Source organism: Acidovorax sp. M14 (assembly GCF_049331375.1).
GTDB lineage: Bacteria > Pseudomonadota > Gammaproteobacteria > Burkholderiales > Burkholderiaceae_C > Acidovorax.
This window is the reverse complement of sequence record NZ_CP186263.1, coordinates 1,746,505-1,795,000: the sequence shown is the minus strand read 5'-3', so window position 1 is coordinate 1,795,000 and position 48,496 is coordinate 1,746,505. Positions and strand designations below refer to the sequence as shown.

Sequence of the window (48,496 nt, the reverse complement as noted above, 5' to 3'; positions counted from 1 at the left end):
GGTCGTCCTCTCAGACCAGCTACAGATCGTCGGCTTGGTAAGCTTTTATCCCACCAACTACCTAATCTGCCATCGGCCGCTCCGTGAGCGCAAGGCCTTGCGGTCCCCTGCTTTCATCCTGAGATCGTATGCGGTATTAGCAAAGCTTTCGCTTCGTTATCCCCCACTCTCGGGCACGTTCCGATGTATTACTCACCCGTTCGCCACTCGTCAGCATCCGAAGACCTGTTACCGTTCGACTTGCATGTGTAAGGCATGCCGCCAGCGTTCAATCTGAGCCAGGATCAAACTCTACAGTTCGATCTTGATTTTTTCGCTCTTTCGAGCAACTCATAATTAAGAATTGAAGTGAACTTCACTTCTCTCTCATGAGCGTTTGTAGTGCTAAGCACTAGTTCCAAAGAACTTGGCACTCGCCATCAAACGCCCACGCTTATCGGCTGTATATTTTTAAAGACCTCGCAAAACAAATCAGACCAAAATCTTCTTCATTTTGCAAACCCCGCTGCGATCAGCGAAGCCTTGAATTCTAGCACAGTTTTTTAAGAACTGTCAAAACTTTCGTTTTTTCTTCACCCCGTTTTGGCAACTCCTGCAACTTGCAGCAACCACCTCCACCGAGCGAAGCCTTGTATTCTATACCGGTTTTTAACCCACTCAGAACACAAAACCAAACTTTCTTCACCAACCTCCCGAGCCATCTGCAGCAGCACCGAAGCGCCATCACAAACCACCCCAAGAACCTGAACACTTTTGCACTCAGGTCTCAGTAGCGAAGCCCTCGACTATAGCACGGTTCGGCTAGTTTGCAAGAAAAATCAAACACGCCACTTTTCCAGGAGCTTCTCAGGACTCAGGCTGTCGTAACCTTCGAAGGGCTGGTGGATCCAGGGATTGCTCGGAAGGAACTCGACGGAGTAGTCTGGCGAAAACGTCGACAGCCCCTTGGTCCAGATCACCGCGCTGCGGAGCTCAGTAATGGGCGCGTAGTTGGTTTTAAGCATGTTGATCACAGCGTGCAGGGTGTGCCCAGAGTCAGCCAAGTCATCCACCAACAGCACACGTCCTGCAATTTCACCCTTGGGCGTTGTGATGAAACGTGCAATATCCAGATGCCCCTGCACCGTGCCGGCCTCTGCGCGATAGGAACTCGTTGACATGATGGCCAGTGGCTTGTCAAAGATCCGGCTCAGAATGTCACCTGGTCGCAGCCCACCACGAGCAAGACACAGAATCGTGTCGAATTCCCAACCCGACTGATGCACCTTCAGCGCCAGTTTTTCGATGAGGCTGTGGTACTCGTCATAGCTGACATAGAGATGTTTTCCGTCTTCGGTCAACATAGATGACTCCTGGATAGTGGGCGTTTAGTTGATATCAGCAAGACAAGTTTGTCGATCAGACGGCGACATAAGGGTGACGCATCATGATCGTATGGTCGCGATCAGGACTGGTTGAGATCATGTCGATCGGAACGCCTGTCACTTCTTCGATACGCTCGAGGTAGCGGCGCGCGCTTGCGGGCAACTTGTCGTAGTCGGTCACTCCAACCGTGGAATCACTCCAGCCCGGCAACGTTTCATAGATGGGTGTGCATCGGGCGATGTCTTCAGCGCCCATGGGAAGCAGATCAATGCGCTCTCCATCGAGTTCGTAACCAGTGCATAGCAACAGCTCGGTCAGCCCGTCCAGTACATCCAGCTTGGTGATACACAGACCTGTGAGGCCATTCACCTGGGCGCTACGCTTCAGCAACGCGGCATCAAACCAGCCGCAGCGGCGACTGCGTCCTGTTGTCACTCCCTTCTCGGCACCGACCGTGCTCATGTGATAGCCAGGAGTACCAGGAACTTCCCAATCCAACTCGGTAGGGAAAGGACCGCCGCCCACACGCGTGCAATACGCCTTGGTGATGCCAAGGATGTAATGCAGCATGCCAGGCCCCACACCAGAACCCGCAGCTGCATTGCCAGCCACGCAGTTGCTGGAGGTGACGTAAGGGTATGTGCCATGGTCCACATCCAGCAGCGTGCCTTGGGCACCCTCGAATAGCAGATTGGCGCCTGCCCGGTTGGCCTCGTTCAATTCGCGCGACACATCAGCCATCATGGGCTTGAGCAGTTCCGCATGGCGCATAGCCTCGGCATAAACCACATCAAACTGCACCTTGCCATCCTGGATGTAAGGCTTGAGCGCATCGCCAAACACGAACTTTGCGGACCCCAGGTACGTGGTCAGCACGTGGTTGTGCAGGTCCAGCAATTCACGCAACTTGGCTGCAAAACGCTCTGGGTACTTCAAGTCCTGTACGCGCAGCGCACGACGCGCGATCTTGTCTTCATATGCCGGACCGATGCCACGACCGGTGGTCCCGATCTTCTCTGTTCCGCCCTGCTCCCTGGCCGCCTCGCGCGCCACATCGATGGCAGCGTGGAAGGGCAGGATCAGCGGGCACGCCTCACTGATCCGCAAGCGCGAACGCACCTCGACGCCGGCTTTCTCCAGGCCTTCAATTTCTTCGAACAGCTTTGCTGCGGACAGAACCACGCCGTTGCCGATGTAGCACTTGACCCCTGGGCGCATGATGCCACTGGGAATCAAATGCAGAGCTGTCTTGACGCCATTGATCACCAATGTGTGGCCAGCGTTGTGCCCCCCCTGGAAGCGCACTACGCCTTGAGCGCTTTCCGTCAGCCAATCGACCAACTTGCCTTTGCCTTCGTCGCCCCACTGGGTACCGACCACCACTACGTTGCGACCTTTGGTTGCTTTCATCTCAAACCCAATTCAAATGACAATTGCTCAAACAGCCTGCACGACCCAACGGCCAGCAACCTGAACCAGTTCACGATCACAGTGGAACTCATCCACCTCACTCTCATGCCCAGGCAAAACACACACGACCGTTTCCCCGGCTGACCGAAGCTCTGCGATAGCAGCACTCACATCCGCAGCCTCACCCCAAGGGGCACGAATTGCAGCCTTCAAAGCACGGGGCGGCACCACACCAACCACCTGCTTGATATCCAGACTGAATCCGGCCGCAGGGCGATTCCGGCCAAAGACTGCACCGACCTCGTCGTATCGACCACCGCGCACCAAGGCATCACTGGCACCCGGGGCATAGATAGCAAAGCGCGCACCGCTGTAATAGGCATACCCACGCAAATCAGCCAAGTCAAAGGTAACGGTCGCTCCTTCAAGGCGGGAGGCCAGCCACTTCAAATTTGATAGCACCTCAGGCACACCATTAATACGCTTGAGTGCTTTTTCTGCCTCAATTAAGACAGCAGAATCACCGTACAAACGAACCAGGGCGAGAAAGCCCTGTCGAGATTCGTCCGGAAAGCCACGCGTCAGAACCGACAACTCACCCGCATCTTTGGCAGCCAAGGCAGCGTGAATTCCGCTGAGCAATTGCGGGCTGACGCTCACTCCAGCCAACAGGTTGCGGACGATACGCACATCCGCAAGGTCTACCGTGGTGTTGCGTACATTGGCAACTCGCAGACACTCCCTGGCCAACTGAAGCGCTTCGAGGTCCGCCTCTACCCCTGCATGCCCATAGATCTCAGCACCAAACTGAAGAGGCTCCCGGGTGGCATGGGGGCGGTCGGGACGCGTATGCAACACGGGACCGCAATAGCAGAGACGCGTCACTCCTTTGCGATTGAGCAAATGTGCGTCGATACGAGCCACCTGGGGTGTCGTATCGGCCCGTAAGCCCATGGAGCGACCAGACAGCTGGTCGACCAGCTTGAAGGTCTGCAAATCCAGCGCTTCCCCAGTACCGGTGAGGAGAGACTCCAGATGCTCCAACAGCGGGGGCATGACCAGCTCGTAACCATAACAACGGGCTGTATCGAGCAGCCCGCGACGCAATTCTTCGATGTGCCGAGCTTCAGACGGCAAGACATCGGCAATGTGATCCGGAAGGACCCAAGCAGACATGGAGAAAAGGGGAGGCTGTTAAAACCGCGATTCTACCGGGACGCGACGAGACTCCCCAAAGAATCTCCCGCCCACACAGTGGGACAGCCGTTAGAAACAAAGCATCAGAACGCCCGCGCCCAAGGCCAACAACGCAAAAAAACGTATCTGACCATCTTGCAATTGCGCGATCTGGGCCACCGTGCGTTTCCAGACCTGGGGGGACAGAAAAGGCAGAAAGCCCTCAATCACCAGCACCAAGGCAAAGGCCGTCCAAAGACTGTCCCACATCATTCGCCTTTCACGGCCATTGCGCTTTTTTACTTGCGAGGCGCCGCAGGCGCCGATGCAGGGACCGATCCACGAAAGACTTTGAAGAAATCTGAAGACGACGGGTCCAGCAGCATCACGTCACTTTTCTTGTTGAAGCTGCCTTTGTAGGCTTCCAGGCTGCGATAGAACTGAGCGAATTGGGGATCCTTCCCAAAGGCTTCTGCATAGATGCGAGCAGCTTCGGCATCGCCCTCACCCTTCAGTTTCTGAGCATCCCGATACGCGTTGGCAATCGTGATCTCTCGCTGGCGATCCGCGTCGGCCCGTATCTTTTCGCCCTCGGCCGCCCCTGTGGAACGCAGCTCATTGGCAACACGCTTACGTTCTGCCTCCATCCGCCGGTATACCGACTCGGTGATAGCTTCCACATAGTCCACACGGGTGATGCGAACGTCCACCACATCCACCCCCCAGGGTTTAGAGCCACGAACAGTCTCCAGAACCTCGCGCTTGACATCGGCCATCAAAGCTTCGCGCTTGAGTGAGAGCAATTCCTTCACGGTACGCTTGTTGATTTCTTCCTGAAAAGCATTGCGCACGACACGATTCAGTTGCATGGCACCTGCCGTCTCATCCAGTCCCACGTTGCGGATGTACTCGGTGGGCTCGGAAATACGCCAACGCACATACCAGTCGATCACCACGCGCTGCTTTTCGGCCGTCAGCATGGGCTCCGTGTCCGTACTGTCCAAGGTCAAAAGACGCTTGTCGATGTAGGTGACGTTTTGGAACGGTGGAGGCAGCTTGAAGTTGAGGCCTGGCTCCGTGATCACTTCCTTGATCTGGCCCAGCGCATACAACACGCCAAACTGACGCTGATCCACCACAAAAAGCATGGAGCTCATGAGAGCAAGCACCACCAGAAGAGTAGATGCAATAAAACCGACTCTGTTCACGAACTGCTCCTAGCGGGATTCACGTTCCCGGGTACGGCTGGTATCGCGCGCCCGAGAATCATTCGAAAAGGTGGGGGCGGGTGTCGCCGGGGACGACACCGCCGGAGACGGACTGGTCGCGGCAGGCGCATCCAGCGCCCCCGAGCCGCTCGCAACCCCTTGCATGATCTTGTCCAGGGGCAAGTACAGCAAATTGGAACCTTGACGCGACTCGACCAGCACCTTGGTCACGTTGCCATAAATCTGCTGCATCGTTTCCAGATACATGCGATCCCGGGTTACCTGAGGCGCCTTCTGGTACTCCGCCAGAATCGACGCGAACCGCTGTACGTCGCCCTGCGCCTGCGCAACAATCCTTGCCTTGTAAGCCGCCGCCTCTTCATTCAGACGTGACGCAGAGCCCACAGCACGCGGGATCACGTCGTTCGCATAAGCCTGGGCTTCGTTCTTGGCGCGCTCGCGCTCCTGCCCTGCTTTGAGTACATCATCAAATGATGACTGGACCTGCTCAGGCGGCCGCACCCCGCCCTGCTGCAAATTGATGCCGACCACCTCGACACCGACCTTGTACCGGTCCAGGATCGTCTGCATGAGGGTGCGAACGCGCGGCGCTATCTGGTCACGCTCCTCCGCCAGCGCCGTGTCCATGCGCATCTTGCCCACCACCTCACGAACAGCCGTTTCAGCGGCCTGGACCACGGCGTCCGAAGGGTTCTTGCTTTCAAACAACCAAGCCCGGGCATCGCTCAAACGATACTGAACGGCAAACTTGATCTCGACGATGTTCTCGTCTTCAGTCAGCATCGCGGACTCTCTCAAGCCGGTGCTTTTGATGACCGTGTCACGCCCCACATCGGCAGAGCGGATCTGCGTCACAAAAACAAGTTCATGGCGCTCAATCGGATAAGGCAGGCGCCAATTGAAACCCGCGCCCACGGTGCTCTTGTACTTTCCGAACTGGGTAATTACGGCCTGCTGACCTTCCTGCACAATAAAGAAGCCGGTGCCCATCCAGATCACAAACGCGATACCGGCAATCAGACCGACACCGACACCTGCGCTTTTCATATCTGGCTGAAAGCCGCCACCAGCCCCTCCACCGGGACCGCGACCCGAGCCGTTTTTCCCGCCAAACAGGCTACCAAGCTTGCGATTGAGATCACGCCAGAGCTCATCAAGATCCGGTGGCTGCTGGCCGTTGCCCGGCCGTTGCTCGCCGCCCCTTGGGCCGCCAGGTGGCGCTGCAGGCCGATCCTCAGGACGCACACCGCCGTCTTCGGACTTGTCATCACCGCGACCCCAACGTGGATCGTTCAGATTGAACATGCCCCGAATACGGCCTGGCAATGAAGCCCAACGTAGGGTGCGATTATGAAAATTCATGCGCAAAATCTCTGGTTCTCTGATGGCATCATCCGATGGTGCATTGTGCCCAATCAGGACAAAGCATCCGGTAATTCAAGGGTGTCTGCTGGGGTCATATCCAGAACCTCCTGCGCAGCCATCAACCTGGCCGCCAAGGCACGGCGCAGCTCATCCAGCCCCTCGCCAGATCGAGCACTGACAAACAGTCGGGGCAACAACTGCCCTCCCACTTCGTATTGGTCCACCAACACAGGCGGACGTCGTTCTTCAGGCAAAGCATCAAGCTTGTTGAAGACCAGTATCTGAGGGATGTCCGAGGCACCAATTTCCTGCAACACCCGCTCCACCTGCGCCATCTGCTCCGGAAAATCCGGGTTGGAAGCGTCCACCACATGAAGCAGCAAATCTGCGTCGACCGCCTCCTGCAGCGTGGCCTGGAACGCATCGACCAGCCCGTGGGGAAGATCCCGAATAAAGCCCACCGTGTCGGACAACGAAACAGATCGTGCCGCATCTGCGAGGTACAACTGCCGCGTCGTGGTGTCCAGCGTGGCGAAAAGTTGATCCGCTGCGTACGCCCTGGCCTTCACCAAAGCATTGAAAAGGGTTGATTTGCCCGCGTTGGTATATCCAACGAGTGAAATATTGAAGGTGTCGCGTCTTTCACGTTGGCGCCGCTGTGTAGACCGCTGGCGTTTGACCTTGACCAAGCGCTCCCTGGTGCGCTTGATCGCATCGCCAATCATGCGCCGATCCAGTTCGATCTGCTTTTCACCAGGGCCGCCACGGGCACCGATACCGCCGGTTTGACGCTCCAGGTGAGACCAGCGGCGCACCAGGCGCGTACTCACATACTGCAGTTTGGCAAGCTCAACCTGAAGCTTGCCCTCATGGCTGCGCGCCCGCTGTGCAAAGATTTCCAGAATGAGCAACGTGCGGTCATTCACTGGCAGCTCAATATGGCGCTCCAGGTTCCGCTGCTGCGCCGGGCTGAGAGACTGGTCAAACAGCACCTCCACCGCTCCATGCATGTGTGCCAAAGTGCGAATTTCATCCGCTTTGCCACTGCCAATGAACAGCGCGGCATCTGGTGCTTTGCGCTTGCACGTAATGCGCGCAACAGGCTGCATACCAGCGGTTTGGGCGAGCAGCCCCAGCTCTTCCAACTCAGCATCGAAATGGGGAAGACCGAAGTCCACCCCCACCAGCAACACCGGAGTCATGGTGGGCGAGGATGCGGAAGCCGAACTCAAAGCCAACCACCCTCTTTTCGCTTTGCCTCGCTCAACAAGCGAGTTCCGCCACTTGGCAACAACTCAAGAGTTGCTGCTGTCGGCATCAGGAGTTTCTGAAGTAGAAAAATTGACGGCTCGACCTGGGACGATCGTAGAAATCGCGTGCTTGTAGACCATCTGTGTCACTGTATTGCGCAGCAACACCACGTACTGATCGAAAGACTCGATTTGCCCCTGCAGCTTGATCCCGTTAACCAAATAAATGGACACTGGAACATGCTCCCGACGCAATGCGTTGAGGAAGGGGTCTTGCAAAAGCTGGCCTTTATTGCTCACGATATTCTCCGTGTTCAAGTGTTGTTGTAAACCTTCACCTTACCACAGCCAGACGCATACCCCAGCTTCAGCATGCATGGCCCCTCGACCAAGGAGCCTTTGCAATCAGGCCTCGTCTTTGTCCACAAACGGGTTGTGGGAGGTTTTCATCTCAATGCGCAGAGGAGTCCCCACAAGATCGAACTCCTTGCGGAAGCGCCCTTCCAGGAATCGCTTGTAGGCATCCGTCACATGCTCCAAGGAGTTGCCGTGGATCACGATCACAGGCGGGTTCATGCCCCCCTGGTGCGCATATCGCATTTTGGGCCGGAACATCCCAGCCCGCTTGGGGCTCTGGAACTGAACGGCCTCCAGCAGCAGGCGGGTGAGCACCGGCGTGGACATTTTGCAGGTGGCAGCCCGGTGGGCCTGGGCAATCGACGTCCAAAGAGGGCCCAGCCCCTGACGCTTCTTCGCCGAAATGAAGTGCAGCGAAGCAAACTTCAGAAATGCGAGTCGCGTCTCAATGGAGCGTTCTAGGAGTTGCCGCTGGTAGTCATCCACGGCATCCCATTTATTCACCGCGAGAACCACGGCACGACCGCTCTCCAAGATGTAACCCGCGATATGGGCATCCTGGTCTGTCACGCCCTGGGTTGCATCGAGCAGCAGCAGTACCACGTGCGCAGACTCGATGGCCTGGAGCGTTTTCACCACCGAGAATTTCTCGATGGCCTCGAACACCTTACCCTTGCGGCGCAATCCTGCGGTATCCACCAATTCAAACCGCTGACCGTTGCGCTCGAAAGGTACAGTGATGGCATCGCGGGTCGTACCCGGCATGTCAAATGCCACCAGTCGCTCTTCACCAAGCCATGTATTGATGAGGGTGGACTTGCCCACATTAGGACGTCCCGCCACGGCGAGCTTGATCACGCCCTTGTCCAGCGTCGCATCCGAATCGTCTGGCTCGGGCAAATTGAGCGGCTCCAGTGCAATGTCCACCAAACTGCGTATGCCTTGCCCGTGGGCCGCGGACACGGGATAAACCTCGCCCAGCCCCAGCTCGTAAAACTCCGCCAGTTGGACGCCCTGGAGCATGCCCTCTGCTTTGTTCGCGACAAGCACGCAGGGCTTGCCCAAGCGACGCAAGTAGTTGGCAATGTCGTGGTCTTGCGCCGAGACACCCGCACGGGCATCCACCACAAAAATCACCACGTCCGCCTCGGCGACCGCCTGCTGGGTTTGCTTGGCCATCTCGCGGTAGATGCCGCTGGAGGCGTCGGGCTCAAAGCCCCCCGTATCGATGACGATGTACTCGTGTTTTCCTTGCTTGCCGTTCCCGTAGTGTCGGTCACGCGTAAGTCCCGCAAAGTCGGCGACGATGGCGTCTCGCGACTTGGTCAGGCGATTGAAAAGCGTGGACTTACCGACATTCGGACGCCCCACGAGGGCGATTACTGGCTTCATTGAATAAGACCGATCAATCTGGACGGAATCCGTATATACCGCCGTTGCGGGTAACCACCACCAGCGTATCTGCCGCCACCACCGGGGCAGCCGCGATGGCTGAACCATCTGTTGCCAGTCGGTTCAGGGGGGAGCCATCGGTGCGAGACAGCAGATGCACCAAACCAGCATCGTCACCGACGACAACCGAGCGCCCCAAAAGCAGCGGTGCCGTGAGTTTGCGGTACTTGAGTCGGTCGATACTCCACAGGCGCGAGCCATCCGCACGGCCCCAAGCGACAAGCGTCCCATTGCTTTCCGAACCAAAAATGGTGTCCGCATCGCCATGAATGCCTTCGGACCCGCTGGCGGGCTGCGTCCAGAGCGTCGTGCCCCGGGCCGTGTCCACACAGCCGACAGCGGCCTGGAAAGACCGAGCGCACACGGTTTCACCCACACGGCTGGTGCGCCCCACCAATTCCACCAAGCGCTCCACATCGTTCGTGCCACGCGGGCTGGCGATGGGCGCTTCCCACCTCACACTGCCGTTGTCAGGATTCAATCCGACCAAGCGACCCGACAAGCCCACCACCAGGGTGTCGCCTACCGCAAGCAATACGCCAGCTTGACGCAGTATCAACGGTTCTCCTGGGCGCTGCTGCGCCCACAGACGACGGCCCGTGGCAAGATCGAAGGCAGACACTGATCGATCTGCAGACAGCACAAACACACGACCGCCTGCGACCAAGGGGGGAGTGAAGACCTGTGCGGCAAGCGTCTCACGCCAACGCTCACGGCCACCATCCATCACGATGAGTGCGTTGTTGCGCGATACCACCGCCGCAAATTTGCCGTCACTGCCCACAGCTGCCGATAAGGGCTCGGCCAGCGCCACACGCCAGATGTCTCCCCCCGTGCGCGCATCCAAGGCTGCCACAGCACCATCCGCGGACGCCACCGTCACGACATTTCCAGCAACATGGGGCTCAAGAGGCAAGCCCGCCACGCTACCGACGCGCGCCGTCCACGCCTGCCTCACCCCCAGGACAGCCACATTGGCGCCAAGGTCCGCAGGCACCGGTTTTGCCTTGTCGGCACTCCACAAAGAGCAACCAGCCAACGTGGTGGCCACCAATGCCGCCAACAGCCCCCGAACGAAAAACAGGTGCCCAGACCTTGTGTTGATAGGCGATGTCATGGTTATTTGGACTCTGCAGGGGTTGCGGTTGCCGCAGTGGCCACAGTCACACCTTGCAGCGTGACCCCCAACGCGTTGAGCTTGATTTCCACGAGGCGGCGGTATTCCACACTGTCTTCGAACCCCTTATATGCCTTGGTGTATTCGGCAATCGCTTCAGGGCGCTTTTCCTGGAGTGCCAGCACATCACCTTTGCGATCTGCCACAACGGATGAGAACTCGGGCGGAAAACTGCCAGACAGTTGCTTAAGAGCTTCGTCGTAATTCTTCTGATCCATCAGCACACCTGCCAGCCGCAGTTTGGCCAAAGCCTTGAGGCCTTCGTCAGAAGATTGCTCTGCGACCCAAGCGAGCGCTTCTTTGGCACCATCGGCGTTACCAGCCCCTTGCATGGCCTTGGCAAGCGTCAGACCCGCTTGTCCAGCCTGCACGGTCCCTGCATATTTGGCCTTCAAATCCGCAAAAGCCTGCTCCATGCGGGCATTGTCTGCAGACCGTGCTGCCACATCCACAGCATCGAACAAAGCAGCAGCCTGCGTGGCCTGACGGGTTTGCCAGTACTGGTAACCGTTCCATGCTGCCGCTCCGCCCGCAACGACGATGACCACAGAGCTGATCAAAGTGCCCCAGGTATTCCAAAAATGTTTGAGCTGGTCTAACTGCTCTTGTTCTTCAAGGTCGAGATGATTTGCCATGGAATGTGATTGGTTTAGCGGGTGGATTGTAGGGTGGCCGCCCATTGGGCAACCGATTCCAGCGAGCGCTCTATCTGCTCGCCTGCGCCATCTCGCAAGGCTTTGACGGTCACCATGCCACGAGACAGCTCATCATCACCAAACACCAGGGCGTACGCGGCGCCACTGGCATCAGCCTTCTTGAACTGCGACTTCATACTGCCCATGCCATCCAATGAAGGTGCCGCATGCATTTGGACGCGAATACCGTGTCGACGCAATTGCTCGGCGGTGGTCATCGCCCGGGGCAACACGGCCGTCGAGGGAACAATGGCATAAACATCAGGAGCCAAAGAGGGGGGTGCACTTTGCTGCTCCTTGAGCAACTCCAGAACGCGCTCCACCCCCAGCGCCCAACCCACTGCGGGCGCTGCCTTGCCGCCGATCTGTTCGATCAAATAGTCGTAGCGACCTCCACCGCAGATCGTGCCCTGCGAGCCCAACTGATCAGTCACAAACTCAAACACGGTGAGGTTGTAATAGTCCATGCCGCGCACCAGACGGGGGTTCACCTTCCAGGCCACGCCATTGGCGTCGAGAATGGCCTTGACCGCATTGAAGTGGGCCAAAGACTCTTCGCCCAGGAAGTCAATCAACCGGGGGGCGGCCTCCACCACTGACTGCATTGCTGGATTCTTGGTATCGAGGATGCGCAGCGGATTGCTGTTCAGCCGTCGGCGTGCTTCTTCGTCCAGAAGATCGATGTGCTTTTCCAGATACGCAATCAACGCTGCCCGGTGAGCCTTGCGCTCGTCCGGCTGCCCCAAGCTGTTGAGCTCGAGGCGCACATTCTGCAGGCCCAGATCGCGCCACAGTGCACTGGCCAGCAGAATCAGCTCTGCGTCAACCTCGGCGCCGGGAAAACCCAGTGCCTCGGCGCCGATCTGGTGAAACTGGCGGTAGCGTCCACGCTGGGGGCGCTCATGACGAAACATGGGCCCCATGTAGTACAGCCGCTTGCCACCGTCGTACAACATGGAGTGCTCCGCCACGGCGCGCACCACACCGGCCGTCGCTTCGGGGCGAAGGGTGAGTTGCTCTCCATTGAGGCGGTCCTCAAACGAGTACATCTCCTTCTCCACAATATCGGTGACCTCGCCCAGTCCACGCACAAACAGGGGCGTGGGCTCGACAATCGGAGTGCGGATATTGCGGTAGGCATAGCGCGCCATCAGGTCGCGCACCTTGGCCTCCAACCATTCCCAGCGGGCGGATTCTGGCGGCAGGATGTCGTTCATGCCCTTCACCGCCACCAGCTTCTCCGGCTTGGGCGAGGGGGTGCTTTTTTCGTTACTCACAGCGCTTCTTTTCTATGTCTTGCAGAAACTGACCAAAACTGCTCTGGCCCTGTCCCTGAATACATTCCAGGACAGGCCATGGCAGCGCCATCGTTCAAGCAGCAGCGACTCCAGCGCCAAAGCGCTTTTCGATGTACTGCTCCACGATGCGATGAAATTCATTGGCAATGTCGTCGCCACGCAGGGTCATTGCCTTTTCCCCGTCGATAAAGACCGGTGCGGCTGGCGCCTCTCCCGTGCCTGGAAGGCTGATACCGATGTCCGCGTGCTTGCTTTCACCCGGGCCGTTGACGATGCAACCCATGACCGCCACCCGCAACGTCTCCACGCCCGGATATCGCACACGCCACACAGGCATTTGCGCCCGCAGGAAATCGTCAATCTGCTTGGCAAGATCCTGAAAAGTGGTGCTGGTGGTACGGCCACATCCAGGACAAGCGGTAACGCTGGGCACAAAAACCCGCATACCCAAGGCCTGCAAAATTTCAGATGCCACGACCACTTCCTGGGTACGCGCCTCACCGGGCTGGGGTGTCAACGACACACGAATCGTGTCGCCAATGCCCTCTTGCAGCAGCACGGACAAAGCGGCCGCCGAAGCGACCGTTCCCTTGGTACCCATACCCGCTTCGGTCAGGCCCAGATGCAAAGCGTAGTCGCAACGGCGCGCCAACTCGCGGTACACCGAAATCAGATCCTGCACTCCGCTGACCTTGCACGACAAGATAATCTGGTTGCCGTCCATCCCCATGGCCTCCGCACGACGCGCAGATTCAATGGCCGATGTGATGAGGGCCTCGTACATGACCTGACGAGCCTCCCAGGGGGTACTGCGACGGCTGTTCGTATCCATCAGCTCGGCCAACAGTTCCTGGTCGAGACTGCCCCAGTTGACACCAATGCGCACCGCCTTGTTCCATCGCATGGCTGCTTCGATCATCTGGCCAAACTGCTTGTCGCGCTTGTCACCCTTACCCACATTGCCAGGGTTGATCCGATACTTGGACAAGGCCTGGGCACAGTCGGGAAACTCGGTGAGCAGGCGGTGGCCGTTGTAGTGGAAATCACCAACCAACGGAACACTTTCACCCATGCGGTCCAGCTGTTCGCGGATGTAGGGCACCGCCGCGGCCGCCTCAGGGGTATTGACCGTGATGCGGACAAACTCCGAACCCGCCTGGGCGAGTTCTTTGACCTGAATCGCCGTTCCGATGGCATCGACGGTATCGGTGTTGGTCATGGACTGCACGCGCACGGGGGCATCCCCGCCCACCGTCACCACACGTGAACCCCAGACAACCTTAGCCTGACGCGAGCGCCGTGGCAAGGGCGAGGCAATCGCTATCGGCCCAAAATCATGCGGGGAGTTTTGCACTACTTCACCTCAAAACGCGCTACGTTTTCACGGGCAACAGCCGTCAAATCAAACGGCTTTCCACGCACAGTCACTTCGGTGGCGTCCGCGCGTCCCACAATCACCGCCAAAGGTGTGGGCGCTGACACCGACACCGTCTCTCCGGCCGCCAGGTTGCGTTGCAGCGCCAGGGCTCCATTGGCATCGCGGACCTGCACCCACGACGCACTGCGCGCACGCAATACCAGCGGGCCGGCGGCGGCATCTGCCGCGCCATCAGCAGCAGATACGTTACTCGTCGTCGCGCCACTGGCCGCTGCAGCAGGCGCAGAAGATACTGCAACGGAAGGGGTAGCGGGCACGGGCGATGAAGCTGCCACCGCAGCGGCGGGCGCCGCGGAAGCAGATGAATCAGCGGGGCGCTCTGTCGCCGATGGCGCTGCCAATACAGGAGGCGCAGGCTCGGAAGTGTTTGCGGGCAAAGCATCCGGCACCGCGACCGGCGCAGGATCGGCCGTATCACTAGGGGCGGAATGCCGCGGGACATAAAACAGGACGACCGCCCCCACCAGAAGTGCGAGGACCACCAAGACCATGGAGCGCGAGCCAGAACCCGAGCCCGCAAACGATGCGGAAGAAGATACGGACGACTTGCCAGCACTTCCCTTCACCGGCGCATTGATACCGGCGCTGTCCACAGACAACCGGGGGCTCTGACTCTGGGGCAACAACGACAGAATCGGCGCCGCGTCGATCTTGAGGGTGCGACACACACTCGACGCCAGGGCACGCACAAAGACGGTATCAGGCAACACCGCGTAGTTGTCTGCCTCCAGCGCCTCCAATTTGCTCACGGGCACCTTCAGCGCCACAGCCAAGGCCGCGATGTGCATGCCAGCCGCCTGCCGGGCTTCCTTGAGCAAACCGCCCGCCGTCATTCCACTCTCCACCACCTCACTCATTGAAAGCCCCGCGTTCGTATGCACTCAACTCCCGGGAATCCGGGAAACGCTTGCGCAACTGAGCCGCCAGTTGCCTCATTGCCACGACGTCGCCCAAAGCCCGCTCCACCTTGATGCCCAACCACAAGGATTCGGAGTTTGCAAAATCACTGTTGTTGAGCCGTCGGATGTAAAACTGCGCGCGCGAAAGTTCATTGCGACGCAACAAAAGCGCAGCGAGGTGGTAACCGACCACCGGGTTCGCCGCATCAAATTCATAAGCCTTCAGAAGCGACTGTTCCGCTTCAGGGAACTGCCCTGCTCCAGACTGGCACAGACCACGAGCCATCCAGGTTTTGCCACGCGCTGCATAAGCAGGGTTGGCTATGGCACGCGAGAAATATGAGTCAGCCTCTGCATACTTTTGCTGCTGGCACATCAGCCAGCCATAGTTGTGAAGTATGTTGGCGTCGTTTGCGCGCAGCGACAAAGCGCGGCGAAAACTGTCTTCCGCCTGCGGATAGTCATTCAACCGCATGTAAATCAGCCCACGCAGGTTGAAAGCATCCGCGTAAGAAGGATCTGCGGACAGAGACTGCTTGACCTCATCCAAAGCCACCGCTGTCTGCCCCAGTTCGAAATAGTTGGAAGCTAACTCCAGCCGAATGCGCGCGCGGCGCCGCGACTCTGGCTCATCGGACGGTGTTACCAGGCCGGCATCGGCGTCGCTGACTCCAGGCGAAGAAGTGTTGGTTGCACACCCCTGAAGCGCCCAAATGCAAACCACCGCACTGCATGCCGTGAGTGTCCAGCGGCCAATCTGCCGCCAGCGTCCAACCATTCCCGCCATGTAGAGCCTCCTTGAAGTTTGCCAACTAGCCTGATCAAGTCACCGGTTTGAGCACGATTGTGCGCTGCTTTGCCATGCGCTCTGCGGCGCGGGTGCGATCTTTGACGTCGCCCGCCAATTGACCGCATGCCGCGTCGATGTCATCCCCTCGCGTCTTGCGAACGGTGGTGATGATGCCCGCGTCACTCAGCATCTTGGCAAAGGCTTGCACCTGATTGTGCGGAGACCGCAACAGCCCTGACGCAGGAAACGGATTAAAAGGAATCAGATTGAACTTGCAGCGAATACCAGTGCGCTTGACCAACTCGATCAGTTGGCGCGCGTGCTCCACCTGGTCGTTGACGCCATCGAGCATGCAGTATTCGAAGGTAATGAAATCACGGGGGGCATGCTGCAAGTAGCGGTTGCAGGCATCCAGCAACTCGCTGATCGGATACTTGCGATTGAGCGGCACCAGGTTGTCCCGCAAAGGGTCGTTGGGCGCATGCAGTGAAACAGCCAGCGCCACAGGGCAGTCTTGCGAAAGACGGTCCATCATGGGCACCACGCCCGACGTGGACACCGTCACACGGCGGCGCGACAGCCCGTAGCCGTGGTCATCCAGCATGACCTTGAGCACAGGGACCAGTGCCGCATAGTTCTGCAGCGGCTCCCCCATCCCCATCATGACCACGTTGGAGATCACACGCTCGTCGGTCTGCAGGCGCTTGCGCAGCGAATGCTCTGCAAACCACAGCTGGGCAACGATCTCACCCGTCGTCAGATTGCGACTGAAACCCTGATGACCCGTCGAGCAGAAACGGCAACCGACGGCGCAGCCAGCCTGGGATGACACACAGAGCGTCCCGCGATCATCCTCGGGGATGAACACGGCTTCCACCGCGTTGCCATCACCGACATCAAACAGCCACTTGACCGTGCCATCGGAAGACACGTGCTCAGAGATAACAGGAAGCGCCTCGACCCGCGCACAGCCTTTGAGCTTGTCGCGCAAGGCCTTGGCCAGGTCACTCATGGCGTCAAAATCACTGGCCCCGCGCTGGTGAATCCAGCGGAACAGCTGGGTGGCGCGAAAGCGCTTTTCCCCCAGCCGCTCACAAAACGCGGCCAAGCCGTCCAGATCGAATTCCAGCAGATTCGTACTCATGGTGCCGAACCCACCGTAGACCAGGCACAGCTACCCCCATGGCACGGAATTCCCACCGAGGCGGGTGCGGACATGGGGAGTGTCAACATCTCAGCGCGAGTAGATGTTCAGGCCGGGGAAGAAAAATGCCACTTCGGCTTGTGCGGTTTCAGCGGCGTCGGAGCCGTGCACTGCGTTGGCATCGATGCTGTCTGCGAAGTCTGCACGGATGGTGCCGGCTTCAGCCTTCTTGGGGTCCGTTGCGCCCATGAGTTCACGGTTCTTCAGGATGGCGTTCTCGCCTTCCAGGGCCTGGATCATCACGGGGCCCGAGATCATGAAGTCCACCAGGTCCTTGAAGAAAGGACGCTCTTTGTGCACTGCGTAGAACTGTTCGGCTTCCAGGCGCGACAGGTGGGCCATGCGGGCCGCCACGATCTTGAGGCCAGCGGCTTCAAAACGGGCGTAGATCTGGCCGATCACATTCTTGGCGACTGCGTCAGGCTTGATGATGGAGAGAGTGCGTTCGATTGCCATGTTGATTTCCTTTGTTGCTGTGATTCGTTTGTCCACCGGACAAAGCCCTCGATTCTAACCGGGGAGTGTGACGGGAGTGACGCTCAGCGCCCGCCTCCGCCACGCCGAGGGCCACCGCCACCCGGGCGGCGTTTGTCCTGGCGGTGCCGTGAAAGGCTGTCCATACCGATGTAACCCACCGAGGTCTTCATCGGATCGGGCTGGGCTGCGCCTCCCCGCTGACGATCCCCGCCTGCCGCATTGTTGCCACGGGCCGGACCTGGACCACCATCACGGCGCGGCTTCTGACCACGGGGGCCGCCAGGGGCCGCCGATTGGGGAATGTCGCGGCGCGAACCATCACCCCGTGGGCCGCCACGCCCCCGGTTGCGCGACCTGCCATTGCGCGCACCACCAGCCGCACCTTCCGGGCGCCCCTCCCCCGACTCGGGGCGGCCAGCGCCCGCGGCCTGCACCAAGGCGCGGATATCACTCTCGTCGAGCTCCAGCCAGGCGCCGCGCTTGAGACCGCGTGGAAGCACCATGGCGCCGTAGCGAATGCGGATCAGCCGGCTGACCGCATGGCCCACCGATTCCAGCATGCGACGCACTTCTCGGTTGCGGCCTTCGGAGATGGTGACTCGGTACCAGCAATTGGATCCTTCACCCCCACCGTCTTCGATGGAACCGAAAGACGCCATACCGTCATCCAGGCGCACACCGTCCAGCAGCTTTTGTTTTTCCTCATTACTCAAAGCACCCAGCACCCGAACGGCGTACTCACGCTCCAGCCCGAAGCGGGGGTGCATCAGCTTGTTGGCCAACTCCCCCGAGCTGGTAAACAGCAGGAGACCTTCGGTATTCAGATCCAGACGCCCAACCGACTGCCACTTGCCCTGCATGAGCCGGGGCAGTTTGCGAAATACGGTGGGTCGGTTTTGAGGATCGTCATGGGTCACGACTTCGCCCACCGGCTTGTGATACGCGATCACACGCGCTGGGGGTGGGTCGATGCGATAACGGATCGGCTTGCCGTTGACCTTGACCTGATCACCAAACTGGATGCGCTGACCAATGTGAGCGGGCTCGTTATTGACCGAAATCCGCCCTTCCAGAATCAGCTGTTCCATTTCAAGGCGCGAACCCAGACCCGCCTGGGCCAACACCTTGTGCAATTTGGGGGTTTCAACCTGCGGCAGCAGCACGCGCTTTGGCGGTACTGCATCTGCAGACGCGTCCTCTTCGTCAAAACGACCGGACACCACGTCTTCGAACTGGTAACCCTCCACTACCGGCGCGGCCTTGCGTTTGTCGCGCCCCGCACCTTCAGAGCGAGGGGGCCGCTCGCGGCGCTCTCCCCGAGCACCACGCTCCCGTTGCTCCGAACTGCCGTCACCCACGACCGCTGCCACATCCGCAGCGGGCGACTCCGGAGCGACTGCCGGTGCCTCAACCGCAGCAGCCTCAGGCGCGGGGGCTTCGACCACAGGGTCTGGTGCACCCACCTGCGCAGCAGTCGCGGCCTCAGGCGCCGCCACCTCAGCAGGGGCAGCCACCGCCTTTTTGCGGGGAGCCCGCTTGGCGGCAGGCTTCTTGGCAACAGGCTCCGCGTCGGCGGTATTCAACCCAGGCAGATCTGCCGGCTTTTCGGAAGTCGATTCGTTCATCAAGTATTTCCCTGGATACCACCCGGGGCATCCACATCGTCGTCATGGAGATCCGTCTCCACATCCTGAAAAAAATCATCCACGGGCCGGACAGCGCCCGCATCCGGCACCACCTCGGCAACCTCCACAGACGGCTGCAAACCAGCATCTTGGGGCAAAGCCGCCAGCAGATCGGGTTCGACATCCATGGCTTCCTGGGTCACAGCGGCCATGGCTTCCAGCACATTGGCGTTGCCTGTCGGGTCGTCGAGCACCGGCAGTTGGTCCAGGGACTGCAAGCCCATATCGTCCAGAAACTGACGGGTGGTGGCAAACAGCGCCGGACGCCCCACCGTTTCGCGGTGGCCGATGACCTCCACCCAACCCCGATCTTCCAGCTGCTTGATGATCAGGCTGTTGACCGTCACACCGCGAATGTCTTCAATATCCCCACGCGTGACCGGTTGCCGGTAGGCAATGATGGCCAAGGTTTCCATGGTGGCACGGGTGTAGCGTGGAGGCTTTTCGGGGTGCAGCCGGTCCAGATACTCTCGCATTTCGGGGCGACTCTGAAATCGCCACCCCGTCGCTACCTGTACCAGCTCCACGCCGCGTTGCGCCCAATCAAGCTGCAATTCCTGCAGCAGCACCCTGAGGGTGTCGGACCCCAGCGCATCATTGAACAGCACCCGCAGCTCGCGCACAGGCACGGGTTGCTGCGCGCAGATCAGCGCAGTTTCGAGGACCCTCTTGGCATCCACCGTGTTCATGGTTCAGCGATTCCTGGAAAAGTGCCACGCGTTGCAACGGGTGTCACATCAACAGCAGGGGCAATCATTGGTGCACCGCGCAATGGCGCCGGTGCGTTGGTAGAGCCCGGCGGGATTCCGGCTGCGGGCTGGGGCCGTCACGGCCATTCACGGCGCATTGTAGCCGAGACCCCATTCTGACAGCGCCTGGCGCATATCGTCAGGGACGGAGGCACGGAACTCCAGAGGTTCCCCTGTCACAGGATGCGCGAAAGCCAAACGGTAGGCGTGCAGGGCCTGGCGTTGCAAGGCTCCGACGGGCGCACCGCCATACAGGGCATCGCCCACCAATGGATGACGCAAAGACGCCATGTGCACACGGATCTGGTGCGTGCGCCCGGTGTGCAAGGTGCATTGCACCCAGCACCCTCGTTCACCGCCTTCAAGACACAGGAAATCCGTCCGAGCGGTTTTGCCCGGGTGCACCGCCAAGTCCACCATCGCCATGCGCAGACGATTGCGAGGGTCTCGCCCGATGGGTGCGTCTACCGAGCGGGTTGGGGCTCCCGTCCAGGCTCCATGTGCCATGGCCACGTACTGGCGTTTGACCTTGCGCTCGGCAATCAACGCCACCAGGGCGTCCATGCACGCGCGATCCCGGGCCACCACCATGAGGCCGCTGGTGTCCTTGTCCAGACGGTGCACGATGCCCGCACGGGGGACCCGCAAGGCTTTGTCGTCCCGGGCCAGCAGTCCATTGAGCAGGGTGCCACTCCAGTTGCCAGGCGCAGGGTGCACGACCAAACCTGCGGGCTTGTTCACCACCAGCAGGTGCTCGTCTTCGTACACCACATCAATCGCCATGGGCTCGGGCCGGAAGGCCTGGCTCTGGAGCGTGGGCCGCATTTCCAGCACCACTTGGTCGCCGGCCTTGACCCGCGCGGCCGCTTTGAGAGCGGGCTTACCATTCAGGCTGACCAGCCCCTGGGCCAGCAATTGCTGCAGATAGCTGCGGGAGAACTCGGGAACCAGCTCCACCAGCGCGCGGTCCAGCCGCTCTGCGTGCTGGCCGGGCCCCATCTGCAAGGCACGCAGCTCACTGTCCGCGTCAGCCAGGGCTTCCGATTCATCGACCAGCAGGAGGGAGTCGCCCTCCTGCCCAGTCGTCTCGGGAGCGTCCGGACCACCGCCCGGCGACTGATCCGCCATCGGGCTCAACGGGAGGGCAGATAGCGCGTGGGATCGACCGGCTTGCCCTGCCGGCGGATTTCAAAGTGCAGCTTGACGCGGTCGGCGTCGGTGTTGCCCATCTCAGCGATCTTCTGGCCCTTGCGCACCGCCTGGTCTTCCTTGACCAGCAGTGTTTGGTTGTGCGCGTAGGCGGTCAGGAAGGTGTTGTTGTGCTTCAGGATGATCAGATTGCCGTAGCCGCGCAGGCCTGCACCTGCATACACCACACGGCCATCTGCCGCAGCCAGCACAGGGTCGCCCGCCTTGCCGGCAATGTCAAAGCCCTTGTTGCGCGCTTCGTCAAAGCCTGCAATCAGCGAACCCGACGCAGGCCAGATGAATGCCAGTTCGTCCTCGCCTGCTGGAGCTGCCGCAGGTGCTGGAGTGGCGGGTGCTACCGCCACCACTGTGCCCGATGCAGCGGGGGCTGCGGGCTTGGCGCCGCTGGCGGCCGATGCAGGCGCAGCAGTCGGCGTGCTGGCAGGAGCGACGGAAGAAGACGTGACCGGGCGTGTCACCACGCCATTTTCGGAAGCCGCCACAGCCGCCGGGGCTGCAGAAGGTGGCAGCACACGCAGCACCTGACCGACTTCGATCAGGTTGGCATTCTCCAGATTGTTCCAGCGGGCGATGTCTTTCCAGCTTTGCCCGGACTCCAGGCCAATGCGAATCAGGGTATCCCCAGGCTTGACCGTGTAGTAACCAGGCTTGCCAGCGTTTTCTGCGCCTGGCAGCGGCTTGATGGGGGTGGCCACCACCACGCCGGGCTGGGCTGCGGGGGCGGGCGCGGAAGTCGACGAAGAGGTGCCCCGATCTTCCACAGGAGCCTTGTTCATGCGGGTGCCACAGCCGGAGAGCACCAGACCCGCCATTGCCACGGTAAAACCCACCACAAGACCACGCGATACGAACATAAGCAATTCCCTTTACGCAATCCCCGATTTTAGGGGGACAAAATGCACGGGCTCGAGCACGTTTTGTTTCAATCCGTGCGGGGTTTTGTCGATCACCAGCAACATCTGCTGCCCGCCCGACAGCGCCATGGGCGCTACCAGACGCCCCCCCACGGCCAGCTGGTCGCACCACGCCAGCGGCACGGCATCGCCGCCGGCCGCCGCGATGATGGCCGCGTACGGAGCACCTTTGGCATAGCCAAGCATGCCGTCGCCAAACAGCAGATGCACGTTGGCCAGGCGGAACGGCCGCAGGTTGTCGCGCGCCTTGTCGTGCAGGCCGCGCAGGCGCTCCAGCGTGTACACCTCGCGGGCCAGCAGGCTCAGCACGGCCGCCTGGTAGCCGCAGCCCGTGCCAATCTCCAGCACACGGCCCAGCCCGCCATGGCGTGCACTCTCGGCCCCCAGCAGCAGCTCGCACATGCGCGCCACCACGCTGGGCTTGGAGATGGTCTGGCCCAAGCCTATCGGCAGGCTGGTGTCTTCATAGGCCTGGTTGACCAGTGCACTGTCCACAAACCGGTGACGCTCTACAGCGCCCATGGCCTGCAGCACGGGGGGCAACGTGATGCCGCCCGCCGCCAGTTTTTGCACCATGCGGGCACGCACAGCCGACGAGTCCAGCCCCACCCCGGCGGGCGCCGGGGCGACGGCCGGTTTGCGCAGGGCCACGGACGGGGGCGCCACCACCGGCTTGCCCGCAGCGGCGTTGCCCGGCACCGGCAGCTTGGCCGGGAACCCTGGGCGGCGCTGCATCACGCCCCAGGGGCGGCAGCCGCCCCTGTCGCCAACCGGGCGGCGGTCTGCGCCCAGTAGCCGAGGTTGTCGTGATCGGTCAGGTCCACCTTGAGGGGCGTGATGGACACATGGCCCTGCGCCGTGGCGTGAAAGTCCGTGCCTTCGGCATCGTCCTTGGCGGCACCGGCACCGCCGATCCAGTACATGGCTTCGCCCCGGGGGCTTTCCTGCACGATGACCCGTTCTGCCGCATGGCGGCGCCCCAGGCGGCACAGCTTGGCAGGGCGCAAGGCCTCCAGCGGCATGTTGGGGATGTTCACGTTGAGCAGCCAGGGGGTTTCGTTGACCAGTTGCTGCGCACGCATCTGCGCCACCAGCTCTCGCGCCTTGGCCGCAGCGGCCTCCAGCTCAGCCCATCCCTTGTCCACCTGCGAGAACGCAATGGCCGGAATGCCGAAGAGATACCCCTCCATGGCCGCCCCCACCGTGCCTGAATAGATGGTGTCGTCGCCCATGTTGGCGCCGTTGTTGATGCCCGACACCACCAGATCGGGCCGGTAGCCTAGCAGGCCGGTCAGCGCAATGTGCACGCAATCTGCCGGGGTGCCATTCACGTAGCGAAAGCCGTTGGCTGCCTTGTGCACGTACAGCGGGGAATGCAGCGTCAGCGCGTTGGATTTGGCACTGTTGTTGTGTTCTGGCGCAACGACCTCCACCTCGACCCCGTCGAGGGTCTTGAGCGCATCATGCAGCGCCACGATGCCGGGGGCCTGGAAGCCGTCGTCATTGGATATCAGGATCTTCATGGTCTGGGTAGCGGTTGCAACGGATTGTAGGTGGCTGGACTGCTGCACCGCGGAGGGACGCCCGTTGACCACATTGCACCGACGGCACCCCGGGGCCCGTCGCTCGTGGGACATCCAGCACACCGGCGCCCCACCTATCATGCGGGCCATCATTGACAAGACCGACCGACAGGAGACTTCCCCATGCATGCCTGGCTTTGCACCAACCCCACCGGCGTCGAAGCGCTCACCTGGACGGAGCTGCCCACCCCCACCCCCAAGGCGGGCGAGGTGCTCATCGAGATCAAGGCCGCTAGCCTGAACTTCCCCGACCTGCTCATCGTGCAGAACAAGTACCAGATGAAGCCGCCGCTGCCCTTTGTGCCCGGTTCGGAATACGCGGGCGTGGTGGCCGCTGTGGGCGAAGGCGTCACGCACCTCAAGGTCGGCCAGAACGTGGCCTGCCTGTCGGGCACGGGCGGCTTTGGCACCCACACCGTCGCCCCCGCCGCCCTGTGTATGCCGCTGCCAGACGGTTTTTCGCATGTCGATGCGGCCGCATTCATCATGATCTACGCCACGTCGCACCACGCTTTGGTGGACCGCGCGCAGCTGAAGGCGGGTGAGACCGTGCTGGTGCTGGGCGCTGCTGGCGGCGTGGGCACGGCGGCCATCCAGATCGCCAAGGCCATGGGCGCACGTGTGATCGCTGCCGCATCCAGCGACGAAAAATGCGCGCTGTGCACTTCCATCGGAGCCGACGCGACCATCAACTACAGCAAGGACAACCTGCGCGAGGCCATCAAGACCCTGACGGACGGCAAGGGCCCCGATGTGATTTATGACCCGGTGGGCGGCGACTTTGCCGAGCCCGCCTTCCGCTCCATCGCCTGGCGCGGCCGCTACCTGGTGGTCGGGTTTGCCTCGGGCCCCATCCCGGCCCTGCCGTTCAACCTGGCGCTGCTCAAGGGTGCCTCCATCGTGGGCGTGTTCTGGGGCGAGTTTTCCAAGCGCGAACCCAAGGCCAACGCCGCCATGATGGGCGAGCTGGCCCAATGGTACGCCCAGGGCAAGATCAAGCCCGTGATCGACCGCACCATGCCCATGGCCGAACTGCCCGCTGCCTACGCCCACATGGGCTCGCGCGGCGTGATGGGCAAGCTGGTCATGGTGAACTGAGGACTGGCCGCGGCCACCGCGGAACGTACGGCCGCCCTCGCCGCAAGGCCGCCACCACGTTCCGGCTGGCATACCCGTGTGGCACGGTATGCCAGCCCCTTCCAGGCCTTGCCTGTGTCACACTTGCGCATTCCAGCCCCTCTGACACTGGTGCCCCTCCATGGCCGACCGACCACCTTCCGAGATCGCGCGCGAGACGCTCAAACAACTGGCCGCACGCCGACTGGCCCCCACGCCAGACAACTACCTCGCGATCTACGATGAAATAGCGGGCATCCGCAGCCCGCAGCCGTTCCCGGAAGGGCCGCTGAGCAGCATCCAGCGGGTGCTGCCCGGCCAGACACCCGCGCAAAAGCGCCTGCTGGGACAGTTCGAACGCGCCATCATCACCAAGGACTGGACGTCGCTGCAAAGCGTGATGGTGGGTTATGCCAACCTGGGGCTGCACCCGGCCACGGCGTCCAAGCCCATCGAGGTGGCCGATGCTCCCACCGCGCTGGGCGAACTGCCCACCGAGTTTGCCGAGGCCCTGGCCCGCCTGATCGACAACACCCTGCCTGCGCTGGGCGACGACGACCCCCGCGTCATCGACATGGCGCAGCAGCTCATCACCTTTCTGCGCGAGCCCGGCCCCCTGGTGACCACCGCGCAGCTCATGCTGGGCAACTTCAGCTACCGCCTGTCGTTCGCCACCGAAGAACAAGCCTCCATCCGCACCAGCCTGCTGGAGCTGCTGCACATGATCTTCGAGAACATCGCCGTGCTCAGTGTGGACGACCGCTGGCTGCAGGGCCAGGCCGAGGCGCTGATGAGTGCCTCGACCCCGCCGCTGACGCTGCGGCGGCTGGACGATGTGCAGCGCCGGCTCAAGGACGTGATCTTCAAGCAGACCGAAGCCAAGGCCCGGTCGCTGGAGGCGCAAGAGCAGATGAAGGAGATGCTGGCCACCTTCATCGAGCGGCTGGCGCGCATCACCGCGTCCAGCACCAGCTACCAGGGCACCATGGAGCGGTGCGCGGACCTGATCGGCAAGGCCAGCACCCTGCAAGAGATTGCCCCGGTGCTGCAGGAGGTGATGAGCGCCACCCGCGCCATGGCGCTCGACAGCCGCGTGACCCACGATGAGCTGCAGGACCTGCGCGAGCGCACCGAGGCCAAGCGTGCCGAAGTCGCCAAGCTGCAGGAAGAACTGGACCGCGCCAGCGCCCAGGCGCGCCACGACCCGCTGACCGGCAGCCTCAACCGCAAGGGCCTGGACGAGGCCGTGGAACGCGAAATCGCCCGCGCCCGCCGCCTGGGCTCGTCGCTGTGCCTGGCACTGCTGGACGTGGACAACTTCAAGACCATCAACGACCGGCTGGGCCATGCCGGGGGCGACGCTGCCCTGGTGCACCTGGCGCAGGTCACGCGCGAAGTCATGCGGCCGCAGGACCTGCTGGCACGCTACGGCGGCGAAGAGTTCGTGATCGTGCTGCCCGACACCGCCGTCGAAGCCGGCGTGCAGGCCATGACGCGCTTGCAGCGCGAGCTGACCACGCGCTTCTTCTTGCAAGGCACCGAGAAGGTGCTCATCACCTTCAGCGCGGGCGTGGCCCAGTTGAGTGACAGCGAGAGCGCCACCGACGCCATCGTGCGGGCCGACCAGGCGATGTATCTCGCCAAGCGCTCGGGCAAGAACCGGGTGATGGCGGCTTGAGCAGGAACACCCCCCTGAGGCGCTGCGGGCAGGGGGACGCCGCCAGCGCGGCGGGGCGGCCCTTGCGCGGCGGCTACTGGTCTGGGCTGCGTCAGTTGCTGAGCACGGCTGCCCGACGCAAAGGGCCGCTGAATTGAACTCCGAGCTAAGACGGCAGTTCCTGCGCAATGCTGCCCTGGCTGCCTCCGCTGCCACACTCCCCCGCTGGGCCTGGAGCACTCCACCCGCGCTGCAAACCAACCCCTTTGCCCTGGGCATCGCCAGCGGCGACCCGGCGCCTGACGGCGTGGTGCTCTGGACGCGACTCGCACTGACCGATCCGGCGCTGATGCTGGCCACCCACACCGTGCGGTGGGAGGTGGCGCACGACGCTGGCTTTGCCCAGATCGTGCAAAAGGGCGAGGCCTCCGCGCTGCCCGCGCTGGGCCACAGCGTGCATGTGGAGTTGCAAGGCCTGCAACCCGCGCGCTGGTACCACTACCGCTTCATGCTGGGCGACGCGGTGAGCGCCAAGGGCCGCACGCGCACCGCGCCTGCGGCGGGCGACATGCCCGGGGCGCTGCGGGTGGCGTTTGCCTCGTGCCAGCGCTGGGAGCATGGGCACTACGCGGCCTGGCGCCATCTGGCCGCTGACCAGCCAGACCTGGTGCTGTTCCTGGGCGACTACATCTACGAATACGCCACACCCAAAAACACCACTGATCTGGCGCGCACCCACAGCCTGCGCCATGCCACCACGCTGGCCGACTACCGCGACCGCTACGCCCTGCACAAAAGCGACCCCGCCCTGCAGCTGGCCCATGCCACCTGCCCCTGGGCCGTGACCTGGGACGACCACGAGGTGCAAAACGACTATGCCGCCGAGGCAAGCCGTGGCGAGAGCCCGGGCAGCGCCGCCTTTCTGGTCCAGCGCAGCGCGGCCTGGCAGGCGTTTTACGAGAACATGCCGCTGCGCACGACCAGCCTCCGGGGCCCCGCGTCCGCCGCCGGCTGGGACACGCTACAGATCTACCGCCGCCTGCGCTGGGGCCGACTGGCGCACATCCACCTGCTCGACAGCCGCCAGTACCGCAGCTGGCAGGCCTGCCGCACACCCGAGGCCAGCAGCGCACCCGCCGTGCGCCCCGCCGACTGCGCAGAGCTGGCCCAGCCACAGCGCAGCCTGCTGGGCAGCGCGCAAGAGCGCTGGCTGGACGCGGGCCTGGCCGCCGACACGGCCAGCGCACAGGCCACACGCTGGAGCGTGATCGCACAGCAGACGCTGTTCTCGCCGCGCCACTACCCCTCTGGCACGGTGCCCGCCGACGCCTGGGACGGCTACCCCGCCGCACGCCAGCGCCTGCTGCAATCGGTGACCCGGCACACGCCGCGCAACACGGTGCTGCTGGGCGGAGACATCCACCAGAACTACGTCTGCCGCGTGCATGGCGATGCCGCTCGGGCCGACTCGGCCGTGGTGGCCAGCGAGTTCTGTGGCACGTCCATCAGTTCGCGGTCGGGCACCACGCAGGCCAAGGTGCACGCCATCGTCCGGCACAACCCGCATGTGCTGCTGGCACGCTGCGACCAGCGCGGCTACGGCCTGGCCGACATCACCCCGGCGCGCTGGACCACCACGCTGCGCGTGGTGGACGACCCGTTGCGCGCGGACAGCGGCGCATCCACGCTCGCCCGGTTTGTGGTGGAAGACGGCCGCGCGGGGCCCCAGGCGGCCTGAGAGGGCGTGGCGCAAGCCTCCAGGCCCGGGGGCCCCTTGTCACTACGCCGCACCAGGGCTCAGAGATGACCAGAGAACAGCCGCTGACGGTCGGTAACAACTATCTTTTTGATAGCTGCTCAGGCATATTGCACTAGCGCTACCACCACAAAATACCTTCAATCGCTGCGCAAACCCCTCCAGCAGCCCCTGGCACGCCCTCGCAGGCTGCAGCAAGGCCCCTTACCATGGCCGCTTCGCTGCTTGCACCCACAGGAGACCCGCATGTCCCCCACTGCCCTGCCTGCCACGCCGCCCCTGCGCCGCCCGTTCAGTCACAACCTGCTGGCCCCTGCGGCCCTTGCCACCCTGGTGGCCCTGGCGGGCTGCGCCAGCGCTCCCTCCCAGTTCGCCTACACCGTGCCCCCCCAGCCCGAGGGCTCGTCCGGCTACACCGAAAAGCCGGGCTGGGCCACCGAGAAGTTCGCCGTGGCCGCTGCTAACCCGCTGGCCACCGACGCGGGCTACCAGATCCTCAAGGCTGGCGGCTCGGCCGTCGACGCGGCCATCGCCGTGCAGATGGTGCTGACGCTGGTGGAGCCCCAGTCCAGCGGCATCGGTGGCGGCGCCTTTCTGCTGCACAGCAACGGCAAGGTGGTAGAGGCCTACGACGGCCGCGAGACCGCGCCCGCTGCTGCCGATGAAAAACTCTTCCTGGGCGCCGACGGCAAACCCGTGCCGTTCTACGATGGCGTGGTGGGCGGCCGCTCGGTGGGCGTGCCCGGCACCGTGCGCATGCTGGAGATGGCGCACAAGCAGCACGGCAAGCTGCCCTGGGCCACGCTGTTCCAGCCCGCCATCACGTTGGCCGAAGGCGGCTTCAAGGTCAGCGCGCGGCTCAACACCCTGGTCAAGGCCGACGCCCACCTCAAGAAGGACCCAGTGGCCGCCGCCTACTTCTACAAGGCCGATGGCGACGCACGCGATGTGGGCGTGAACCTGCGCAACCCCGAGCTGGCCGCCGTGCTGCGCCGCATCGCCGCCGAAGGCAGCAAGGCCCTGCACGAAGGCGAGATCGCCCAGGCCATCGTGGACAAGGTGCAAAAACACCCCACCAACCCCGGCAAGCTCAGCCTGGCCGACCTGGCGGGCTACCAGCCCAAGAAGCGCGAGGCGCTGTGCCACGACTACCAGGTGGCCAGCAAGGACTACCGCGTGTGCGGCTTTCCGCCCCCAAGCTCCGGGGCCATCGCCATCGGGCAGATCCTGGGCATCCTGAAGAACACCGACGCCGCCGCCAAGCCGCTGCAGGACGGCCTGCCCAGCGCAGACTGGCTGCACCTCTACACCGAGGCCGCCCGCCTGGCCTTTGCCGACCGCGCCCAGTACGTGGCCGACCCCGACTTTGTGCAGCCCCCCGCCGGCAGCTGGACCAGCCTGCTCGCGCCCGCCTACCTGACCGAGCGCGCCAAGCTCATCGGCACGCAGAGCATGAAGGTCGCCCAGCCCGGCAACCCCGGGGCTGTCAAGACGGGCTTTGCGCCCATGCCCGACCAACCCGAATACGGCACCAGCCACATCAGCATCGTCGATGCCTTTGGCAACGCGGTGGCCATGACCACGACCATCGAAGACCAGTTCGGCGCACGGCAAATGGTGAAGGGCTTCCTGCTCAACAACGAACTCACCGACTTCAGCTTTGCCCCCACCGACGCGCAAGGCCAGCCCATTGCCAACCGCGTGCAGCCCGGCAAGCGCCCGCGCTCGTCCATGTCGCCCACGCTGGTGTTCGACAAAGCCACGGGTGAGCTGCTGATGAGCGGCGGCAGCCCTGGCGGCGCAGCCATCATCCACTACACGGCCAAGACGCTATATGGCGTGCTCAACTGGGGTCTGATGCCCCAGCAGGCCATCAACCTACCCAACTTCGGCTCGATGAACGGCCCCACGCTGCTGGAAGAAAAGCGCTTCCCGCCCGCCACGGTCGAGGCCTTGCGCGCCAGGGGCGCCGAGGTGCGCGAGATGAACATGACCAGCGGCCTGCAAGCCATCACACGCGGCCAGGCACATGGCAAGAAGCTGTGGATGGGCGGGGCCGACCCGCGCCGCGAGGGCGTGGTGATGGGCGACTGAGCGCCTGCGCTGCAACGCGGGCCCACCGGCCTGCACGCGCGCCAGCGAAAATCCTCACCATGAACCTCTACCGATTCATTCCCGCGCTACCGCTGACCATGTACCGGCACCTGTGGCGCAGCGTCCAGGGCGCAACCCTTGCCTGCGCCCTGGGCATGGCGCCCGCCCAGGCCCAGGTGCGTGCGACTGCTGCACAGCACCCCGCACAGTGGCCCACCACACTGGCCATGGCCGCGCCGATCCCATCGCCCACACCGGCCCAGCTACAACCGCTGCCCGCAGGCGTAGAACTGGGCATGGGCGCGGACGCCCTGCGCGACGCGGTACCCGGCGCGGCCCGCGTGCTGCGCCCGCAGCGCCTGGCCGGAGGGCTGGCGGGCCTCTGGCGGCTGGAGCCTGTGGTGATCGCCGGATTGTCCGGTGCGCAAACCTTCTTCTTCAGCGGGCGGGAGCTGCGGCGGGTCGAATTCGTTGCCGATGCCAGTGACCTGGCCGATGGCGGCGCAGCCGCCTTCGGTGCCCTGCTCGCGTTTGGCCGCAGCACCTACGGGCCGGAGACTGCTGCCAACGACCCCAGCGGTAGCTATGCCGCATGGACCCAAGGGGGCCTGGAGGTGTACGCCCAGCGGGTGCCCGCACCGCGCGCCACGGTGCGGTGGGTGATCAAGCAGAGCGAGGGCAAGGACGCCAGCGAGCTGTGATGTGCAGCTGGGCCATCGCCCGTCCAGCTTGATGCTCCCAACGCGGTGATCTGAATGAAAAAGGGCCGCTAGTGCTTATGAATAAAGCGCCAATAGCTCCCAAATAAATAGCACCATCATCTGTTGCGAATCACCACCAAGCCTTAGTCAGCCCGGCGGACCTGCAACACCCCCATCAGCCAGCGGGCTCAATGCGGTGTCGATGTTGAAGCGGTTCTTGCCCGCCTGCTTCGCTGCGTACATCGCTGCGTCGGCCTGGGCCAGCAGCGCATCGGCGTCGGCGCCATGGCGCGGGTAAAGCGCCACGCCCACGCTGGCCGAGATGTGGGCAACAGCCCCCTCCAGCACAAACGGCTGCTCCATCGCCAACAGCACCTTGCTGGCCACAACCTCGCAATGGTCTGCCCGCTCGATGGTGGCCAGCACGATGCCGAACTCGTCCCCGCCCAGTCGCGCCACGGTGTCTTCGGCGCGCACGCAGTCTTCCAGCCGCCGGGCTACCTGCTGCAGCAACAGGTCGCCCGCTGCATGGCCCCACTGGTCGTTGACGGACTTGAACCCGTCCAGGTCCACGTAGAGCACGGCGGCGTGCCGCCCGTGGCGCCGGGCCGTTTCGAGCACACGCGCCAATCGGTCGTGGAACATCACGCGGTTGGACAGTCCTGTGAGCGCGTCGTGCAGCACATCGTGCGACAGGCGCATCTCCAGCTCCTTGCGCGCGCTGATGTCCTGCGTCACCACCACCAGAAAGTCCGGGTGACCCTGGGCGTCCTTGACGAGGCCCAGCGCTTCGTACACCCACAACAGGCCGCCGTCCTTGCGCCGGTAGGCCTTTTCCATCTCGGGGGAGAACACGGGTGAGTGCGCCACCAGGCGCCGCGCCAGAAAGCGGCGCAGGGCTTCACGCTCGCCCTCGTCGCTCAGCGCAAACAGGTCGCGCTGGCGCAGCTCCTCCAGCGAATAGCCCAGCATGCGGCAGAACTTGTCGTTGGCACGCAGGATGCGGCCTTCGGGCGTGATGTGGGCGATGCCAGTGGCCGCCTGGTGGAAGGTGGCGCGGAACAAGCCTTCGCTCGACGCCAGTGCATCGGCCACGGCCCGCTGGCGTGCCAGCACCACAATGAGCAGCGCGCCAAAACACAGCAGCGCCACACTGGCCCCCGCCGCCAGGGCGAGGTAGTCAACGCGCCGCTGCATCGCCGGCGCCAGCACCTCGTCGGAGGTCGACCCCACCGTCACCATCAACGGGTAGCCCGCCATGCTGCGGTAGCTGAGGATGCGCGGCACACCGTCCACCGCGCCGGCGTCATCGATCAGTTCACCTTCGGGGTCTTGCGCGCGTTGCTGAAACCAGGGCAGCCCCCGCGCATCGGCGCCAAAGCTGATTTGCCCCCCCGCCTTGCGGCCGCGTACCACGCCGTCCAGCCCTGCCAGTTCCAACAGCCCCTGCGCGCCCAGGTCGGCCTGGCGGTAAAAGTCGGTGAAGTTCGTCGGGTCCACCGACATCACCACCACGCCGCCAAAGCGGCCGCCCTCGCTCACGATGCGCAGCGCCATCGGTATGCGCCACTGCCCCGACACACGGCCCAGCACGGGCTCGCTCACAAACAGGTCATCGCGGTCGCTGGCCTGCAGCGCCTTGAAAAACGCACGGTCGCTGTAGTTGACGGCGCCCGTCTCCTGGCTGCTGCTGACAATGTCGCCCTGCTCGTTGACCACGCTGATGATGGTGAACATGGGCTCGCGGACCACCCCCCGCGCCACCCAGTCGCGCAGGTCGATGTCGGTGCCCTGCTGCAGGTATTGCTCGCGCACAAAGGCAGCCACCTGCTCGGCCGCCTTGAGGGTGCGGAACACCTGCTGCTCGAAAGCAATCGCCAGGTTGGCGTTGGACTGCATGGCCGATGCAACGGCCTGCTCGCGCTCGAACGCCACGCGCTGCAGCGTGACCAGCCAGAAGCCCGCGATGGCCACCACGCAGCCCAGCGCTATCGCCAGGCTCAGCGGCGTGGCCAGGCGATAGCGGCGGCGCGAGGCCCCGGCCCCAAGACGGTCGTCCGCGTCCGGTGGCCGCGTGGTGTCATCTTTTTGGTGCATGCCCCTCCCAATGTAGCGGGGCATGTGCGACAAGTCGACAACAGGATGGCCACCGACGGGCGCTCCTGCAAATTCAGCGGGAGAACCTAGCCCAGCCGCGCCAGCACCCTGGGCAGGCTGGCCACCAGCATCGCCACGCCCGACAGGGTCAACATGCCCAGCACGATCTGCCGGAACCGTGCGTCGCTGATGCCGTGGTACAGCCGCGCGCCCAGCAGCACCGGCACCAGCATGGCGGGCACCACGATGGCCAGCATCGGCAGCGCCTCGCGGGTGACGAGGCCGGTGGCCAGGTAGGTGACAAAGGTCACCAGCAGCATGGCCAGGTTGAAGTTCTGGATGATGGCGCGCTGCACGTCCTTGTCCAGCCCGCGCAGGGTGCACCACAGTGTGGGCAGCACGCCGGTGAAGCCGCCCAGCCCGCCCATCACGCCGCCCGCCATGCCCACCAGCGCGTCGGCCACGCGGCCGCCTCGCGTGATGCGGGGCAGATTCTTGGCCATCAGCATCGCCGGGCACCACAGCACCAGCAGCGTGCCCAGGATGACCTTGAACGCGTCCATGTCCAGACGGGGCAACACAGCCACGCCGATGGGGATGCCCACCAGACCACCCAGCACAAAGGGCAGCAGGCGCACCCGGTCAAAACCCCGGCGCACCGTGGCCGCCGCCACCAGCTGGCCGGTGAGCGCGCCGCACACCGCCAGCAGCGCGGCCAGGCGGGGCTCCAGCGCCCAGGCCCAGAACGACATGGCCACCATGCCAAAACCAAAGCCTGACAGGCCCTGCACAAACCCGGCGGCCACTGCGCCGACGGCCACGATCAACAGCACGGAATCCATGTCTCCCCCTCACTTGGTATGAACGTGCGCGGGGGCTTGCTTCACGCCCCACGGAGCCCCACTCTCCTTACGCATCTGCGTGTTCGGCCTGTGAGTCCATGAAGCGCAAGCCCTGCGCACCCAGCCGCCATTGTGTGCGCTGGCGGCGGGGGCAGCACTGTGGCGGTGGATCGCGGTGCCAGTTCAATACAACGTGGCTTGCTGGCGCGCTGGCAGCTCGCGGTCGTAGGCGGCGCCGTCAAACGCGCCTTGCGTGATGGACGCCAGGATGGCGCCCGGAGTGGGCACGGGGCGTGGGGTGCCGGGCGGCACGGCGTCCCACAGGCGCGAGCGCTGGATGGCGCGGGCGCACTGGAAGTACACCGCCTGCACATCCACCACGATCACACATTTGGGGGGCTGGCCGTTGACCACAAAACGCGCCAGCAGGTCGGGCGCGACGCTGATGCGGGCGTGGCCGTTGACGCGCAGCGTCTCGCCCACGCCGGGGATGAGGAACAGCAGCGCCACGCGCGGGTCGGCCACGATGTTGCGCAGGCTGTCGGCACGGTTGTTGCCACGGCGCTCAGGCAGCAGCAGGGTCTTGTCGTCCAGCAGTTGCACAAAGCCGGCCGGGTCGCCGCGCGGCGAGGCATCCAGCCCCCCAGGGCCGGTGGTGGCCAGCACGGCAAAGGGCGATGCCGCGATCATGGCACGGTAGGCAGGGTGCACATACGGCAGCTCTTTGTGGATGGAGGCATCGCTCAGCGGGCCCAGCAGCGCCTCCAGGCGTGGCAGGGTGTCGATGGCGTGCTCGTCGCGGTCGGGGGTCATGGGGCGACTTCCTTCGGGTGGGGTGGCAAGGGAGCGGCCATGGTGCAGCAGGCCTGCCGCGCTGACAAACGACTTTGCCGCCGGTGATGCGTGCGGAAAACGCACGCATCGTCGTCGCGCATAACTGACTGCGATTGCGCCGCCGCAGGACCGAGCGAGCAGCGGCACCAGAAGCGGCGCGCATCCGGCCTACGGGCCAGACACGCGCCGCTACGCCCTTTAACGAGCCGGGCGCAGCTTGACGCCGGGGAAATCCACCGGCACGCCCAGTGCCACATTCACATAGTTGGTGAACAGGTTGAGCGCCACGTGAGCCACGATCTCGACGATCTGCTCGTCGTTCACGCCCTGGTCGCGCAGAGCCTGCACATCGGCCGCATCAACCTGGCCACGTTCGTTGACCAGTTGCAGCACAAAGCGCAGCACGGCGGCAGTGCGCGGGTCGGCCGATTCGCCCGCCTGCGCGGCGGCCAGGGCCTCGCCACTCACGCCCGCCTTGCGGCCGAGGGCCGTGTGGGCGGCCAGGCAGTAGTCGCAGGCATTGCGGTTGGCCACGGCCACGGCGATCTGCTCACCCAGGGCGGCGCCGATCACGCCCCCGCCCAGCGCACCAAACGCGCCCCACATGCTTTGCAGCGCGGCGGGCGAATTGGCCACGGCGCGGAACATGTTGGGCGTGGCGCCAAAGGCACCGTGGACCTGGTCGAGCACGGCGCGCACAGTGCCGGTGGCGGCGGTACGGTCAACGAGGGGGACGCGGGCGATGGAGGAAGAAGTAGCGGACATGGTGTGTTCCTTGAAGGTCATGAAGGTGATTGAGAACTTGTGCCTGTTCTCGGCACCCCTGCAGTGTCCAGTGTCAGCTCGTACCATTTGGCACATAAAATCCAAAATTCATACCAAATCATCCAAAACCATGCCAACACCCATCACCACACCCGCGCAGGCCTCCACCCCGCTCGACCGGTTGTCGCCGCTGCTGGAGCGGTTTCGGGTGCGGGCGCACCTGTTCCACAACGGGCCGCTGTGTGGTGTGACGCACTTTGCGGCGGCGCCGGGCCGGGGCTTTTTGCATGTGCTGCGCCGGGGCGAGATGGTGGTGACGCACCAGCCCCAGGCGGGCCCGCCCGAGCGGCTTCAGGTGTGCGAGCCCAGCCTGTTGTTCTATGCCCGGCCGCTGGAGCACTTCTTTCACAACGCGCCCACCGAGGGCTCAGACTTCACCTGCGCCGCACTGGACTTTGACGGCGGCGCCAGCCACCCGCTGGCCCGCGCCCTGCCCCCGCTGGTGGTGCTGCCGCTGGGCGCGGTGGACGGGCTGCAGCAGTCGCTGGACTTGCTGTTTGTCGAAACCGACCGCCTGCGCTGCGGCCACCGCGTGCTGGCCGACCGGCTGTTTGAAGTGGTGCTGCTGCAGTTGCTGCGCTGGCTGCTGGACCACCCGCAGCAGGCGCAGATGCCGCCGGGCCTGCTGACGGGCCTGGCCGACCCGCAACTCTCGCGCACCCTCACGGCCCTGCACGAGGCGCCCGGCGAGCCGTGGAGCCTGGCGCAGATGGCCCAGCAGGCGGCCATGTCGCGCAGCGCGTTTGCCGCCCGCTTCAAGGCCGTGGTGGGGGACACCCCCGCCGACTACCTGGCGCACTGGCGGCTGACACTGGCGCAGGCCCACCTGCGCGCGGGCCGGTCGCTCAAGTCCATCGCCCACGAACTGGGCTATGCCAACCCCTCAGCGCTGTCGCGCGTGTTTGCGCAAAAGCTGGGGATGTCAGCGCGGGACTGGCGCGAGGCGGTGGACGAAGGACGTTGACACGCAGCCCTGGCAGCGCCGCCGGGTCGCCCAGGAGCCCCTGGCACTGGTTTTCAAACCAAAAGCGGTGGATGCGCTAGTGGAATATGCGCTACCAGCTATCAATTAAATAGCATCTTGATAGCCCACTGCGCGCGGTCTCTTCCTGAAGGGAGCCTCGCGCCCCCTCAGACGTTGATGGCCGCTGCCGACCCGGCCTGCTTGCGCAGCTCGAACTTCTGGATCTTTCCGGTGCTGGTCTTGGGCAGCTCGCCAAACACCACGGCGCGCGGCACCTTGAAGCCCGCCAGGTGCTTCTTGCAGTGCGCCACGATGTCTTCGGGCGTGGTCTGCGCGCCGGCCTTCAGCTCCACAAACGCGCAGGGCGTCTCGCCCCACTTGGGGTCCGGCTTGGCCACCACGGCGGCGGCCAGCACGTCGGGGTGGCGGTAGAGCACGTCTTCCACCTCGATGGACGAAATGTTCTCGCCGCCCGAGATGATGATGTCCTTGCTGCGGTCCTTGATCTTGATGTAGCCGTCGGGGTACTGCACCGCCAGGTCGCCGCTGTGGAACCAGCCGCCCGCAAAGGCCTCGTCGGTGGCCTTGGGGTTCTTGAGGTAGCCCTTCATAGCGATGTTGCCCTTGAACATGATCTCGCCCATGGTTTCGCCGTCCTGCGGCACGGGCAACATGGTCTCGGGGTCGAGCACGCGCACGTCGCGCTCCAGGTGGTAGCGCACGCCCTGGCGGGCGTTGAGGCGGGCGCGCTCGCCAATGTCCATAGCATCCCAGGCCTCGTGTTTGGCACACACGGTGGCGGGGCCGTACACCTCGGTCAGGCCGTACACATGGGTCAGATCGAACCCCATCTTTTCCATGCCTTCGATCATCGACGCCGGTGGCGCAGCGCCCGCCACCATGGCCTTGACACCTGCAGGAACGCCCACCTTCATGGCATCTGGCGCGTTGACCAGCAGCCCGTGCACGATGGGCGCGCCGCAGTAGTGCGTGACGCCGTGGTTGCGGATGGCGTCGAAGATGGCCTGCGCGTCCACCCGGCGCAGGCACACGTTGACACCTGCTCGCGCCGCAATGGTCCATGGAAAGCACCAGCCGTTGCAGTGGAACATCGGCAAGGTCCACAGGTACACCGCGTGTTTGGGCATGTCCCACTCCAGCACGTTGCTGATGGCGTTGGTGGCGGCGCCCCGGTGGTGGTAGACCACGCCCTTGGGGTTGCCGGTGGTGCCGGATGTGTAGTTGAGCGCAATCGCATCCCACTCGTCGGCGGGCAGGCTCCAGGCAAAGGCCGCGTCGCCGCTGGCCAAAAAGGCTTCGTAGTCGGTGCCGCCCAGGCTTTGCACGGCGGGGCCGTAGAGGGCGTCCTGCACCTCGATCACGCGGATGGGCGTGGTGGCGGTGCGCAGGGCCAGCGCCTTGGCCATGGTGCCGGTGAATTCCGGGTCCACGATCACGACCTTGGCCTCGCCGTGGTCCAGCATGAAGGCGATGGCCTCCGGGTCCAGCCGGGTGTTGAGGGTGTTGAGCACCGCGCCCGCCATGGGCACGCCAAAGTGCGCCTCCACCATCGGGGGCGTGTTGGGCAGCATCACGGCCACGGTGTCGTTCTTGCCGATGCCCGCCTGGGTCAGCGCGCTGGCCAGCTGGCGGCAGCGCGCATAGGTCTGGGCCCAGGTCTGGCGCAGCGCGCCGTGCACGATGGCCAGGCGGTCGGGGTAGACCTCGGCCGTGCGTTCGATGAACGACAGGGGCGACAGGGCGGCAAAGTTGGCTTCGTTGCGGGGCAGGTGCTGGTCAAAGATGGAGGTCATGGGTCAGTGCAAGAAGGTGAACGACACACAGCCTAGCGCCGCAGGCTGACACGAAAGCAACACGGGCCGGCGCATGGGCAAGGTTCGCGGCAGCGCGCAGCCTCACAACCTGCGCTTGTGGCCTTGCTTGATGCGGTACATGGCCGCGTCAGCACTGGCCATGAGTGTGCGCGCATCCTGCGCATCGCGGGGAAACAGGCTCAGGCCGATGCTGGCGCGCACGGCCAGCGGCTCGCCGTCAATGTCCAGCGGCGGCTCGAACGCATGCTGCAGCTTGGTCACGATCTGCAGCGCGGCCTCTTCGGAATCCACGTTTTCGCACAGCACCGTGAACTCATCCCCGGCCAGTCGGGCCACGGTGTCCACCTGCCGCACAGCGCCGACGATGGTGCGGGCCACGGCCTGCAGCACCCGGTCGCCCACGGCGTGCCCGCGCGTGTCGTTGATGGCCTTGAAGTCGTCCAGGTCCACAAACAGCAGGGCGCAGCTGCGGCCGCTGCGACGCGACAGCTCCAGCACCTGGCCCAGGCGCTGCTCGAACATGCGGCGGTTGGGCAGGCCGGTGAGAGCGTCGTGGTGCGCCAGGTGGGCCATGGCGTCGCGGCTCAGGTTCAGCTCGGCCAGCTGGCGGCTGATCTGCTGCTCCATGTCCTGGAAGCTGCGGGCCAGCTCGCCCACCTCGTCGCCCCGGTGCACCGGCAACGCGCCGTGGGATTCCCCGCGCGAAAACGCCTGCGCCGCCTTCACCATGGCCTGCAGCGGCTGGGTCACCAGGCGCGACACGCCGGCCGCCAGGGCCACACCCACCACGCTGAGCACCAGCAAGATCTTGAGGATGCTGCGCCCCAGGTCCAGCACCTCGCCCTGCACCACGGCCAGCGGCTGCGAGAGCCCCACGACCATGAAACGCCCCTCGTCCGCGTTGCCAAAGGGCATGCGCACAAAGGCAAAGACACGCGCCTCCTCGTCGTCGGTGCCGGACTGGCTGAGTACCGCCTCTTCGGCACGGCCATCGACCAGCGCGGCCACCTGCGGGAACGACTCCTGGATCAGGATGCGCTGGCCCCGGTCAAAGCCAAAGGTCTGCGCGGCGTCCGGGTGCACCAGAAAGTCACCCCAGCGGTTGCTCAGATAAAAACCGTAAGGGGTCGGCAGCGCCGCATTGAAGTTGTGCAGGAACGGCGCGGCCGCCACCCGCACCACCACCACGCCCCGCAGCTGCCCCCCCTGCACCACGGGCGACGCCATGTTGAACACGGGCACGGCCGCCTCCTGCGCGGCGTCTTCATGGTTGATGCCGAACTCGGACACATACACCTCCCCATCGGGCAGGCTGAGGGCCTCGAACACGAACGGAAAGTGCGACTTCTCCTGCAGCTGGTCATCGGGCACGCGCACCAGCTTGTCGCCCTGGCGGTCGATGCGCACCAGCTCCAGCCCGTAGTCGCTGGCGCTGATGAAGCGGATCTGCAAATAGGCGGGATGGGCCTGCAGGTTGGCCTTGAACAGGTCGGCCAGCCGTCCCTGGTCTTGTTCGACGGCAGCGGCGTCGGCCAGAAAGGCCGTGTCGCGCGCCACCGTGCCAAAGCCCGCCTGCATGTGGCGCGCCAGCACCTGCGTGGTGGCCAGCAGCGAGCGCTCGGCCCGCCCCTGCAGGCGTTCCCGGCTCGAGTCAAAGGTGTAGTAGCCCGCCAGAATGGCCGCGAACACACTGAACGAGGCCAGCAGGGCCCCCAGCCTCAGCGCGATGCTCCATTTCACGCGTGCCATCGGTCAGAACCGGTTGGGTCGGTCGCCCGACACGATGCGTTGCCAGAGGCGGGCGCGCAGGGCTTCGTCTTCCACCGGCTCCAGCCACACGATGGGGCCCATGGTCCCCCCGGGCACATCGCCCGCCAGCGCTGGTGGCTCGTCCAGGGTATTGGCCAGCCCTTGGCGCCGCGTGAACTCGCGGCTCACGGCCGGGTCGAGCATGTAGTTGATCCACTCGGCAGCCAGCGCGACCTGGGTGGAGCGGCGGGTGATGGCCCAGCAATCCAGCCAGGCGAGCGCGCCCTCCTTGGGCACAACGTAGCCCACATCCAGCCCCGCATCGCGCAGCTGCTTGAGCTGCTGCTGGCCGTAGTTGGCGTGCATTACCGCCACCTTGTGCTTGCGAAACAGCTCCACCGACTCCTCGGGCAGGCTGTAGAACGACCGCACATTGCGCCGCAGGGCCACCAGGTCCTTGGCCAGCGGGCTGAAACGGGCGGGGTCGATGCGAAACGGCGGCAGGCCCCGGCGCATGGCGGCCAGCGAAAATCCGTGGCTGCTGCCGTCAAACGCCAGCACCTTGCCCTGCCAGCGCGGGTCCCACAGCACGGCGATCGACTGCGGTGGCGTGCTGAACTGCTGGCGGTCGTACACCAGCCCCATCTCGGAGTAGGTGAAGGGCATGGCATAGACCTCGCCCCGCCAGCCAATGCCCGAGATGGTGTGCAGCTGGCGAAACCGGGGCAGCTGCCCGGCAGTGTTGCGGATGTTGCTCAACGGCAACGGCGCGAGCTTGTCATGGAGGATCAGCCGCGCAATTTCCGCCGTGTTGGCAGCCACCAGGTCAAAACCCGGCCCGTCGGTGCTGTCCATCTTGGCGCGCAAGACGTCGTCCGACGCCACGATGGTGATCTCCACCTTGACCCCATGGCGCTTCTCGAACACCGCGACAAAGTCCGGGTCGGCATAACCCGGCCAGGCCAGCACCCTGAGGACCGTCGCGGCCTGCGAGGCCCCCGGCAGCCATGCGAGCCCCGCCAGCGCGAACAGCAGCACGGGCAGGCTGGCGCGCCACCCGTGCAGCGCTCTACCCGCCAACGCCCGCCCCCATGCCGCGAACCCCATGCCAAAAGCCTTTCCAGCAATAACTGGTTACAAAGAGTTTACGCGGACAATAGGGCGCGTGACGATCCCTCAGTCTTTCATTCAGGAACTGCTCACCCGTGTGGACGTGGTGGACATCGTGGGGCGCTACGTCCAGCTGAAAAAAGGCGGCGCCAACTTCATGGGACTGTGCCCGTTTCACGGGGAAAAGTCGCCTTCTTTCAGTGTGAGCCCTGCCAAGCAGTTCTATCACTGCTTTGGCTGCGGCAAGAACGGCAACGCCATCAGCTTTCTGATGGACCACGCGGGCATGGGGTTTGTCGAGGCCGTGCAAGACCTGGCCCAGAGCGTGGGCTTGCAAGTGCCGGACGACGACATCTCCCCGCAAGAAAAAGAACGTGCCGCCGCCGCGCGCCAGAAGCAGGCCACGCTGAACGAGGTGCTGGAGAAAGCCGCCGACGCCTACCGCCGCCACCTGCGCGAGTCGCAGCGCGCCATTGGCTACTTCAAGGGCCGAGGCGTCTCGGGCGCGGTGGCCAAACGCTACGGCTTGGGCTACGCGCCCGAAGGCTGGCGCAGCCTGGCCAGCGTGTTTCCGAGCTATGACGACCCGCTGCTGGAGGAAAGCGGCCTGGTCATCGTGAACGACGAAGACGGCGGCAAGCGCTACGACCGGTTCCGCGACCGGGTGATGTTCCCCATCCGCAACGTCAAGGGCGAATACATTGGCTTTGGCGGCCGGGTGCTGGGCGACGACAAGCCCAAGTACCTCAACTCCCCCGAAACCCCGGTGTTTCACAAGGGGCGCGAGCTGTACGGCCTGTTCGAGGCCCGCACGCCCATCCGCGAGGCGGGGTACGCACTCGTCACCGAGGGCTACATGGACGTGGTGGCGCTGGCGCAGCTGGGTTTTCCGAACGCGGTGGCCACGCTGGGCACGGCATGTACGCCCGAGCATGTGCAAAAGCTGCTGCGGTTTACCGACGCGGTGGTGTTTAGCTTTGACGGCGACAGCGCCGGGCGGCGTGCGGCCCGCAAGGCGCTGGACGGCGCCCTGCCCCATGCCACCGACACGCGCAGTATCAAGTTTCTGTTCCTCCCCGCCGAGCACGACCCGGACAGTTTCATCCGCGAGCACGGTACGGACGCGTTTGCGCGCCATGTCGAGCAAGCTACACCGCTGAGCCGGTTTCTGGTGGAAGCAGCCAGCGAGGGCTGCGACCTGGCCACCGCCGAGGGCCGCGCCCACATGGCCAGTAACGCACGCCCACTGTGGACGGCGCTGCCCGACGGCGTGCTCAAGCGCCAATTGCTGGGCGAGTTGGCCGAGCTAACCCAGCTCAACGCCCGCGACCTGTCGGACCTGTGGGGCCAGGCCGCCGCCCGCGATGGCCTGCGCGCCGCGCATCACGCCCCCCCGCAGCGCCAACAGCCCCGCTCCACCGCCGATGACGCCCCCAGCTGGGACGTCCCGCCCGACGCCGATGGCTGGCAGCCCCACACCGAATCGGCGGGCCCGGCCTATGACCCCGGATACGGCAGCTACAGCAACCCGGGCGGCTACGGAGGCCAAAACGGTCACAGTGGCCCAAGCGGCTATGGCGGCAGCAAGCCCCCATTCCGCAAGGGGGGCGACTGGAAAAGCGGCGGAGGCTGGAAAAAGCGCGACAAGGACGCCCCGTGGCCGCCCCAGCCCCGCCTGCCCCGCACGCCGGCCATGAGCCGCGCCGACCACGCCGCGCGGCTGCTGCTGTCGCACATGGCTTTTCTGGAAGAGCTGACGCACGACGACCACACCATATTGGCGGCCCAGCCGGGGCCCCATGGGCCGCTGTTCGCATGGCTGGAGGCGCAGTTTCATGAACATGGCCCCCTGGCCTGGGCCGTGCTGCGCGAGAGCCTGCGCGACCACGAGTGCGAAGAGCTGGCCGTCAAGGTGATGACCGGCTCGCACGCGCAGACCGAGGGCGAGCTGCACGAATTGCGGGTGGAGCTGCGCGACCTGCTCACCCGCATGCAGATCGAAGACATCAAGGAGCAGCAAAAAGTGCTGGTGCTGCAGGTGGCACAAGACCCGTCTGCCCTGGAGCGCTACCGGGCGCTGGCCGAAAAGCGCAAGGAGCTGGAACAAATAGCGCCAAAAACCACTTGAATCGGGTGCGGGCGGTATAATATAAGGTTAGTTATTGGCAAGAGCGACAGCAGCACCTCCGAGCCGGGCCACCGTGACAAACGCGCACCTATGCGCTGATGGGCCCACTTATCGCAAGGACTGCACACCAAATGATCGCCCAGACATCTTGCCGCTGAGGGCTCCCCCTCAAGCGCAAAGCCCCTGTTGCTTTGCGTTGCCACCCGCGCCGGGATCTGAGGCGCTTGCGTTTTCTTTGTGTCCGTTTTTGATTCTGAGGTTGCTCCATGCCCGCTCAAAAGTCCGCGAAGTCGCCCAAGTCTGCCTCAGGCACTGCCGCAAAGGCTGTCTCCAAAACCGCGGCCAAAGCGCCGGCCAAGGCGGCCCCCAAAAAGGCCGCTGCCGCTGCGCCCGCCCCGGTCGCCAAGAAAGTGAAAACTGTGCCCGTGAAAAGTACCGCCGAGCTGATCAAAGCTGCCGATGAGTTGCTGAAGAAAAAACCTGCCCGCGCCAAGGCCGTCGCCGCAGCTGCCGACGACGAAGAAGCGCCCAAGAAAAAGCCTGGCCGCCCCGCCAAGGCCGCGGGTGCCGCCGAAGCCAAAGCCCCCGCCAAGCGCGGCCGCAAGCCCAAGGCAGCCGCCGGTGGCGATGAGAGCGTGGACGACACCGACCTGTCGGACATCGAAGCCGACCTCGAAGGCGAGGTCGAAGAGACCCCTGAGGCCGCCGCCACGGTCGAGAAGGTCAAGCCCCTGCGCATGAAGATCAGCAAGGCGAAGGAACGCGCCTTGATGAAGGAATTCGGTCTGGACGAAACCGTCCTGTCCGAAGAAGACATGCAAAAGCGCCGCCAGCGCCTGAAGGCCCTGATCAAGCTGGGCAAGACCCGCGGCTACCTCACGCACGTGGAAATCAACGACCACTTGCCCGACAAGCTGGTCGATGCCGAAACCCTTGAAGCCGTCATCACCACCCTGAACGACCTGGGCGTGGCGGTGTACGAGCAGACGCCTGACGCCGAAGCGCTGATCATCACGGACAACGCTCCCGCAGGTGCCACCGAAGAAGAAGCCGAAGAAGCCGCCGAAGCCGCGCTGTCCACCGTGGACTCCGAATTCGGCCGCACCACCGACCCCGTGCGTATGTACATGCGCGAAATGGGCACGGTGGAGCTGCTGACCCGCGAAGGCGAAATCGAAATCGCCAAGCGCATCGAAGGCGGTTTGATGGCCATGATGGAGGCGATCAGTGCATCGCCCGCCACCATCGCCGAGATCCTCAACATGGGCGAGGAAATCCGCGAAGGCAAGGTCGTCATCTCGACCATCGTGGACGGCTTCTCCAACCCCAATGAGGCCGACGACTATGTGGCCGAAGAAGACTTCGACGAATTCGACGAAGCCGACGACGACGACGGCAAGGGCGGCAGCAAGGCGCTGACCAAGAAGCTCGAAGAACTCAAGAAGCAGGCGCTGGAGCGCTTTGACAAGCTGCGCGAGCTGTTTGAAAAAGTGCACAAGGTGTACGACAAGGAAGGCTACGGTACCCCTGCCTACATCAAGGCCCAGCAGGCCCTGTCGGCCGAGCTGATGACCATCCGCTTCACCGCCAAGACCATCGAGAAGCTGTGCGACATGGTGCGCGGCCAGGTGGACGATGTGCGCAAGAAGGAACGCGAGCTGCGCCGCATCATCGTGGACAAGTGCGGCATGCCGCAGGAGACGTTCATCAAGGACTTCCCGCCCAACCTGCTGAACCTGCAGTGGGTCGAGAAGCAGGCCGCCGCGGGCAAGCCCTGGTCGGCCGTGATGGCGCGCAACATCCCGCCCATCCAGGACCTGCAGCAAAAGCTGATCGACCTGCAGTCGCGCGTCGTGGTGCCGCTGGCCGAGCTCAAAGGCATCAACAAGCGCATGAACGAAGGTGAAGCCACCTCGCGCGATGCCAAGAAGGAAATGATCGAGGCCAACCTGCGCCTCGTGATCTCGATTGCCAAGAAGTACACCAACCGTGGCCTGCAGTTCCTCGACCTGATCCAGGAAGGCAACATCGGCCTGATGAAGGCGGTGGACAAGTTCGAATACCGCCGGGGCTACAAGTTCTCGACCTACGCTACCTGGTGGATTCGCCAGGCCATCACCCGCTCGATCGCCGACCAGGCGCGCACCATCCGTATCCCGGTGCACATGATCGAGACGATCAACAAGATGAACCGCATCAGCCGCCAGCACTTGCAAGAGTTCGGCTTCGAGCCCGATGCTTCCATCCTGGCGGCCAAGATGGAAATCCCCGAGGACAAGATTCGCAAGATCATGAAGATCGCCAAAGAGCCGATCTCCATGGAGACGCCGATCGGCGACGACGACGACAGCCACCTGGGCGACTTCATCGAGGACGGTGCCAACACCGCGCCTATCGAAGCCGCCATGCAGGCGGGCCTGCGCGATGTGGTCAAGGACATCCTGGACGGCCTCACGCCGCGCGAAGCCAAGGTGCTGCGCATGCGCTTCGGTATTGAAATGACCAGCGACCACACCCTGGAAGAAGTGGGCAAGCAGTTCGACGTGACCCGCGAGCGCATCCGCCAAATAGAAGCCAAGGCGCTGCGCAAGCTCAAGCACCCCAGCCGCTCGGACAAGCTGCGCAGCTTTATCGACTCGCTGTAAGCGCCGTAAGCCTCGCAACCCAGCCTTTGCTGGCTCCAACGCCCTGCCCCGCACCTGCGGCGCAGGGCGTTTTTCATGGTGCACAGATCCGCTCGACCGCTCTAGATGGCGCCCCAAACCCCGCGTTTACCCTGATGCCAGCGACAGCAGACTGACAGCTTGGCTGGCGACCATTGCGCGCAGCCCAGATGGTGGTGTGCAGATCCCTTCCCTGCGCATGCCCCACCGGCTGACGGCGTTGCCTCGGCGTGGCAACGCGCAAACACACTCAGGGCGCTCCTGCAGTGGCCTGAATATCTGATTCCCGACGCCTTTCCTGCCTCCCCACTTGTCAAAGGACTTTTCATGTCTGCAGCCATCGACCGCCGCCGGGCCATCGCCCAATCTGTCGCTACCGCCCTGGCCTGGAGCACGCTTGGCCCTTCCGCCTGGGCGCAGAGCGCTGCCGGGGCAGCCCGCCCTGCCCCCACAGCCGCCAAGGCAGCCAAGCTGGCGGGCACCGTGCGCATCGTGATCCCGGCCAATGCCGGTGGCGGCTGGGACCAGACAGGCCGCGCCCTGGGCGCCGCCATGGTCGCTGCCGGCGCTGCGGACCAGGTGGAGTACGAAAACATCGGCGGCAAGGGCGGGACCATTGGCCTGGCCAAGTACGCCGAAAAGTACAGCAGCGACCCCAACACGCTGCTGATGGGCGGCATGGTGATGTTGGGCGCCGTAGCGCTGCAAAAGCCTGCGGTGGACATGACCCACATCCAGCCCCTGGCGCGACTCACCAGCGACTACCTGGTGGCGGCCGTCACCGCCAATTCGCCCATCAAGACCACGAAGGACCTGGCCGATGCAATGCGTGCCGACCTCAAGGCCGTGCCGATTGCCGGTGGCTCGGCCGGTGGCGTGGACCACATCTACGCGGGCGTGCTGGCGCGTGCGGCCAAGGCCAACCCCGAAGGGCTGGTCTACAAGCCCTTCCCCGGTGGTGCCGAGGTGGTCGAGGCCGTGCTGTCGGGCAACGCAGCGCTGGGCCTGTCGGGCTACAGCGAGTTCAACGATGCCATTGCCAGCGGCAAGCTGCGCGCCGTGGGCGTGTCGTCGCGCCGCAGCGTCTTTGGCCTGCCGTCGTTCCGCGAACAAGGGCTGGATGCCGTGATGGCGAACTGGCGTGGCGTGTTCACCGGCAAGGGCGTGCCCGCCGCGCGCGCGGCGGAGATGCTGGCTGCTGTCGAGGCCGCCACCCACCACGAATCCTGGCTGCGCACGCTCAAGCAGAACCGGTGGGAACCCTCTTGGCTCACCGGCAAGGATTTGGCAGAGTTCATGGAACTGGACCTCACCACCGCCCGCGTGATGGTCTATTTGCTCAAGCTGAAGGCCTGATCTCACCACCAGGCCCTCCGGGCCCACTGCAGAACCTTTGGAGCCTCTGATGAAAATGTCCCACTACTCCATCGGCGCACGCATGGCCACGGCCCTGGGTCTGGTGCTGGCCCTTCTGCTGGGGGCCGCGCTGTTCGGCATTGCCGCCCTGTACCGAACCCTGGGCACCTACGACACCACGGTGCAACAGCGCGTGGCGCAGGAGCGTGCCGTGAGCCGCATGGAAAGCGAGTTCAAGACCCAGGTGCTGGAGTGGAAGAACACCCTGCTGCGGGGCGAGGACTCGCGCAAGCGCGAGCTGCACTGGAACGCGTTCCAGGCCAGTGAAAAGCGGGTGGCCGATGCCGCCAAGGCGCTGGAGCCCCAGCTGACCGACGCGCAGGAAAAGGCCGCGCTGCAAAAGTTCACCCAGGCCCACGCACAGATGGCGCAGGGCTACCGCAAAGGCTTTGAAGTGTTCCAGTCGCTCGGCTTTGTGCCGTCGGCCGGCGATGCGGATGTGGCCGACATCGACCAGGGCCCCGCCAAGCTGCTCACCGAGCTGAGCCAGCAGGTGGCAGCGAGCAGCGCGGCCATCGCCCAGGAGGCAGCGCAAGACGCCCGGCGCGCACTGTTCAGCAGTCTGGTCGCCCTTGCACTGGTCACGGCGCTGGGGGCCTGCGCGGGCTGGCTGCTGACGCGGTCGGTGGTGCGCCCGTTGGGTGTGGCGGTGTCGGTGGCGCACAAGGTGGCGGCGGGCGACCTGACCACCCGCATCGAGGTGGAGGGCAAGGATGAGCCCGCGCGCCTGCTGGAAGCCCTGCGGGCCATGCAAGACAACCTCGAAAACGTGGTCTCCGGCGTGCGCAGCAATGCCGAAGGCGTGGCCAGCGCCAGCGCTGAAATCGCCCAGGGCAACGCCGACCTGAGCCATCGCACCGAAGAACAGGCCTCGTCGCTGGACGAGACCACCTCGTCCATGCAGCAGCTGCAGTCCACCGTGCAGCAGAACGCCTCCAACGCCCAGCGCGCGAACGAACTGGCGCGCAACGGCGCCACCGTGGCGCA

40 protein-coding genes and 1 rRNA gene (2 of these 41 running past the window's edge) are annotated in these 48,496 nt (G+C 63.9%); 10 read left to right on the top strand and 31 right to left on the bottom strand.

Features of this window, described 5'->3' with window-relative positions; all coding sequences use genetic code 11:
* From ACOYR4_RS08290 to surE, 24 genes are all read right to left on the bottom strand, one after another.
* A 16S ribosomal RNA gene (locus ACOYR4_RS08290) occupies nt 1-300 on the bottom strand (it extends 1,233 nt beyond the left edge of the window).
* 518 nt (nt 301-818) lie between these two features.
* Complete coding sequence (locus tag ACOYR4_RS08285) at nt 819-1,343, bottom strand: phosphoribosyltransferase (protein ID WP_060986468.1); 525 nt, start codon at nt 1,341-1,343, stop codon at nt 819-821.
* Nucleotides 1,344-1,398: 55 nt separating this feature from the next.
* Nucleotides 1,399-2,775 (bottom strand): adenylosuccinate synthase, encoded by a 1,377-nt coding sequence (locus ACOYR4_RS08280; RefSeq protein ID WP_422849219.1) that lies wholly within the window; start codon nt 2,773-2,775, stop codon nt 1,399-1,401.
* Between the two features lie 27 nt (nt 2,776-2,802).
* Nucleotides 2,803-3,951, bottom strand: coding sequence for an ATP phosphoribosyltransferase regulatory subunit (locus ACOYR4_RS08275; protein WP_422849218.1), 1,149 nt, complete (start codon nt 3,949-3,951; stop codon nt 2,803-2,805).
* 90 nt (nt 3,952-4,041) lie between these two features.
* On the bottom strand, nt 4,042-4,224 hold the full coding sequence (locus ACOYR4_RS08270) for a DUF2065 domain-containing protein (protein ID WP_015013423.1): 183 nt from the start codon (nt 4,222-4,224) through the stop codon (nt 4,042-4,044).
* A gap of 26 nt (nt 4,225-4,250) precedes the next feature.
* Nucleotides 4,251-5,159 carry a protease modulator HflC gene (gene hflC / locus ACOYR4_RS08265; protein ID WP_015013422.1) on the bottom strand — a complete coding sequence of 303 codons (909 nt, stop codon included), beginning with the start codon at nt 5,157-5,159 and terminating at the stop codon, nt 4,251-4,253.
* A 9-nt stretch (nt 5,160-5,168) separates the two neighbouring features.
* Nucleotides 5,169-6,542, bottom strand: coding sequence for an FtsH protease activity modulator HflK (gene hflK, locus ACOYR4_RS08260; RefSeq protein ID WP_422849217.1), 1,374 nt, complete (start codon nt 6,540-6,542; stop codon nt 5,169-5,171).
* 53 nt (nt 6,543-6,595) lie between these two features.
* Entirely contained in the window at nt 6,596-7,747 is a 1,152-nt protein-coding gene (gene hflX / locus ACOYR4_RS08255; RefSeq protein ID WP_422849216.1) for a GTPase HflX, read from the bottom strand.
* Between the two features lie 93 nt (nt 7,748-7,840).
* The gene (hfq, locus tag ACOYR4_RS08250) at nt 7,841-8,095 is read right to left on the bottom strand and encodes an RNA chaperone Hfq (protein WP_015013419.1); all 255 of its coding nucleotides are present in this window, start codon (nt 8,093-8,095) and stop codon (nt 7,841-7,843) included.
* A 105-nt stretch (nt 8,096-8,200) separates the two neighbouring features.
* A complete protein-coding gene (der, locus tag ACOYR4_RS08245) occupies nt 8,201-9,544 on the bottom strand; it encodes a ribosome biogenesis GTPase Der (RefSeq protein WP_295940017.1) in 1,344 nt (447 codons plus the stop codon).
* Between the two features lie 13 nt (nt 9,545-9,557).
* Nucleotides 9,558-10,721: an outer membrane protein assembly factor BamB gene (gene bamB / locus ACOYR4_RS08240; RefSeq protein ID WP_422849215.1), complete on the bottom strand. Its 1,164-nt coding sequence runs from the start codon at nt 10,719-10,721 to the stop codon at nt 9,558-9,560.
* Nucleotides 10,722-10,723: 2 nt separating this feature from the next.
* Nucleotides 10,724-11,416 (bottom strand): YfgM family protein, encoded by a 693-nt coding sequence (locus tag ACOYR4_RS08235; protein WP_422849214.1) that lies wholly within the window; start codon nt 11,414-11,416, stop codon nt 10,724-10,726.
* A gap of 14 nt (nt 11,417-11,430) precedes the next feature.
* A complete protein-coding gene (gene hisS / locus ACOYR4_RS08230; protein WP_422849213.1) occupies nt 11,431-12,693 on the bottom strand; it encodes a histidine--tRNA ligase in 1,263 nt (420 codons plus the stop codon).
* Nucleotides 12,694-12,847: 154 nt separating this feature from the next.
* Nucleotides 12,848-14,128, bottom strand: a complete 1,281-nt coding sequence (ispG, locus tag ACOYR4_RS08225; protein WP_291441705.1) for a flavodoxin-dependent (E)-4-hydroxy-3-methylbut-2-enyl-diphosphate synthase — start codon at nt 14,126-14,128, stop codon at nt 12,848-12,850.
* Entirely contained in the window at nt 14,128-15,045 is a 918-nt protein-coding gene (locus tag ACOYR4_RS08220) for a helix-turn-helix domain-containing protein (RefSeq protein WP_422849212.1), read from the bottom strand. Before ACOYR4_RS08220 ends, ispG begins: the two co-directional genes overlap by 1 nt.
* 16 nt (nt 15,046-15,061) lie before the next feature.
* Entirely contained in the window at nt 15,062-15,898 is an 837-nt protein-coding gene (pilW, locus tag ACOYR4_RS08215; RefSeq protein ID WP_422849211.1) for a type IV pilus biogenesis/stability protein PilW, read from the bottom strand.
* A gap of 34 nt (nt 15,899-15,932) precedes the next feature.
* Nucleotides 15,933-17,045 (bottom strand): 23S rRNA (adenine(2503)-C(2))-methyltransferase RlmN, encoded by a 1,113-nt coding sequence (rlmN, locus tag ACOYR4_RS08210; RefSeq protein WP_422849210.1) that lies wholly within the window; start codon nt 17,043-17,045, stop codon nt 15,933-15,935.
* Nucleotides 17,046-17,135: 90 nt separating this feature from the next.
* Nucleotides 17,136-17,561 (bottom strand): nucleoside-diphosphate kinase, encoded by a 426-nt coding sequence (gene ndk, locus ACOYR4_RS08205; RefSeq protein WP_015013410.1) that lies wholly within the window; start codon nt 17,559-17,561, stop codon nt 17,136-17,138.
* Nucleotides 17,562-17,644: 83 nt separating this feature from the next.
* A complete protein-coding gene (locus ACOYR4_RS08200; protein WP_422849209.1) occupies nt 17,645-19,207 on the bottom strand; it encodes a pseudouridine synthase in 1,563 nt (520 codons plus the stop codon).
* Nucleotides 19,207-19,956 (bottom strand): SMC-Scp complex subunit ScpB, encoded by a 750-nt coding sequence (gene scpB, locus ACOYR4_RS08195; RefSeq protein ID WP_422849208.1) that lies wholly within the window; start codon nt 19,954-19,956, stop codon nt 19,207-19,209. The genes ACOYR4_RS08200 and scpB overlap by 1 nt, the downstream gene beginning before the upstream one ends.
* 147 nt (nt 19,957-20,103) lie before the next feature.
* Nucleotides 20,104-21,144, bottom strand: a complete 1,041-nt coding sequence (locus ACOYR4_RS08190; protein ID WP_422849207.1) for an RluA family pseudouridine synthase — start codon at nt 21,142-21,144, stop codon at nt 20,104-20,106.
* A 5-nt stretch (nt 21,145-21,149) separates the two neighbouring features.
* Complete coding sequence (locus ACOYR4_RS08185; RefSeq protein ID WP_422849206.1) at nt 21,150-22,079, bottom strand: peptidoglycan DD-metalloendopeptidase family protein; 930 nt, start codon at nt 22,077-22,079, stop codon at nt 21,150-21,152.
* Nucleotides 22,080-22,091: 12 nt separating this feature from the next.
* Nucleotides 22,092-22,874 (bottom strand): protein-L-isoaspartate(D-aspartate) O-methyltransferase, encoded by a 783-nt coding sequence (locus tag ACOYR4_RS08180; RefSeq protein ID WP_343736404.1) that lies wholly within the window; start codon nt 22,872-22,874, stop codon nt 22,092-22,094.
* The gene (gene surE / locus ACOYR4_RS08175; protein ID WP_015013404.1) at nt 22,874-23,662 is read right to left on the bottom strand and encodes a 5'/3'-nucleotidase SurE; all 789 of its coding nucleotides are present in this window, start codon (nt 23,660-23,662) and stop codon (nt 22,874-22,876) included. The genes ACOYR4_RS08180 and surE overlap by 1 nt, the downstream gene beginning before the upstream one ends.
* 183 nt (nt 23,663-23,845) lie before the next feature.
* Between surE and ACOYR4_RS08170 the strand changes: the two genes are divergently transcribed.
* The 5 genes from ACOYR4_RS08170 to ACOYR4_RS08150 all read left to right on the top strand — a co-directional run bounded on the left by ACOYR4_RS08170 (nt 23,846) and on the right by ACOYR4_RS08150 (nt 31,046).
* Entirely contained in the window at nt 23,846-24,820 is a 975-nt protein-coding gene (locus ACOYR4_RS08170) for an NADPH:quinone oxidoreductase family protein (RefSeq protein WP_015013403.1), read from the top strand.
* Nucleotides 24,821-24,980: 160 nt separating this feature from the next.
* Complete coding sequence (locus ACOYR4_RS08165; RefSeq protein ID WP_422849205.1) at nt 24,981-26,516, top strand: diguanylate cyclase; 1,536 nt, start codon at nt 24,981-24,983, stop codon at nt 26,514-26,516.
* A gap of 133 nt (nt 26,517-26,649) precedes the next feature.
* Entirely contained in the window at nt 26,650-28,233 is a 1,584-nt protein-coding gene (locus ACOYR4_RS08160; protein WP_422849204.1) for an alkaline phosphatase D family protein, read from the top strand.
* 264 nt (nt 28,234-28,497) lie between these two features.
* Complete coding sequence (locus ACOYR4_RS08155) at nt 28,498-30,345, top strand: gamma-glutamyltransferase family protein (RefSeq protein WP_422849203.1); 1,848 nt, start codon at nt 28,498-28,500, stop codon at nt 30,343-30,345.
* A 59-nt stretch (nt 30,346-30,404) separates the two neighbouring features.
* On the top strand, nt 30,405-31,046 hold the full coding sequence (locus ACOYR4_RS08150; RefSeq protein ID WP_422849202.1) for a hypothetical protein: 642 nt from the start codon (nt 30,405-30,407) through the stop codon (nt 31,044-31,046).
* Nucleotides 31,047-31,193: 147 nt separating this feature from the next.
* Here ACOYR4_RS08150 and ACOYR4_RS08145 read toward each other — a convergent pair whose 3' ends face one another.
* The 4 genes from ACOYR4_RS08145 to ACOYR4_RS08130 all read right to left on the bottom strand — a co-directional run bounded on the left by ACOYR4_RS08145 (nt 31,194) and on the right by ACOYR4_RS08130 (nt 35,563).
* Nucleotides 31,194-33,143, bottom strand: a complete 1,950-nt coding sequence (locus tag ACOYR4_RS08145) for a diguanylate cyclase domain-containing protein (RefSeq protein ID WP_422849201.1) — start codon at nt 33,141-33,143, stop codon at nt 31,194-31,196.
* 86 nt (nt 33,144-33,229) lie between these two features.
* A complete protein-coding gene (locus tag ACOYR4_RS08140; RefSeq protein WP_422849200.1) occupies nt 33,230-33,985 on the bottom strand; it encodes a sulfite exporter TauE/SafE family protein in 756 nt (251 codons plus the stop codon).
* Nucleotides 33,986-34,168: 183 nt separating this feature from the next.
* Nucleotides 34,169-34,798, bottom strand: a complete 630-nt coding sequence (locus tag ACOYR4_RS08135) for a pyridoxamine 5'-phosphate oxidase family protein (RefSeq protein WP_422849199.1) — start codon at nt 34,796-34,798, stop codon at nt 34,169-34,171.
* A 219-nt stretch (nt 34,799-35,017) separates the two neighbouring features.
* Nucleotides 35,018-35,563 carry a carboxymuconolactone decarboxylase family protein gene (locus ACOYR4_RS08130; RefSeq protein WP_422849635.1) on the bottom strand — a complete coding sequence of 182 codons (546 nt, stop codon included), beginning with the start codon at nt 35,561-35,563 and terminating at the stop codon, nt 35,018-35,020.
* A 151-nt stretch (nt 35,564-35,714) separates the two neighbouring features.
* Between ACOYR4_RS08130 and ACOYR4_RS08125 the strand changes: the two genes are divergently transcribed.
* Nucleotides 35,715-36,608 (top strand): AraC family transcriptional regulator, encoded by an 894-nt coding sequence (locus ACOYR4_RS08125; RefSeq protein ID WP_225782429.1) that lies wholly within the window; start codon nt 35,715-35,717, stop codon nt 36,606-36,608.
* 167 nt (nt 36,609-36,775) lie between these two features.
* Here ACOYR4_RS08125 and ACOYR4_RS08120 read toward each other — a convergent pair whose 3' ends face one another.
* The 3 genes from ACOYR4_RS08120 to ACOYR4_RS08110 form a co-directional block, all read right to left on the bottom strand.
* A complete protein-coding gene (locus ACOYR4_RS08120; RefSeq protein ID WP_422849198.1) occupies nt 36,776-38,422 on the bottom strand; it encodes an acyl-CoA synthetase in 1,647 nt (548 codons plus the stop codon).
* A gap of 102 nt (nt 38,423-38,524) precedes the next feature.
* Entirely contained in the window at nt 38,525-40,192 is a 1,668-nt protein-coding gene (locus ACOYR4_RS08115) for a diguanylate cyclase domain-containing protein (protein WP_422849197.1), read from the bottom strand.
* Nucleotides 40,193-40,195: 3 nt separating this feature from the next.
* Nucleotides 40,196-41,299, bottom strand: coding sequence for an ABC transporter substrate-binding protein (locus tag ACOYR4_RS08110; protein WP_422849196.1), 1,104 nt, complete (start codon nt 41,297-41,299; stop codon nt 40,196-40,198).
* Nucleotides 41,300-41,357: 58 nt separating this feature from the next.
* Between ACOYR4_RS08110 and dnaG the strand changes: the two genes are divergently transcribed.
* From dnaG to ACOYR4_RS08090, 4 genes are all read left to right on the top strand, one after another.
* Nucleotides 41,358-43,430, top strand: a complete 2,073-nt coding sequence (dnaG, locus tag ACOYR4_RS08105; RefSeq protein ID WP_422849195.1) for a DNA primase — start codon at nt 41,358-41,360, stop codon at nt 43,428-43,430.
* Nucleotides 43,431-43,696: 266 nt separating this feature from the next.
* Nucleotides 43,697-46,075: an RNA polymerase sigma factor RpoD gene (gene rpoD / locus ACOYR4_RS08100; protein ID WP_422849194.1), complete on the top strand. Its 2,379-nt coding sequence runs from the start codon at nt 43,697-43,699 to the stop codon at nt 46,073-46,075.
* 345 nt (nt 46,076-46,420) lie between these two features.
* Nucleotides 46,421-47,449, top strand: a complete 1,029-nt coding sequence (locus tag ACOYR4_RS08095; protein ID WP_422849193.1) for a Bug family tripartite tricarboxylate transporter substrate binding protein — start codon at nt 46,421-46,423, stop codon at nt 47,447-47,449.
* Nucleotides 47,450-47,498: 49 nt separating this feature from the next.
* A protein-coding gene (locus tag ACOYR4_RS08090; protein ID WP_422849192.1) for a methyl-accepting chemotaxis protein crosses the window boundary here: on the top strand, nt 47,499-48,496 show its 5' portion. The gene runs 577 nt beyond the window's last position; 998 of the gene's 1,575 nt are visible here — the first part of the coding sequence; it begins with the start codon at nt 47,499-47,501; its stop codon lies beyond the right edge, outside the window.

What these genes read in the sequence shown, in the direction of transcription:
- ACOYR4_RS08285 (WP_060986468.1), bottom strand. Translation starts at nt 1,343, where the DNA reads ATGTTGACCGAAGACGGAAAACATCTCTATGTCAGCTATGACGAGTAC.
- ACOYR4_RS08280 (WP_422849219.1), bottom strand. Translation starts at nt 2,775, where the DNA reads ATGAAAGCAACCAAAGGTCGCAACGTAGTGGTGGTCGGTACCCAGTGG.
- ACOYR4_RS08275 (WP_422849218.1), bottom strand. Translation starts at nt 3,951, where the DNA reads ATGTCTGCTTGGGTCCTTCCGGATCACATTGCCGATGTCTTGCCGTCT.
- ACOYR4_RS08270 (WP_015013423.1), bottom strand. Translation starts at nt 4,224, where the DNA reads ATGATGTGGGACAGTCTTTGGACGGCCTTTGCCTTGGTGCTGGTGATT.
- hflK (WP_422849217.1), bottom strand. Translation starts at nt 6,542, where the DNA reads ATGAATTTTCATAATCGCACCCTACGTTGGGCTTCATTGCCAGGCCGT.
- hflX (WP_422849216.1), bottom strand. Translation starts at nt 7,747, where the DNA reads ATGACTCCGGTGTTGCTGGTGGGGGTGGACTTCGGTCTTCCCCATTTC.
- der (WP_295940017.1), bottom strand. Translation starts at nt 9,544, where the DNA reads ATGAAGCCAGTAATCGCCCTCGTGGGGCGTCCGAATGTCGGTAAGTCC.
- bamB (WP_422849215.1), bottom strand. Translation starts at nt 10,721, where the DNA reads ATGACATCGCCTATCAACACAAGGTCTGGGCACCTGTTTTTCGTTCGG.
- ACOYR4_RS08235 (WP_422849214.1), bottom strand. Translation starts at nt 11,416, where the DNA reads ATGGCAAATCATCTCGACCTTGAAGAACAAGAGCAGTTAGACCAGCTC.
- hisS (WP_422849213.1), bottom strand. Translation starts at nt 12,693, where the DNA reads ATGAACGACATCCTGCCGCCAGAATCCGCCCGCTGGGAATGGTTGGAG.
- ACOYR4_RS08220 (WP_422849212.1), bottom strand. Translation starts at nt 15,045, where the DNA reads ATGACGGCGGGCGGTTTGCTCAAGGAAGCCCGGCAGGCGGCTGGCATG.
- pilW (WP_422849211.1), bottom strand. Translation starts at nt 15,898, where the DNA reads ATGGCGGGAATGGTTGGACGCTGGCGGCAGATTGGCCGCTGGACACTC.
- rlmN (WP_422849210.1), bottom strand. Translation starts at nt 17,045, where the DNA reads ATGAGTACGAATCTGCTGGAATTCGATCTGGACGGCTTGGCCGCGTTT.
- ndk (WP_015013410.1), bottom strand. Translation starts at nt 17,561, where the DNA reads ATGGCAATCGAACGCACTCTCTCCATCATCAAGCCTGACGCAGTCGCC.
- ACOYR4_RS08200 (WP_422849209.1), bottom strand. Translation starts at nt 19,207, where the DNA reads ATGAACGAATCGACTTCCGAAAAGCCGGCAGATCTGCCTGGGTTGAAT.
- scpB (WP_422849208.1), bottom strand. Translation starts at nt 19,956, where the DNA reads ATGAACACGGTGGATGCCAAGAGGGTCCTCGAAACTGCGCTGATCTGC.
- ACOYR4_RS08190 (WP_422849207.1), bottom strand. Translation starts at nt 21,144, where the DNA reads ATGGCGGATCAGTCGCCGGGCGGTGGTCCGGACGCTCCCGAGACGACT.
- ACOYR4_RS08185 (WP_422849206.1), bottom strand. Translation starts at nt 22,079, where the DNA reads ATGTTCGTATCGCGTGGTCTTGTGGTGGGTTTTACCGTGGCAATGGCG.
- ACOYR4_RS08180 (WP_343736404.1), bottom strand. Translation starts at nt 22,874, where the DNA reads ATGCAGCGCCGCCCAGGGTTCCCGGCCAAGCTGCCGGTGCCGGGCAAC.
- surE (WP_015013404.1), bottom strand. Translation starts at nt 23,662, where the DNA reads ATGAAGATCCTGATATCCAATGACGACGGCTTCCAGGCCCCCGGCATC.
- ACOYR4_RS08170 (WP_015013403.1), top strand. Translation starts at nt 23,846, where the DNA reads ATGCATGCCTGGCTTTGCACCAACCCCACCGGCGTCGAAGCGCTCACC.
- ACOYR4_RS08165 (WP_422849205.1), top strand. Translation starts at nt 24,981, where the DNA reads ATGGCCGACCGACCACCTTCCGAGATCGCGCGCGAGACGCTCAAACAA.
- ACOYR4_RS08155 (WP_422849203.1), top strand. Translation starts at nt 28,498, where the DNA reads ATGTCCCCCACTGCCCTGCCTGCCACGCCGCCCCTGCGCCGCCCGTTC.
- ACOYR4_RS08150 (WP_422849202.1), top strand. Translation starts at nt 30,405, where the DNA reads ATGAACCTCTACCGATTCATTCCCGCGCTACCGCTGACCATGTACCGG.
- ACOYR4_RS08145 (WP_422849201.1), bottom strand. Translation starts at nt 33,143, where the DNA reads ATGCACCAAAAAGATGACACCACGCGGCCACCGGACGCGGACGACCGT.
- ACOYR4_RS08140 (WP_422849200.1), bottom strand. Translation starts at nt 33,985, where the DNA reads ATGGATTCCGTGCTGTTGATCGTGGCCGTCGGCGCAGTGGCCGCCGGG.
- ACOYR4_RS08135 (WP_422849199.1), bottom strand. Translation starts at nt 34,798, where the DNA reads ATGACCCCCGACCGCGACGAGCACGCCATCGACACCCTGCCACGCCTG.
- ACOYR4_RS08125 (WP_225782429.1), top strand. Translation starts at nt 35,715, where the DNA reads ATGCCAACACCCATCACCACACCCGCGCAGGCCTCCACCCCGCTCGAC.
- ACOYR4_RS08120 (WP_422849198.1), bottom strand. Translation starts at nt 38,422, where the DNA reads ATGACCTCCATCTTTGACCAGCACCTGCCCCGCAACGAAGCCAACTTT.
- ACOYR4_RS08115 (WP_422849197.1), bottom strand. Translation starts at nt 40,192, where the DNA reads ATGGCACGCGTGAAATGGAGCATCGCGCTGAGGCTGGGGGCCCTGCTG.
- ACOYR4_RS08110 (WP_422849196.1), bottom strand. Translation starts at nt 41,299, where the DNA reads ATGGGGTTCGCGGCATGGGGGCGGGCGTTGGCGGGTAGAGCGCTGCAC.
- rpoD (WP_422849194.1), top strand. Translation starts at nt 43,697, where the DNA reads ATGCCCGCTCAAAAGTCCGCGAAGTCGCCCAAGTCTGCCTCAGGCACT.
- ACOYR4_RS08095 (WP_422849193.1), top strand. Translation starts at nt 46,421, where the DNA reads ATGTCTGCAGCCATCGACCGCCGCCGGGCCATCGCCCAATCTGTCGCT.